At 63.2% G+C, this 57671-nt stretch carries 54 protein-coding genes, 1 other RNA gene, 1 CRISPR repeat array and 2 riboswitches (1 of these 58 running past the window's edge); of the genes, 17 read left to right on the forward strand and 38 right to left on the reverse strand.

All coding sequences use genetic code 11. The annotated features are described in order from the left end of the window. Positions 1-55: 55 nt before the first annotated feature. The 5 genes from AC27E8_RS09180 to AC27E8_RS09200 form a co-directional block, all read right to left on the reverse strand. The gene (locus AC27E8_RS09180; RefSeq protein ID WP_014465615.1) at positions 56-250 is read right to left on the reverse strand and encodes a hypothetical protein; all 195 of its coding nucleotides are present in this window, start codon (positions 248-250) and stop codon (positions 56-58) included. 57 nt (positions 251-307) lie between these two features. Next, a complete protein-coding gene (locus AC27E8_RS09185; protein WP_487099228.1) occupies positions 308-1828 on the reverse strand; it encodes an MDR family MFS transporter in 1521 nt (506 codons plus the stop codon). Between the two features lie 95 nt (positions 1829-1923). Continuing rightward, complete coding sequence (panC, locus tag AC27E8_RS09190; protein ID WP_487099227.1) at positions 1924-2790, reverse strand: pantoate--beta-alanine ligase; 867 nt, start codon at positions 2788-2790, stop codon at positions 1924-1926. Next, the gene (panB, locus tag AC27E8_RS09195) at positions 2783-3652 is read right to left on the reverse strand and encodes a 3-methyl-2-oxobutanoate hydroxymethyltransferase (RefSeq protein WP_041695488.1); all 870 of its coding nucleotides are present in this window, start codon (positions 3650-3652) and stop codon (positions 2783-2785) included. Before panB ends, panC begins: the two co-directional genes overlap by 8 nt. Beyond that, the gene (locus AC27E8_RS09200; RefSeq protein WP_487099226.1) at positions 3653-4552 is read right to left on the reverse strand and encodes a Rossmann-like and DUF2520 domain-containing protein; all 900 of its coding nucleotides are present in this window, start codon (positions 4550-4552) and stop codon (positions 3653-3655) included. It abuts the gene before it with no gap. A 122-nt stretch (positions 4553-4674) separates the two neighbouring features. Between AC27E8_RS09200 and AC27E8_RS09205 the strand changes: the two genes are divergently transcribed. The 4 genes from AC27E8_RS09205 to ssrS all read left to right on the forward strand — a co-directional run bounded on the left by AC27E8_RS09205 (position 4675) and on the right by ssrS (position 8050). Continuing rightward, entirely contained in the window at positions 4675-5091 is a 417-nt protein-coding gene (locus AC27E8_RS09205; RefSeq protein WP_487099225.1) for a hypothetical protein, read from the forward strand. A 13-nt stretch (positions 5092-5104) separates the two neighbouring features. Beyond that, entirely contained in the window at positions 5105-6328 is a 1224-nt protein-coding gene (locus AC27E8_RS09210; RefSeq protein WP_487099224.1) for an MFS transporter, read from the forward strand. 161 nt (positions 6329-6489) lie between these two features. Further along, complete coding sequence (locus AC27E8_RS09215) at positions 6490-7815, forward strand: glycosyltransferase family 39 protein (protein ID WP_487099223.1); 1326 nt, start codon at positions 6490-6492, stop codon at positions 7813-7815. A gap of 57 nt (positions 7816-7872) precedes the next feature. Continuing rightward, positions 7873-8050, forward strand: a non-coding RNA gene (gene ssrS, locus AC27E8_RS09220) — 6S RNA. Positions 8051-8114: 64 nt separating this feature from the next. On the opposite strand, the gene AC27E8_RS09225 is transcribed toward ssrS, so the two are convergent. Next, positions 8115-8555, reverse strand: a complete 441-nt coding sequence (locus AC27E8_RS09225; RefSeq protein ID WP_487099222.1) for a Fur family transcriptional regulator — start codon at positions 8553-8555, stop codon at positions 8115-8117. 133 nt (positions 8556-8688) lie between these two features. Between AC27E8_RS09225 and AC27E8_RS09230 the strand changes: the two genes are divergently transcribed. The 5 genes from AC27E8_RS09230 to AC27E8_RS09250 all read left to right on the forward strand — a co-directional run bounded on the left by AC27E8_RS09230 (position 8689) and on the right by AC27E8_RS09250 (position 12813). Next, positions 8689-9627 carry a metal ABC transporter solute-binding protein, Zn/Mn family gene (locus AC27E8_RS09230; RefSeq protein WP_487099221.1) on the forward strand — a complete coding sequence of 313 codons (939 nt, stop codon included), beginning with the start codon at positions 8689-8691 and terminating at the stop codon, positions 9625-9627. Continuing rightward, on the forward strand, positions 9624-10445 hold the full coding sequence (locus AC27E8_RS09235; RefSeq protein ID WP_487099220.1) for a metal ABC transporter ATP-binding protein: 822 nt from the start codon (positions 9624-9626) through the stop codon (positions 10443-10445). Before AC27E8_RS09230 ends, AC27E8_RS09235 begins: the two co-directional genes overlap by 4 nt. Then, positions 10442-11317 carry a metal ABC transporter permease gene (locus AC27E8_RS09240; RefSeq protein WP_487099219.1) on the forward strand — a complete coding sequence of 292 codons (876 nt, stop codon included), beginning with the start codon at positions 10442-10444 and terminating at the stop codon, positions 11315-11317. Before AC27E8_RS09235 ends, AC27E8_RS09240 begins: the two co-directional genes overlap by 4 nt. After that, on the forward strand, positions 11314-12141 hold the full coding sequence (locus tag AC27E8_RS09245) for a metal ABC transporter permease (RefSeq protein WP_487099218.1): 828 nt from the start codon (positions 11314-11316) through the stop codon (positions 12139-12141). The genes AC27E8_RS09240 and AC27E8_RS09245 overlap by 4 nt, the downstream gene beginning before the upstream one ends. Before the next feature lie 135 nt (positions 12142-12276). Further along, positions 12277-12813, forward strand: a complete 537-nt coding sequence (locus AC27E8_RS09250) for an acyl-CoA thioesterase (RefSeq protein WP_012811858.1) — start codon at positions 12277-12279, stop codon at positions 12811-12813. 61 nt (positions 12814-12874) lie between these two features. On the opposite strand, the gene AC27E8_RS09255 is transcribed toward AC27E8_RS09250, so the two are convergent. Next, positions 12875-13864, reverse strand: coding sequence for a Gfo/Idh/MocA family protein (locus AC27E8_RS09255; RefSeq protein ID WP_487099217.1), 990 nt, complete (start codon positions 13862-13864; stop codon positions 12875-12877). A gap of 245 nt (positions 13865-14109) precedes the next feature. Between AC27E8_RS09255 and AC27E8_RS09260 the strand changes: the two genes are divergently transcribed. The 3 genes from AC27E8_RS09260 (at position 14110) to AC27E8_RS09270 (ending at position 18658) form a co-directional block, all read left to right on the forward strand. After that, entirely contained in the window at positions 14110-15342 is a 1233-nt protein-coding gene (locus AC27E8_RS09260; protein ID WP_487099216.1) for a WD40 repeat domain-containing protein, read from the forward strand. A 75-nt stretch (positions 15343-15417) separates the two neighbouring features. After that, complete coding sequence (locus AC27E8_RS09265; protein ID WP_487099215.1) at positions 15418-17817, forward strand: EAL domain-containing protein; 2400 nt, start codon at positions 15418-15420, stop codon at positions 17815-17817. A 37-nt stretch (positions 17818-17854) separates the two neighbouring features. Further along, a complete protein-coding gene (locus AC27E8_RS09270; protein ID WP_487099288.1) occupies positions 17855-18658 on the forward strand; it encodes a Gfo/Idh/MocA family protein in 804 nt (267 codons plus the stop codon). Positions 18659-18662: 4 nt separating this feature from the next. Here AC27E8_RS09270 and AC27E8_RS09275 read toward each other — a convergent pair whose 3' ends face one another. The 4 genes from AC27E8_RS09275 to AC27E8_RS09290 all read right to left on the reverse strand — a co-directional run bounded on the left by AC27E8_RS09275 (position 18663) and on the right by AC27E8_RS09290 (position 22256). Then, positions 18663-19928 (reverse strand): MFS transporter, encoded by a 1266-nt coding sequence (locus AC27E8_RS09275; RefSeq protein WP_487099214.1) that lies wholly within the window; start codon positions 19926-19928, stop codon positions 18663-18665. Between the two features lie 351 nt (positions 19929-20279). Continuing rightward, positions 20280-20525, reverse strand: coding sequence for a hypothetical protein (locus tag AC27E8_RS09280; RefSeq protein ID WP_487099213.1), 246 nt, complete (start codon positions 20523-20525; stop codon positions 20280-20282). A 124-nt stretch (positions 20526-20649) separates the two neighbouring features. Beyond that, on the reverse strand, positions 20650-21633 hold the full coding sequence (locus AC27E8_RS09285) for an inorganic phosphate transporter (RefSeq protein ID WP_487099212.1): 984 nt from the start codon (positions 21631-21633) through the stop codon (positions 20650-20652). Positions 21634-21644: 11 nt separating this feature from the next. Continuing rightward, complete coding sequence (locus AC27E8_RS09290) at positions 21645-22256, reverse strand: DUF47 domain-containing protein (protein WP_008339331.1); 612 nt, start codon at positions 22254-22256, stop codon at positions 21645-21647. 286 nt (positions 22257-22542) lie between these two features. On the opposite strand from AC27E8_RS09290, the gene AC27E8_RS09295 reads away from it, so the two are divergent. Then, complete coding sequence (locus tag AC27E8_RS09295; RefSeq protein ID WP_487099211.1) at positions 22543-22764, forward strand: hypothetical protein; 222 nt, start codon at positions 22543-22545, stop codon at positions 22762-22764. A gap of 29 nt (positions 22765-22793) precedes the next feature. On the opposite strand, the gene AC27E8_RS09300 is transcribed toward AC27E8_RS09295, so the two are convergent. After that, positions 22794-23990: an ROK family transcriptional regulator gene (locus AC27E8_RS09300; RefSeq protein WP_487099210.1), complete on the reverse strand. Its 1197-nt coding sequence runs from the start codon at positions 23988-23990 to the stop codon at positions 22794-22796. Between the two features lie 127 nt (positions 23991-24117). Then, on the reverse strand, positions 24118-26466 hold the full coding sequence (locus AC27E8_RS09305; RefSeq protein ID WP_487099209.1) for a glycoside hydrolase family 3 N-terminal domain-containing protein: 2349 nt from the start codon (positions 26464-26466) through the stop codon (positions 24118-24120). Positions 26467-26664: 198 nt separating this feature from the next. On the opposite strand from AC27E8_RS09305, the gene AC27E8_RS09310 reads away from it, so the two are divergent. Then, positions 26665-27303, forward strand: a complete 639-nt coding sequence (locus tag AC27E8_RS09310) for a phosphatase PAP2 family protein (RefSeq protein WP_487099208.1) — start codon at positions 26665-26667, stop codon at positions 27301-27303. Between the two features lie 117 nt (positions 27304-27420). Here the strand turns inward: AC27E8_RS09310 and AC27E8_RS09315 are convergent, their stop codons facing one another. The 6 genes from AC27E8_RS09315 to csb2 (AC27E8_RS09340) all read right to left on the reverse strand — a co-directional run bounded on the left by AC27E8_RS09315 (position 27421) and on the right by csb2 (AC27E8_RS09340) (position 32932). Then, positions 27421-28275, reverse strand: coding sequence for a hypothetical protein (locus AC27E8_RS09315; RefSeq protein WP_487099287.1), 855 nt, complete (start codon positions 28273-28275; stop codon positions 27421-27423). Next, positions 28272-28781, reverse strand: coding sequence for an anti-sigma factor family protein (locus AC27E8_RS09320; RefSeq protein ID WP_487099207.1), 510 nt, complete (start codon positions 28779-28781; stop codon positions 28272-28274). Before AC27E8_RS09320 ends, AC27E8_RS09315 begins: the two co-directional genes overlap by 4 nt. Next, positions 28781-29314 (reverse strand): RNA polymerase sigma factor, encoded by a 534-nt coding sequence (locus tag AC27E8_RS09325; protein ID WP_487099206.1) that lies wholly within the window; start codon positions 29312-29314, stop codon positions 28781-28783. The genes AC27E8_RS09320 and AC27E8_RS09325 overlap by 1 nt, the downstream gene beginning before the upstream one ends. Positions 29315-29576: 262 nt before the next feature. Beyond that, a complete protein-coding gene (locus tag AC27E8_RS09330) occupies positions 29577-29774 on the reverse strand; it encodes a hypothetical protein (protein ID WP_008339338.1) in 198 nt (65 codons plus the stop codon). A gap of 126 nt (positions 29775-29900) precedes the next feature. After that, positions 29901-31292: a hypothetical protein gene (locus AC27E8_RS09335; protein WP_487099205.1), complete on the reverse strand. Its 1392-nt coding sequence runs from the start codon at positions 31290-31292 to the stop codon at positions 29901-29903. Between the two features lie 113 nt (positions 31293-31405). Then, positions 31406-32932 carry a type I-G CRISPR-associated protein Csb2 gene (gene csb2, locus AC27E8_RS09340; protein WP_487099204.1) on the reverse strand — a complete coding sequence of 509 codons (1527 nt, stop codon included), beginning with the start codon at positions 32930-32932 and terminating at the stop codon, positions 31406-31408. 372 nt (positions 32933-33304) lie between these two features. Here csb2 (AC27E8_RS09340) and AC27E8_RS09345 point away from each other — a divergent pair, with 372 nt between their 5' ends. After that, positions 33305-34123 (forward strand): acyl-CoA thioesterase, encoded by an 819-nt coding sequence (locus AC27E8_RS09345; RefSeq protein ID WP_487099203.1) that lies wholly within the window; start codon positions 33305-33307, stop codon positions 34121-34123. Here the strand turns inward: AC27E8_RS09345 and AC27E8_RS09350 are convergent. From AC27E8_RS09350 to AC27E8_RS09375, 6 genes are all read right to left on the reverse strand, one after another. Beyond that, positions 34107-34367, reverse strand: coding sequence for a metal-sensitive transcriptional regulator (locus tag AC27E8_RS09350; RefSeq protein ID WP_008339346.1), 261 nt, complete (start codon positions 34365-34367; stop codon positions 34107-34109). The two genes, AC27E8_RS09345 and AC27E8_RS09350, sit on opposite strands and share 17 nt — an antisense overlap. A gap of 56 nt (positions 34368-34423) precedes the next feature. Then, positions 34424-35224, reverse strand: a complete 801-nt coding sequence (locus AC27E8_RS09355) for a sulfite exporter TauE/SafE family protein (RefSeq protein WP_487099202.1) — start codon at positions 35222-35224, stop codon at positions 34424-34426. A gap of 100 nt (positions 35225-35324) precedes the next feature. Then, positions 35325-36464, reverse strand: coding sequence for an MBL fold metallo-hydrolase (locus AC27E8_RS09360; protein ID WP_487099201.1), 1140 nt, complete (start codon positions 36462-36464; stop codon positions 35325-35327). Then, complete coding sequence (locus tag AC27E8_RS09365) at positions 36461-37066, reverse strand: sulfurtransferase TusA family protein (protein ID WP_014465656.1); 606 nt, start codon at positions 37064-37066, stop codon at positions 36461-36463. Before AC27E8_RS09365 ends, AC27E8_RS09360 begins: the two co-directional genes overlap by 4 nt. A gap of 170 nt (positions 37067-37236) precedes the next feature. Further along, a complete protein-coding gene (locus tag AC27E8_RS09370) occupies positions 37237-37632 on the reverse strand; it encodes a DsrE/DsrF/DrsH-like family protein (protein WP_487099200.1) in 396 nt (131 codons plus the stop codon). Positions 37633-37703: 71 nt separating this feature from the next. Beyond that, positions 37704-38012: a rhodanese-like domain-containing protein gene (locus tag AC27E8_RS09375; protein ID WP_487099199.1), complete on the reverse strand. Its 309-nt coding sequence runs from the start codon at positions 38010-38012 to the stop codon at positions 37704-37706. A 185-nt stretch (positions 38013-38197) separates the two neighbouring features. On the opposite strand from AC27E8_RS09375, the gene AC27E8_RS09380 reads away from it, so the two are divergent. Next, on the forward strand, positions 38198-38983 hold the full coding sequence (locus AC27E8_RS09380) for a sulfite exporter TauE/SafE family protein (RefSeq protein WP_487099198.1): 786 nt from the start codon (positions 38198-38200) through the stop codon (positions 38981-38983). 80 nt (positions 38984-39063) lie between these two features. Here AC27E8_RS09380 and csb2 (AC27E8_RS09385) read toward each other — a convergent pair whose 3' ends face one another. From csb2 (AC27E8_RS09385) to AC27E8_RS09445, 13 genes are all read right to left on the reverse strand, one after another. Next, positions 39064-40692: a type I-G CRISPR-associated protein Csb2 gene (gene csb2 / locus AC27E8_RS09385; RefSeq protein ID WP_487099286.1), complete on the reverse strand. Its 1629-nt coding sequence runs from the start codon at positions 40690-40692 to the stop codon at positions 39064-39066. Beyond that, complete coding sequence (gene cas7g / locus AC27E8_RS09390; protein ID WP_487099197.1) at positions 40692-41654, reverse strand: type I-G CRISPR-associated RAMP protein Csb1/Cas7g; 963 nt, start codon at positions 41652-41654, stop codon at positions 40692-40694. The genes csb2 (AC27E8_RS09385) and cas7g overlap by 1 nt, the downstream gene beginning before the upstream one ends. Before the next feature lie 16 nt (positions 41655-41670). Continuing rightward, a complete protein-coding gene (gene cas8g1 / locus AC27E8_RS09395; protein ID WP_487099196.1) occupies positions 41671-44019 on the reverse strand; it encodes a type I-G CRISPR-associated protein Cas8g1/Csx17 in 2349 nt (782 codons plus the stop codon). Further along, positions 44009-46564, reverse strand: a complete 2556-nt coding sequence (gene cas3g / locus AC27E8_RS09400) for a type I-G CRISPR-associated helicase/endonuclease Cas3g (RefSeq protein WP_487099195.1) — start codon at positions 46562-46564, stop codon at positions 44009-44011. The genes cas8g1 and cas3g overlap by 11 nt, the downstream gene beginning before the upstream one ends. 638 nt (positions 46565-47202) lie before the next feature. After that, positions 47203-47493, reverse strand: a complete 291-nt coding sequence (gene cas2, locus AC27E8_RS09405) for a CRISPR-associated endonuclease Cas2 (RefSeq protein WP_487099194.1) — start codon at positions 47491-47493, stop codon at positions 47203-47205. 12 nt (positions 47494-47505) lie between these two features. Then, positions 47506-48546 (reverse strand): type I-C CRISPR-associated endonuclease Cas1c, encoded by a 1041-nt coding sequence (gene cas1c / locus AC27E8_RS09410; protein ID WP_487099193.1) that lies wholly within the window; start codon positions 48544-48546, stop codon positions 47506-47508. Continuing rightward, complete coding sequence (cas4, locus tag AC27E8_RS09415) at positions 48534-49169, reverse strand: CRISPR-associated protein Cas4 (RefSeq protein WP_487099192.1); 636 nt, start codon at positions 49167-49169, stop codon at positions 48534-48536. Before cas4 ends, cas1c begins: the two co-directional genes overlap by 13 nt. Positions 49170-49549: 380 nt before the next feature. Beyond that, a CRISPR array of direct repeats spans positions 49550-50098; the repeat unit is 37 nt; unit sequence GTTGATCCGCCGAGATCGTCGGCGGCCCCATTGAAGC. 77 nt (positions 50099-50175) lie between these two features. Continuing rightward, the gene (gene thiC, locus AC27E8_RS09420; RefSeq protein ID WP_487099285.1) at positions 50176-51897 is read right to left on the reverse strand and encodes a phosphomethylpyrimidine synthase ThiC; all 1722 of its coding nucleotides are present in this window, start codon (positions 51895-51897) and stop codon (positions 50176-50178) included. Between the two features lie 154 nt (positions 51898-52051). After that, positions 52052-52164, reverse strand: a riboswitch (TPP riboswitch). Between the two features lie 128 nt (positions 52165-52292). Then, positions 52293-53762, reverse strand: coding sequence for a purine-cytosine permease family protein (locus AC27E8_RS09425; protein ID WP_487099191.1), 1470 nt, complete (start codon positions 53760-53762; stop codon positions 52293-52295). A gap of 161 nt (positions 53763-53923) precedes the next feature. Continuing rightward, positions 53924-54026: riboswitch (purine riboswitch) on the reverse strand. 78 nt (positions 54027-54104) lie between these two features. After that, positions 54105-54896: a COG4705 family protein gene (locus tag AC27E8_RS09430; RefSeq protein WP_487099190.1), complete on the reverse strand. Its 792-nt coding sequence runs from the start codon at positions 54894-54896 to the stop codon at positions 54105-54107. 76 nt (positions 54897-54972) lie between these two features. Continuing rightward, complete coding sequence (locus AC27E8_RS09435) at positions 54973-55785, reverse strand: Dam family site-specific DNA-(adenine-N6)-methyltransferase (protein WP_487099189.1); 813 nt, start codon at positions 55783-55785, stop codon at positions 54973-54975. 140 nt (positions 55786-55925) lie between these two features. Beyond that, on the reverse strand, positions 55926-56129 hold the full coding sequence (locus AC27E8_RS09440; protein WP_487099188.1) for a heavy-metal-associated domain-containing protein: 204 nt from the start codon (positions 56127-56129) through the stop codon (positions 55926-55928). Between the two features lie 39 nt (positions 56130-56168). Next, positions 56169-56468, reverse strand: coding sequence for a metal-sensitive transcriptional regulator (locus tag AC27E8_RS09445; protein WP_487099187.1), 300 nt, complete (start codon positions 56466-56468; stop codon positions 56169-56171). 608 nt (positions 56469-57076) lie between these two features. On the opposite strand from AC27E8_RS09445, the gene AC27E8_RS09450 reads away from it, so the two are divergent. After that, positions 57077-57671: the 5' portion of an Asp23/Gls24 family envelope stress response protein gene (locus AC27E8_RS09450; RefSeq protein ID WP_487099186.1), read on the forward strand. The gene runs 365 nt beyond the window's last position; the window shows 595 of its 960 coding nt (coding positions 1-595); its start codon is at positions 57077-57079; the stop codon falls past the right edge of the window.

Below are 57671 nucleotides of genomic sequence, written 5' to 3' on the forward strand. Positions count from 1 at the left end.
GCCTATGCTCACGCGAAGGGCCGATCGCGAGTCGCGATCGGCCCTGTTCAGCGATTCACGCGATCTCATCCGGGACGATGGTCGCTCGCAAATCCCGCAGGTGCCCATCCGGCGTGTACAGGATGGCATCGGCCGTTCCGGCCTGATACGCGTCCTGCACCTGCGCTTTGGTCAGGCTGAGCCCGTCGCTCGCTTCCTCGAGCCCGAGGGCTTCGCCTTTTGACGCGCGTCGTTCATGGCGCTCTGCCATCCGCCATCCCCCCGTCCATCGAGCGTGATCGCCAAGTGTAGTTTGCCTCGATTGGCCTCAGGCATGCGCGCGATTCGCCTGAACCTTCGCCTGTTGCTCCATGAGTTTGGCATGCGAAGGCAAAAACCACGCAATCACGACGATGGCGAGGCTCACGCAGAACATGGCGAGGAAGATGTCGTGCAACGTGTGCGCGAGCATGCCGTCCACGAATCGCTTGACCTCAGCCGGGATGCCGGCCGCCGGTCCGCCGCCGGACAGGTTGTTGAGGATCTGCGTCAGATCTCCGCGATTCACGCCCGCCGGCGCGTTGGTGCGCACGTAGCTCGCCGTGATGCTGTTGAACAGGCTGCCGAACACCGTCACGCCGATGGTCTGGCCGAGCGCTCGTGCGAACTGATTCGATCCCGTCGCGGCGCCGCGCATCTGCCAGCTCACCACGGACTGAATCATGACGGTGGTGGGCGTGTTCAGGTATCCCATGCCGAGGCCCATGACAATCATGACGCCGACAAAGAACCAGTACGGCGTGCCGAGCTTGATGGCGAGGAGCCACGCGGCAGCCACAGCCACGAGGAGGGTCCCGATGACCGTCGTCCGCTTGGCGCCGATGCGGTACATGTATCGCCCCGACAAAGTCGACGCGAGCGGCCAGGCGAGCGACATCGGCATGAGCGTGAGGCCCGAGTTCGTCGCGCTGTGCCCGAGGATGGTCTGAATCCACATGGGCAGGTACACGTTGCCGCCGATGAGCACGAATGCGGCCAAAAACGCCAGCACGTCCGACACAGCAATCACGGGATTGGAGAGCAGCTTGAGCGGCAGCATGGGTTCGGCGACCTTGGCCTCAATCCACACGAAAGCCGCAAGAAAGACGGCGCTCGCAGCAAACAGCCCGAGGATGACCGCGCTCGTCCACGCGTACTTGCTGCCGCCGTTCAGGAGCGCGTAGAGCAGCGACGAGACGCCGATGGTGAAGACCAAGGCGCCCCACACGTCCACGCGGTGCTGGCGGCGCTCAAACCGCTCGTGCAGGAAGAGAAGCACCAGGACGAGCGAGAGCGCGCCGACGGGCACGTTGATGTAAAAAATCCAGCGCCAGCTGACGTGATCGACAAACAGGCCGCCCACCAAGGGGCCGAGAAGGCCCGCGACGCCCCAGACGGAGCTGAACAAGCCCTGCATGCGGGCGCGCTCCTCGCCCTGAAAGATGTCGCCGATGATGGTGAACGTCACAGGCATGACCGCGCCGGCCCCGAGACCCTGAAAGGCGCGGAACCAGACGAGCTCCGCCATGTTCTGCGACAGGCCGGACAGCGCGGAACCGATGACAAACAAAACGACGCCGATGCAGAAGATGGTCTTGCGGCCGAACAGATCGGCCAGCTTGCCGTAGATGGGCGTCGTCACGCACGTGGTCAGCGTGTAGATGGCGAAGACCCAACTGTATAAGTTCAAACCGTGCAACTGGCGGACGATGTGCGGCATCGCCGTGCTCACGACGGTGACGTCGATGGCGACCAAAAACACGGCGAGCATCATCGCCACAGAGACCATGCGCCTGTTGGTGTGATGCATCCTGACGCCCTCCCCCCCAAATCGATCAAAGCCGCCGCCCATTGTAGTCGAAGAGGATCCGCCGAGCAAGGGAGGACGAGGCGCGCTTAGAAGACCTACGGATCCACGTGGAACTGGAAGTTGTCGATGAGCCGCGCCTTGCCGAAGTATGCGGCCACAGCGAGCATGATGTCGCCCTCGATGCGCTCGATGGGCTCGAGATCCGGCATGGAGACGAGATCGGCGTAGTCGAGCCGAGCGATGGGATCCGCCTCAATCCGCTCGCGCATGCCGTGGCGAATGACGTCCGCGCGCCGCTCGCCGGCCAGAATGGCGTCTTTTGCCCAGCTCAACGTGCGATAGAGGACGACGGCGTGTTCCCGCTCCTCGGGCGTCAGGTACACGTTTCGAGAGCTCTTGGCGAGGCCGTCCGGCTCGCGCACCGTAGGCACCCCGACGATGCGGACGGGGAAGTTGAGATCCGCGACCATGCGCTGAATGATGGCGAGCTGCTGCCCGTCTTTTTGTCCGAAGCAGGCGACGTCGGGCTGCACGATGTGAAACAGCTTGGAGACGACCGTGGCCACGCCGGTGAAGTGGCCCGGGCGGGATTGGCCGCACAGGCGGTCCGACAAGGTCGGGAGCGACACCTCCGTGCGCATGGGTTGCGGATACATCTCGTCGACGCTCGGCGCAAAGACGGCGTCCGCCATGCCCTGCTGGCGAAGTAGGCCGAGATCTCGGTCGAGATCGCGCGGGTAGCTCGCGAAGTCCTCGCGCGGGCCGAATTGAAGCGGATTGACGAAGATGCTGACGACGACGAAGTCCGCCTCCTGCCGGGCCCGCTCGACGAGCGCGAGGTGGCCCTCGTGCAGGTAGCCCATCGTGGGGACAAGCGCCACCTGCCGGCCTTCGCGGCGCACCGCTTGCACCGACTGCCGCACCTCGGCGATGGTGCGCAGAAGACGAGGACGATCACTCACGCGGGCCACCCCCGTGCCGCGCGACCATGGATTGAAAGAGCCGCAGCTCCCCATCCTGCAGGTGAACGGTCTGTTCCTCGCCCGGGAACACGCCTTGCGCGACCTCCTCGATGTACTGGCGCGCGGCGTCCCGGATGACGGACGCGAGGTCCGCGTATCGCTTGTTGTGCTTCGGAATATAGCCCGACGTGTAGCCGATGAAGTCGTGGAAGACGAGGACCTGGCCGTCGCAGTGTGGCCCCGCACCGATGCCGATGGTGGGAATGGACAGCCGATGTGTGATCTCGGCCGCCACTTCCGCCGGGACCGCTTCGAGCACGATGCTGAACGCGCCGGCCTCCTCGAGCGCCAGGGCGTCTTCCATCATCTCGAGGGCGCGATCGGCCGTCTTGCCCTGCACGGCAAACCCACCAAAGGCATGCACGGACTGCGGCGTGAGGCCGATGTGGCCCATGACCGGAATGCCGGCTTCGACGAGGCGGCGCACCGTCTTGGCCACCTCGCGCCCGCCTTCGAGCTTGACGCCGTGCACGCCGCCCTCCTGCATCAGCCGGCCAGCGGACCGCAGCGCCTCCTCGGCCGACACCTGATACGTCAGAAAGGGCAGATCCGCCACGACCATGGCGCCTTCCGCACCGCGCGAGACGAGGCTTGCGTGGTAGACCATGTGATCCAGCGTCACCGGCACGGTGGTTGGCTGCCCCTGCACCACCATCCCGAGCGAGTCACCGACCAAGAGCACGTGGACGCCCGCCTCAGACAAGAGTTTGGCGGTCGGATAATCGTACGCGGTCAGCATGGCGATTTTCTCGCCCGCCCGCTTCATGTTGGCGAGCGTGCGCACGGTCACTGTGCGTGCCATCTACATTCCCCCTGTATCCGCAAACCATTGTGACAGGCGGCCCGCGGCCTCGGGCCCAAGCGTCCCCTTCGCCACCGCGATAGGCACGGTGGCCGCCGCAAGGGCGAGATACACGCGGCGCGCGGCCGGATCGCGCTCGAGAGCGCGCAGGTGCTCGGCCACGGTGTCCACGTCGCCGCGCTCGATGGGCCCGGTGAGCGCCGCCGGGATCCCGAGCGACGCCAGATTTTCAAGCGTCCGCTGCGCGAGCGGCAACAGGCTCTTCGCCCCTTCGGGCAGCGGCGCGAGGCGCGACGCGGTGGCCATGAGGGCGATCACGGCGTTCGACGCAAGCACCGCCGCGGCGTGATACGCAGGCTTGTCCGCCGCCGCGATGGCAAACGGGCGGGCTCCCCACGCCTCTGCGAGGGAAAAAGCCAGGCGCACGGCCTCGGGCTGTCCTTCCACGGCCACGGCCACGCCCCTCAGCCGCTCGGCGTCGTCCTCGTCGCCCGCAAACGTCTGCAGCGGGTGCACACTCGCCGTCTTCGCGCCGCGAACGGCCGCTGGCTCCAGGGCGTCGCTCGCGAGTGCGCCCGAGGTGTGAAACACCACCTGCCCGCGCCGCCACGCCCCCGCCTCCGCGAACTGACGGCACACCGAGGCGATGGCGCTGTCGGACACCGTGATCCAGACGACGTCCGCCTTCGCCAGGACCTCCTGAGGGCGGTCCATCCCATACACCGAGGCCCCCGTCATCCGTGCAAACGTCTGGGCCCTGTCGCTCTCCGGCTGGCGCGCGAGAGCGCCCATCACCTGATGCCCTGCGCGCATCGACGACAGCGCCAGAGCGACCGCCGTCCGGCCGGGCCCGACAAACACCATGCGAGCAGCGTGAGCCTCGTGTTCGGCGCCGGACATCGCACTGCCTTCCTCCTTGTTGGAACATGCGTGTTTCGAGGTGATTGTACCAGTCCGGCATGAAAATGTGGAATTGAGCCAACCTTGTGGAGAGAGACATCTCCCAAGAGAGGTGCAAGCCCATGCAGGCGTTCTGGCAGTGGATCCGCCGGGAAGACCGATTCCCGCGTCACGCCAAGCTGCTTGGCGGAATCGCGTTCGCGCTCGGCCTCGCGTGCGCAGTCATGCCGCGAACGGGCGTGCTCCGCCTCGAACCTATCGCCGTGGTGTGCGGGACCGTCTGCCTGTGGGCCGGGTTGTCCGCCCTCGGGTACGGCGTGTTTGTCCTCCTCGCCATGGACCTCATCCTGAGCCCCGCGTTCTGGCGCAGCCTCACCCACCTGGCTGCCCCGGGCTCGCTCGCCGACAGCGCCGGCGCGTACTTCGATCTCGTCGGCGTGATCGCCATGTCTGTGGCGCTCGTGCGGCAGGCACTCCTGCGAAGACAGGAAGTTGAGGTGGCAACGCCCGAACAAGACTCGGACGTCGAATCCAACTGAAGGAGGCGAGCACATGCGCCGGCCCGCGTGGCTCGGAATCCTTGCGGCCAGCCTGATTCCGTTGATCCTGACCCTCGGCAACTCGATGAAGGTGCCCGTGGTCCCCGTGATGCAGTCGGCCTTCGGCATCACGCCCACCGCGGCGAGCCTGCTCATCACCGCGTATTCCGTGATAGCCGTCGCCCTGATGCCCGTGGCGGGGTTCCTCGCGGACCGGATGAGCCGCAGGCGACTCGCCGTGGCGGCGCTCGCCGTGGCCGCCGTCGGCGGTGGCATCGCAGCCGTCGGCGCCTCAGCCGCCCACAGTTACGCGTGGGTGCTCGGAGGGCGCGTTGTGCAGGGCGTCGGGGCTGCCTTCGCCATGCCGCTGGCGCTTCCCCTCGCGGGCGATCTCGCCGAGGAAGGCGGGCGCGGGCGAGCCGCCGGATTCACGGAAGTCGGCAACACCCTAGGCAAACTCATGAGCCCCGTCCTCGGCGCGCTGCTCGCCACCTGGGCGTTCTTCGCGCCGTTCTGGGCCGTGTTCGCGCTCTGCGGATCGCTCTCAGCGGCTATCGCATGGATGATCCCCGAGCGGCGCGCAAGAGTCCCTCGCGTCCCCCATGCCGCGGCCTGGCGCGTCGCGTTTCGCGCCCACGCGCCACTTCTCACGGCGACCTACCTGAGCGGTGCGGTGAGCATGTTGTGCCTCTTCGGAGGGCTTGTGAGCCTGTCCGAATCCCTCGCCGATAGCGCTCACGTGCCGGAGTGGCAAAACGGCCTGCTGCTGTCCATTCCGCAGGCCATGCTCTGCCTGGCGAGCCTTCTGACCGGCCTCGTTTCAGACCGATGGAAGGCGCCATCTCGCGCGGCCATCGCGCTCGGCCTCGCCTGGACGGCTGCTTCCTTCGGCGCCGCAAGCGCACGTCAGGACATGGCGTGGCAAATCGCATCCGTCAGCCTCGGCGCCTACGGCATCGGCACGGCCATCACGGCCATCGACGCGTGCCTCGCCACGGCGCTCGCTCACGAGGTACGCGGAAGTTTGTCGGCCCTCTACACGAGCGCGCGCTTCCTTGGCCCCACCCTCGGTCCGCCCCTAGCCTCGTGGCTCCAGGCGTTCGGAGCGCGAACGCCGTACGCGGTGCTTGGCGCCATTGCCCTTGCCGCATCCCTCACCTCCGGCGCGCTTCTCTGGCGAAGCGCCCGAGGCGGCGAACCAGCGGCGGGAGACGCGCGCCCGGCCGCCCACGCGTAGCTGTTCTCGGATCTCCAAGCGGCACGTTCGCACCGCACGCTCCGGTCTCAGCGCCCTCTGCGCAGCACCGCCCAATTCCATCTTCACCCATGGCGCGCGGGTGTACAATCGGAGAGGATGAACAAGGCCCCGAGAACGGCCTTCCTGAAAGGAGCCGGCTCATGACGTTGGAACATTCCCACGCGCGCGCCGCGGCCATCGAATGTCCCTCGGCGGTCATCCTGGCGCTCGACGCGCTGTCGATCACGGCCGTCGCGCTTCTGCTTCGCCTTCTGTGGCTCACCGCCGTGCATCCTGTCCCCGCATCCGATTTCGCCTGGTATCGCGATCACGCCCTCGCCCTCGCTGCCGGACAAGGCTACACGTACGACGGCAAGCCGACTGCCTATTTCCCCATCGGATATCCGCTCTTTCTCGCGGGAATCTATGCCCTGTTTGGCACCAGCTTTTGGAGCGGCACTGTCGCCAACGCCATTCTGAACAGCCTGACAGCGGGACTCGTGACCACCCTCGGAACCGTTCTGTGGAAGCGGTCGGCCGGGCTCGTTGCCGGCTTTCTCTTGGCGGGATACCTGTCGCAAATCGCATGGTCGAGCGTCCTCTGCAGCGAGATGCTGTTCACGTTTCTTCTGACGCTGGCCGCGCTCATCGGCGCCACACGGGGAGGGCGAGACGTCCGGCTCGGCCGCTCGTTCGCCTTAGGGTGCGTCGCCGGGCTCGCCTGCGCCGTGCGCCCCGTCCTGATGCTCGCGCCCGCGCCGTGGCTCGCGTACCTCATGGTCGCGCGCGTCGGATGGCGCCGCGCCTGGGCGCTTGCGGCCGCCATGCTGTCCGGCGTCCTCCTCGCCGTGGCCCCCATCACCGTGCGCAACGTGATCGAGCTGCACGCCTTCGTCCTGGTCTCGACGAACGGTGGGGTCAACCTGTGGCAGGGGAACAACCCGCACGCGAACGGCGCCTATTTTTGGCCGCTCAACCCGCATCAAAACCCCTTTCTCTCCTACGTGTCAAACGAGGTGACGGAAGATCACGCAGCCGCCAAAGCGGCGCGCGCGTACATGTTCACGCATCCTCTGCGCACGCTCGAGATGGGCTTTGTGAAGTGGTGGCACCTGTTCGACGGAGTTTCGAACGCACTCTACTGGTCCGTCGGTCAGAGCTCGCCGCCTGTCCCCCGCTGGTTCGCGCGCGCCGTGCACGCGGTCGATCTCGGCACCTATTTGGGCATGCTCGCCTCCGCCTGCGGCGGGATCGCCATGGCAGTGCGCAGCGCACGGGTGCGGCGCGACCATCGGGCCTTCTGGCCACTTCTCATCCTTGCGTATTACATCGCGCTCTTTTTCATCTTTCCCGCGTGGGATCGCATGCGCGCACCCATCGAGCCTTTGTTGGCGCTCTTTGCCGGATATGGCGCCGTTCAGATGACGAGGGCGGTTCGACGCGCACGCTTGGTGCTGCGTTTCGCGCGCGGGTCCAAGGCAGGATGAACCTGGATGGAACAAACGGCTTGGCATTCGACGCGGAGCGTGCTATACTACTGCAACAAGCTCCTGTGATGTTCGTGGGGCAGTTTTGGTTTTCATCCACGCGAGACCTACGGGAATCCGTGTCCGTCTGCGGATGCCATGCCTCGGCGTTGTGGACGGTTGAAACCGGCGGTAGGATACCCACCTTGGAGATGGGGATGCAAAACCGATTGTCCCACGGCAGAACGGGGTTACATACCAAGCCGCTTGTCGACGCGGACATCGCTCGGCGGGCGGCTTTTTCATGTTGATCGGGCTCCTCACGAGCCCTGGCCGCCCGCGTCCGCACAGCGATGGCAGTAGCCGTAAATCTCGAGCCTGTGGTCTTCGATGCGAAAGTTCGGCACCTGTTGCCGAATCCGGTCGATGGGGCACTCTTCGATGGGGATGGACGCTCCGCAGCGCAGGCACACGAGGTGATGGTGATGCCCTCGCGCGCATTGAAGGCGGTATCGAGCCCTGTCATCCGCGAATTCCATGGGCTCGATCACGTTCTGCTCCACGAGGATCCCGAGCGTCCGATAGATGGTGTCGAAGCTCACGGAAGGGTAAATTTTACTGACGTGATCGTACACCTCCTTCGCCGAAAAATACCGATCCCGATTCTCGACGAAGAGGTCCACCACCGCTCGCCGCTTGCCGGTGAATTTATAGCCTGCCTCTTTCAGCGCTTGAAGAATCGAGGCCGTGGTCTCGTGCACCGGATGCAACTCCCTTCTTTCGCCCCTATCATAAATCGAAATCAATCCGATTTACAAACCGCACCCAACCTGATATACTCCTCTCGGCAACCCAAATCGGAATCGTTCTGATTTGAGAGGGTGGAGAGAGACCATGAAGCGCTCATGGTGGAACACAGCCATCGCCGCGGTGTCCGCCGCGCTCGTCATGACGGGCTGCGGCATCGCGAAGCCCGCGGCAAAGGGGAGTGCGGCGGCAGCGCAGGCGAACATCCGCGCCGTCGGCGCCGAGAGCGAATACGCGGACCTCATCCGGCAGATTGGCGGGCCGTACGTGTCCGTGACGGCCATCATGTCCAACCCTGCAGTGGACCCGCATGAATACGAGGCCAATCCGAAAGACGCCATCGCGGTGGCTGAGGCAAACCTGGTTGTCCAGAACGGGCTCGGCTATGACGAGTTCATGAACAAGCTCGAGCAGGCTTCGCCGAATCCCAACCGCATCGTGATTGACGCAGGCCAGGCGCTCGGATACCGGGCCAACACCGCGAATCCTCATATCTGGTATCAACTGAATACGATGCCCCGGTTGGCGAAGATGGTCGCATCGGATCTGGGCAAACTGGATCCCAGTCACGCGGCCTACTTTCAGGCGCGCGCGAATGCGTTTATCCAGTCGCTCAAGCCATGGGACGAGGCGGTAGCGCGCCTGAAGGCGGCCTATCGCGGCCGTGGTGCGGCGGTCACGGAACCGGTGTCGGACTATCTGCTTCAGGAGGCGGGTCTCCAGATCAAGACGCCCTGGGCATTTCAGGCAGCCATCATGAACGGCACGGATCCGTCGCCGCAGGATGTGGCGCTGCAGACGCAGCTGTTCACGCACCACGAGGTGAGCGTGTTCTGCTACAACAAGCAGGTAGTGACGAACGTCACCAAGATGTTCCTCACACTTGCCGAGCGAGAACATATCCCGACGGTCGCCGTGTACGAGACGGAGCCCACGGGACTGACGTATCAGCAGTGGATGCTGGAGGAGACCAACGCCATCTACAACGCGCTCGCGCACGGCACGTCCCTGGAGGCGATCTCGTGACACCTGCCATCTCGTTTCGCGACCTCACCGTATCGTACGGCTCGCGCACCGTGTTTGCGCATCTGACGGGCGAGATTCGGGCCGGACAATTCGTCGGCGTGCTGGGACCAAACGGCGCCGGCAAGTCGACGCTGCTCAAAGCGCTGGCCGGGCTCATCCGCCCCGCCGGAGGTGTTGTCGAGATCGACGGCAAGCCCGTCCGGCGGCGCAACGAGGCCATTGGCTACGTGCCGCAGGCGGTGCATTTGGACGAGGACGTGCCGCTCACCGGGCGCGATCTCGTCGGCCTGGGTCTCGATGGGCATCGCCTCGGCTTTCCGCTCCCCTCCAGGCGGCGGCGCGACGCAATTGAAGCGGCGCTCGCGGAGGTGAACGCGCTCCACCTGGCGGACAGGCGCATCGGACGGCTGTCGGGCGGCGAGCGCCAGCGGCTGCTGATTGCGCAGGCCATCGTCTCGAAGCCGCGCGTCCTGCTGCTCGACGAGCCGCTCAACAACCTCGATCTCGCCTCGACGCACCAGGTGGTGGATCTCGTAAAGCGGCTCGCGCACGAAGGCCAGATGGCGGTGTTGCTCGTGGCGCACGACGTGAATCCGCTCATTGGCCGCGCCGACGAAATTCTCTATCTGGCGAATGGCCGGATGGCCAAGGGCGCCTTGGACGACGTACTGCGCCCGGAGGTGCTGTCGGGGCTCTACGGCTACCCGGTGGAGGTGCTGCGCGCAGGAGGCCGGATCATCGTGGCCGCGGGGGCCATCGACGGGCACGGGCACGCCGTGTCGGCGGCGAGCCCAGAGGCGAGCGTGATGCTGCCATGACGCTCGGTTGGCTGAGCGAGGCGCTCGCGAGTGCGCCTGTCGAGCACGCGCTCATCGCTGGCACTGAAATCGCATTTCTCTCCGGCCTGGTGGGTGCGTTCGTCATCTTGCGCGGGCAGTCGTTCGCGGGCCACGTGTTGACCGACGTCGGCACCACCGGCGGCGCCGGCGCCTACCTCGTCGGCATGAACGGCTGGCTTGGGTTTCTGTCCTTCGGCGTCGTGGCGTCCGTCGGCATGGAACTCGCCGGCGGCCGAACGCGCGGGGAGCGCGATCTCGCCACCGGCGTCGTGCTCTCCCTCGCGCTCGGCTTCGGCGCCTTGTTCCTGTACCTCGACGCACAGCTCGCGCACGCCAACGCGTCGATGGCGGTGCTCTTCGGCTCCCTGTTCACGCTCGATCCCGCCCTCGTGCCGTGGATCTCGTTGGCGGCCGCTGGCTGCGTGGTGGCGATGCTCCTCATCTGGCGCCCGCTCGCCCTCGCCTCCGTCAACCCGGATCTCGCGCGCGTGCGCGGCGTGCCGGTGCGGGCGATATCCATCGCGTTCATGGTGGTGCTGGCGGTGGCCGTCGAGACGGACGCCCTCGTGGCCGGATCGCTGCTTGCCACGGCGCTCATCGTCGGGCCAGCCGCGACAGCCGCTCGTTTCACGGCCAACCCGCTTCGCGCGGGTCTCGCAGGCGGCTTGATCGGCGCGCTGATGGTGGCCGCAAGCGTGCTTTTGTCGTACGACAGCTACACGTGGCTGCCGCAGCACACGAGTTGGCCGGTGAGCTTCTTTGTGGCGGCGCTGGCGTTCTTGACATACGCCGCCGCGGCAGGCGCAGACCGAGCCATATTTCGGCGCAGAGCGGAGGGAGAACTTCAATGAGCCCGTTCGTGATGCTCGCTTTCCCGTTCGCCCGCCACGCCTTTTTGGCGGCGAGCTTTGTCGCCGTGGCGGCGGGCTGGATTGGCTTCTACGTCGTGCTTCGGGGCACGGCGTTCGCGGCGCACGCGCTCCCGAAGGTCGGGTTTGCCGGCGCAAGCGGCGCCCTCGTCCTCGGCGTGAACTCGCTCGTGGGCGTGAGCATCTACTCAGCTGCCGCCGCGCTCGGCATCGGCGCACTGGCGGAACGGGACCGGCGCGATGTGGCGACGGCACTCGTCCTGGCACTGGGCCTTGGCACGGGCGCCCTGTTTCTCAGCCTGGGCAACCTGTACGCCGACGATGCCATGTCACTCCTGTTCGGCCAGGTACTCGGCGTGAGTTCGTCCGGCGTCATCGAGACAGCGTTTGTCACGGCTGCCGGCATCGCGCTTGTGGCGGCGTTTCACCGCAGGCTGCTCTTCACCACCGTCGCGCGGGAGGCCGCCAAGGTCCGCGGCGCCTCCAACCGCACGGCCGATTGGGCACTGCTCGTCAGCCTCGGCCTTGCGACGAGCGCCATGATGCCCGTGGTGGGCGCGCTTCTCTCGTTCAGCCTGCTCGTCGGTCCAGCGCTCGCCGCGCGCCATCTCGCCCGCCGGCCCTGGCAGGCCATTGCCCTGAGCGTCGCGCTCTCGCTTCTCATCACGTGGCTGTCGCTATTCCTGTCATTTGTGCTCGGTTGGCCCGTCGGGTTCTTCGTCGCCTGCTTGTCCGCGCTCGCTTACGGGTTGTCCCGGGGCGCCGCGCGCGCCTGCGCCCGGCAAGCGCCCGCCCGCGCCGCCTGACGCGGCGATGGCCGTTTTTCGACATCCGCTTCTCCGCCGGGGCCGAGAGCGCTTACACGATTTGCCACTCGCGTTTTGGGTCTGCTAGGATGGGTCTCGTCATCATGGTTCGTTCTCGACGAGGGGGGGAAGAGGATGGACGAACAAGAGCGGCTTCGCCCGAAGACGTGCAAAGAGTCGCGCGCCACGAAAATCCTGCGCGTCTTCCCGGGCGATCTCAACGATCACCACACGATGTTCGGCGGCAAACTGATGGCCTATATCGACGACGTGGCCTCCATCTCCGCGGAGCGGCACGCCCGCGCGCAGACCGTCACGGCGTCGACCGACAGCGTCGATTTCCTTTTGCCCATCACGGAGGGACACTCGGTCTGCCTGACCTCGTACGTCACGTCGACGGGCCGCACGTCGATGGAGGTGTTCGTCAAGGTCGTGATTGAGCACCTGCGGACCGGCGAGCGAAAAATCGCAGCCACGGCGTTTCTGACGTTCGTCGCGCTGGGCCCGGATGGCAAGCCCATTCCAGTGCCGCCCGTCATCCCGGAGACGCAAGAGGAGAAGGCGCTGCACGAGAGCGCGCCGGCGCGCGCCGAGGCCCGCCGGAAACACCGGGAGCAGAGTCGGCTGTTGGCCGCGCACCTCAAGCCGGATCGCCTGTGGGAAATGGTGTGAGGGAAGCCGCCCGCGCGGGGCGGCTTGTTTGTTCGGAGTTGTTGAGATCCTCGCGGCTTCATCACTCGATAGCAACGCGCCGCCCCGTGCGCGCCGACAGAAGGCACGCGTCCAGCACGCGCATGTTGGCCACCGCGTCCTCGGGCGGGAACCGAAGCGGCTTGCCTTCCAGGATGGCGCGGCCGAGATCGTCCACTTCGAGGGCGTAGGGGTCGAGTGCATCGAACGTCTCGACGCGCTCGCCCTCCGGCGAGACGACGCGCAGGGTCACCGGCTCGCCGAGGAAGGCGTGCTCCAGGATGAGGCGTCCGTTTGCACCGATAATTTCCACTTCATTCCGCTCCGCCGCCCACATGCCGCAGTCAAAGGTCAGCGAGACGCCGCCCGCGAACTCCACAAGGCCCGCGAGGTACATGTCGACGCCGTCGTGATCGGGCGAGAAGAACGCGTGCGCCGTGGCCGCGACGGGCTCCTCGCCCAGGATGAGCCTGGCCGCGGAAATGGGATAGCATCCGACGTCGTACAGCGATCCGCCGCCCCAGTCGCGGCGAAAACGGATATTGCCGCGATCCGCCGCGTTGTTGAACGTGAACGAGCCGCGAATGCCGCGCACGGGCCCGATGGCGCCGGCCTGGATGAGTTCGAGCACCCTGTTATAGCGCGGATGGTGGCGGTACATGAACGCCTCCGCGAGGTATACCCCGTGCGCCCGGCAGGCGTCCACCATGGCCTGCGCCTCGCGGGCGTCGAGGGCGATGGGCTTCTCGCACAGAACGTGTTTCCCTGCCTCAGCCGCGTGGATGGTCCACGGCTTGTGCAGGTGATTGGGCAGCGGGATGTAGACCGCGTCCACGTCGGGATCGCGGAGCAATTCCTCGTAGCTTGCGTACGCGCGCGGCGCTCCAAACCGGCGCGCCACGTCCTCGGCTTTGGCGCCGTCGCGGCTCGCGACAGCGTACAATTCCCCCGTCTCGGACGACAGAATGCCAGGGATGAGCTTGCGAATGGCGATATCCGCGCATCCGAGAATGCCGAAGCGGACCTTCCTCATCTGAACACCCCTTTGCTCCTGGATGACAACCAGCTCTCCCCCCATTCTGCCACACGGCGCGATGGGTGTCGCCGTGATCCGATCTCCGGTGTCGAATCGGGCAGGCGAGATCGGATCTCTCTTGTCGAAAGCAGGCGGCGAGATCGGATCTTTTTTCGAATATCGCGCCGCGCCTCGTGGCATGGCAGCGCCTTCGTTTGCGGCGGCCCTTCGAGCACGAGCATAATGGGTGCGAGGTGATTGACGTGCATCCTGGCCTTCGAATGGCCCTCGCCGCACTCGCGATTTCGTCCGCGCTTGGGGGGTGCGCAACGGCGCCCGCCACGCCCACGCCGCCCCATTCGACAACGCAAGACGAGCATCTTCCCGAAGGCGCGTCCCCTGGCGCCCTCGTGGCGTGCGGATCGACGGAGGTGGCCGAGTACACGGGAGGAAAATGGATTTACTTCCCTGCCTCGTCCATCCTGAGCGCGCCGTCGACCATCTTCGAATCCGTGGACGTATCCCCGACAGGAGAGGTCGCCGCGGTGACGAGCGGGTCGCCCGACGCGTCCACGCCCGGCATGTCCTCTGCCAACATGCTCTGGACGTATCGCAAGGGCTGGCACCTGGTGTCCATCCGCAACGACACGGATGTGCAGCTGCACACGTTCGGCCCGGACGGCTCGCTGTACGTGGTTCCGGACGACGGCACCCTGCCCGGCATTTGGCAACTGACGGCGAGCGGGTGGCACCAGCTTCCCGGCAGCGCGGAGCTCGGCTACATCTCCTCGCTCGCCTGGTCGCCGAAAGGCGTGCTCACGGTCGTGTCGGTGCCGCAGAACGGAGCGACCACCGTCTGGCAGTTTGTGAACGGCCGCTTTGTCGCCATGACGAGTGATCGCGCCCCGTTTGCCGCCGACACGCTGACGGTCGGCTTTGCCCCCAACGGCGATCTCGCCGTCGGCACGAGCGCGCACGGCGTCTGGATTGACGAAGGGGGGCGCTTTATCCAGCCGGGCGGCGTGCCATGCCCCGTCACCGACGTGGGACAGTTCGCCTGGTCGCCGAAGGGCGTGCTCACGGTGAGCGGCAAGGCCGGATCGCAAAACGGCCTGTGGCAGTTCTCCGGAGGACGGTGGCAACGCGTGCAAGGCGCGGGCCCAGACATTGGGTCGGACAAGATCTACCAGTTCGGCTGGTCGCCCCACGGCGTGCTGACCGTGAGCGACGCCTCCAGGTGCCAAATCTTCGAGCTCGTCGGTGGTCGCTGGACCCCTGTATGGACCAAGACGCACGCGACGGATCGAAACGCCGCGCCGCCGAAATTCGCGTGGTCCCCCGCCGGCACGCTCGTGACGAACGGCGGCGATCTCGGCGGGCTCTGGGAACTCACCCCCGAGGGCAACTGGACAGAAATTGGCGGCCAGTCCTCCCCGTTCGCCGGCGAAGTGGGCGTGAGCTTCACATTCGCGCCGACGCGGTTGGTTCGCGCGTGAGCAGAGGATTTCGTGCGAAGGATGGCGAATTCAACCGGCAACGCTTCAATTGAGCGCAAAGGATGATGACCCATCTTGCACCCAGTTCCGCAGACGTATATTCCGATGCTCGTGATCCTCTCTTATGTCGTCGCATCGCTCGCCGCGTACGCCTCGCTCGATCTCGGCCGCCGCGTGCTGGAAACCAAGGCGAATCGCCAGCTCGTCTGGGTCGTGCTCGGCGGCGTCGCGATGGGCATCGGCATCTGGTCGATGCACTTTGTGGCGATGCTCGCTCTCATGCTCCCCGCGCAGATGACGTACAACTGGGCCATTGTCGCGCTCTCCTTGATGTTTGCCATGGCAGGCCCTGGGGCGGCGCTGTACGTGGTGGCGAGATCCGCGTCACCGGCGAAACTTGCATACGGGGCTTTGCTCATGGGCGCGGGCATCGTGTTCATGCACTACACGGGCATGGCCGCCATGGCGGTGCAAGGCGGCAGCTTCTACTATCGCGCTGGGCCGTTTGCGCTGTCGGTCGTGATTGCCGTCGTCGCGTCATACGTGGCGCTCTGGCTCTCGTTCCGGCTCGCTACAGCGCGAGGCTGGCTCGCGCAGGCGGCCAAGGTGGCTTGCGCGCTCGTGATGGGCATCGCCATCTCGGGCATGCATTACACCGGAATGTGGGCGACGGTGTTCGTCCTGCCGACTCGCCGGCTGGCGGCGCCCATGGCGTACAGCGGGCCGCTCGCATGGGTGGTTGCCGTGTTCAGCGCGTTCATCCTCCTTGCCGCCATCGCGACCGTGATGCTGGACCGGCGACTCCAGGCAGACCGTCGCCGCCTGCGTCTCGCGGACGAGCGGTTCCGCTCGCTCTATACGCACCATTCAGACGCCATCTTCACGCTCGACGCGCGCGGCGCCATCGTCGATCAAAATCCCCGCGCGAAGGAACTGGTGCCTGAGCACCACCTGCGCAAATCCGCCCGGGCGTTCGCGCGGATGATCGACAGACGGGATCGGCCGCGGGTGTTCGAGGATTACCGCCGGGCGCTTCGCGGCAGCACCACGAACGGCGAGTTCCTGCTTCGGGCGGGAGACAAGGCGCTGCACATGAGTGCCACGCACATCCCCATCGTGCTCGACGACGAGATCGAAGGCGTGTTTCTGGTGGCACGCGACGTGACGGCGGAGAAGGTGGCGGCGGAGCGCATGAACTACCTCGCCTTTCATGACACGCTGACGCATCTCGCCAACAGGCGCCATTTCGAAGCGCGCGTGGACGAATTTATCCGCCACGCCCGCCCTGGCGACGAGATGCAGATTCTCTTTGTCGATCTCGACCGATTCAAATCGGTCAACGACACCCTTGGACACGAATTCGGGGACAAGCTGCTTCAGGAGATTGCCCGCATCCTGAAGGAAGTGGCCGGCGACGACGCACTCGTGGCCCGGATGGGCGGCGACGAATTCACCATCACGCTCTTTGGCCAGCCCATGGAGCGCGCGGTCGCCGTGGCGGACGCCATTTTGAACCGCCTGCGCAAGCCTGTGCGCGTGGAGGATCGCCCGCTGTACATGACGGCGAGCGTCGGCATCGCGAGCTTTCCGCGCCACGGCGTCACGCGCGACATGTTGCTGCGCCACGCCGATCTCGCCATGTACACGGCGAAAGCCGAGGGGCGAAGCACGTACCGCTTATTTGAAGAGCGCACGGCGGCCGACGCGAAAAGCCGCTTGGAGCTCGAACAGGAACTCCGCACCGCGGCCCAGCGCGGCGACTTCGAGATTCATTACCAGCCGAAGATCGACATGCGCGCGAAGTCGGTCGTGGGCGTGGAGGCTTTGCTTCGCTGGCGCCGGCCGAGTGGCGAGTACGTGCCGCCGTGCGAGTTCATCCCTATTGCCGAGGAGACGGGCCTGATTGCGCCCATCGGGGAGTGGTGTCTGCGCACCGCGTGCCGCCAGGCGAAGGCGTGGCTCGACGCCGGTCGCCCGCTCAGAGTGGCGGTCAACCTGTCGCCGTACCAGGTGCTGACCGACGGTTTCCTCGACGTGGTGCGCGAAGTCCTCGACGAGACCGGCCTGCCCGCGCAGTACCTCGAAATCGAGGTGACCGAGAGCGCTATGATGGACGCCGAGCGGGCTGAACGGTTTCTCGCCGGATGCCAGGCGCTCGGCATCGAAGTGTCGCTCGACGACTTCGGCACCGGCTACAGCTCGCTCAGCCGCCTGACGCACCTACCACTCAACGTGGTGAAGATCGATCGCGCCTTCACACAGCGCGCGGTGGACGGCGGCCGGGCGCGGGCCCTCGTGGCGAGCATCGTGGACATCGCACACAATCTCGGCATGCGGTGCGTTGCGGAAGGCGTGGAAACCAAAGAACAGTTGTCCGTCATCGAGGCGCTCGGATGCGACGAGGCGCAGGGATTCTACTTCGCGCGTCCCCTTCCCCCATCCGATCTCGAAACGCTCTCGATCACGGCGGGGTAAGAGGTGAGACGATGGAGAGGCGGTTTCGGGTCGCGCCATCTGCGTGGCGGCACTTGAGCGCGGTTGCGACGTGATCGCCGAAAAGCCGTTCGCCCCCACCCGCGCGGATGCGGACGCCATTCTCGACGCCGTGACGCGATCCGGCAGGCGCTACATCGTGATGCAGAATCGCCGCTTTGAGCCGCACCTTCGCGCCATCCGGCGGGCCATCGAGCGCGGGCTCATCGGCCGCGTGGAGCAGATTCACGCGGATTTCTTCATCGGCGCCCACTTCGGCGGTTTTCGGGAACGCATGGAACATCCGCTGCTCTTGGACATGGCCATCCACACGTTCGACCAAGCCCGGTTCCTTCTCGGCGGTGCCAAGGCTGAGACGGCTCTATGTCTGGCGTACAACCCGGCGAGTTCTTGGTACGAGGGATGCGCGAGCGCCATCTGTGCCTTCGAGATGGAAGGCGGCGCCGTGTTCAGCTATCGCGGCAGTTGGTCCGCGGAGGGATTCCGGACATCGTGGGAGTCGACGTGGCGCATCGTGGGAAGCCGAGGGACCATCTTGTGGGACGGATCGGCCAATCCCGAAGCGGAAATCGCGCTGGAGGAAGCGCACGGATTCCTGCGACCGTGCAGGCGCGTGCGCATCGATGTGGAACCGATGGCCGAGGAAGGCCATGCCGCATGCCTGCGCGAAATGCTCAATGCGCTCAGGACTTCGCGGCCAGCGGAAACCGAGTCATCGGACAACGTCGAAAGCGCCCGGATGATGTACGCCGCCATCGAAAACGCGGCCATTCGAGCCGCCGTCCGTGTCGCCGACGGCGGCCCGGCTGCGCCGCGCCACTGATGACTCAAAGTTGAACCGGTTCGCTCGCCACTTGTCCGCGGCGGCGCAGGCGGATGGGAGCGGTTTCACGGATGAAGAACGCCATGATGCCGCTTACAAAGGCGCCTGCGGCCGCAATCCACATGGGTGCCGGCAGCCCGAAGTGATCGGCGGCCACGCCTGCGACGGTGGGCATCACCGCGCCACCAATGAGCTCGCCGACCATCTGGACCAGGCCCACCGCGGTGCCGACGTATTTCGGCGACAGCGACTCGCCCGGGATGACCACCATGAACAGCGGGAAACACGCCTGCCCGGCACAGGTGAGAAAGCCAAGCACGCACATCAGCGCGACCGAGCCGTGCACGAAGATGAGCACGAGCGGGGACAGCACGGCGATGAAGGAGAACAACACCAGCGTCGGTCGGCGCCCCCACTTGTCAGAGATGTAAGGCCCCATGAACCCCCAGAAGAACGTCCCCAGGCCCATCGCTGCCGAGATGACGCCCATCTGCTCGCCCGTGTAGTGATCGTACTCGACGAGGAACGTCGGCGCGAACGATGTGAACGCAAACAACCAGGTCATCATGAGGATCGCGATGAGCAGGGTAAACCAAATGTTCCACGTGCGGAACACCACCGGGAAGTCCTCTTTGCGCAAGCGATGTTCGCTCTTCGCAAGCTCCTCTTTCGACATGCGCTTGTTGGGGTCTTTCATGAAGAAAAGCAACACGAAGAACATGATGAGTCCCGGAATGCCCGCGACGTAAAAACCAGCGTGCCAGGAATACTTCGTAGCCGCCCAGGTGAGAATGAGCGGACCGAACGTCGAGCCGATGAGGCCGAGCGCGCTCTGGACAAAGCCCATGTTGAAGCCGCGCCTCGCCTCCGTCGAGTCGGCCATCACGGCGGCCTGCGCGATGGGCAGCACTGGCCCTTCCGACACACCCATCAGGGCGCGAATGCCAAGCATTTGGCCGAAGTTCTTCGCAATGCCCGTGAGGAAGGACAGCAGTGAAAAGGCCAGCGTGATGGGAACGAGCACGTTCTTGCGCGATCCCAAAAAGTCTGAAATGGTGCCGAAGAAGAACCCGGAGAGCGCCCAGCAAATGGCGAGAACCGACACAATCATGCCGAGTTGAGCGTTGTTCAGCTTGAGATCCGGCGCCAAGTAGGGAAACAGATACACCACGCTCAGGCGCTCCATGAAGACGAAGCCGAACGTGAAGAACATCATGAGGACGACGCCGTTCTCATAGCGCCAGAATCGCTTCTGAGGTCCCTGATCCATTCGGGGATGTCACCCTTTCCATAGGATTTTGTCGACATATTTGCCTATCAAAAGAGGGCCCAGCAAGTCCTTATCTGCAACCGGTTTCATGCCCTGCGCGCTACGCCTTCTCCCTCCCCTCCGCTGCGTCCGCCTCACTGGCTTCGAAGCTACCGGACCCTTGCGCGAGGATCAACGCGTACATTCCTGCATGCGGAACGCGCCTCTCTATATTGTCTGACAATGTGATCAAACAATAGATCATGATTATGTTGCAGTCAATATTGTATGTTGTTTTCGCCAAAAAGAAGACCCGCTTGGACATGATCGTCCGCGGGCTTCCCATTCCGACGCGACGGGATTCGGATCGATTCAACGCCACATCCGCCAATCCTTCCAGGCCATCCGCACGAACATGATGGCCGCGCCAAGGGCCGACACCACGCCAACACACACCGCCAAAGCCAGCCACACGCCCCACGGGTTGACGGCCTGTCCCCCTGGGACACCCGAACTCCCATACGCGGCGAGTACGTATTGCTCTGCAAACCTCCAAACCAAGATGACGGAAATCAGAAAGAGTCCAACGCATCCCGCGGTAAACCACTTGCCGCGCATCGACCTCCACCTCCTACGAAGGAGACGATCGCGCGGGCGAATGCGTTTCAGCGTGCCGATGGCCACAGGTGGGTCGAGCACATCAAAAAGGACAAGCCGCACAGTGGGCTTGCCCTTCCTTCCGTTACAAGAGCGCGAGCTTCGTGAGCCCCGCCGCGATGAGCCCAGACATCGGAATCGTCACTAGCCACGCGACGAGGATGCGTCCCGCCACATTCCAGTGCACGCCTCGCGCGCGCTTTGCTGCACCCGACCCCATGATGGCGGAGGAGATGACGTGCGTGGAGCTCACGGGCAACTTAAACAACGTGAAACCGAAGATGATGATGGAACTCGTCAGGTCGGACGCAAACCCGTTGATGGGCTCAATTTTGATGATTTTCGACCCGACGGTCTTGATGATCCGCCAACCCCCAGAGGCTGTGCCGACGCCCATCGCGATGGCGCAGAGCGTCTTCACCCACAAGGGGACGTGCATCGTGTGCTGATACCCTCCCGCGATGAGGGCAAACGTGATGACGCCCATGGTCTTCTGCGAATCGTTCGTGCCATGCATGAACGCCTGCGCAGCCGCCGAAAAGCACTGCAACACACGAAACACGCGGTTCACCCTGTGCGGAGACCTCCAGCCGAACACGCCGCGAAACGCCCACATGATGGCAAAGCCCAGCGCGAAGGCGCAGATGGGCGACGTGATGAGCGCCTCGATGATCGAGGTGAATCCGGCGAGATCGACCGCGTGAAAGCCCGCCGCGCCAATCACGGCCCCCGTCAGCCCGCCGATGAGGGCGTGGGACGAGGAACTCGGAATCCCGAAGTACCATGTGAACAAATTCCAAAAGATAGCGGCCACGAGTGCACACAACACGACGATGGTCCCGTGCGGGATCTTCAGCGGATCGGCGATCTTGCCGCCGATGGTCTTGGCCACGCCGGTGAAGGTCATGGCGCCAGTCAGATTCATCGCGCCCGCGAGCAACACAGCCGCCCTGGGCGACAGAGCCCGCGTGGAGACGCTGGTCGCGATGGCGTTTGCGGTGTCGTGAAATCCGTTGGTAAAGTCAAAGACCAGTCCCAAGATCACAATGAGCACGATGACAACCAGCATGCGGACGCACCTCAGGCGTTTTTCAGAATCACGGACTCGAGCACGTCCGCCACATCTTCACAACGATCCGTCACGCTCTCCAGGATCTCGTAGATCTCCTTGAGCTTGATGAGCTCGATGGCGTCCTTGCTCTCGGCGAAGAGAGACCGAAGCGCGGCGTGCAAAAGCTGATCGCCGTGTTTCTCCAGGACGTTCAACTCCTTGACGTGATCGCGAATCTGGAGCAGCTTGCGCTCGTTCAGCTTGTGAATCGCTTCCTGGATCTCCTTGGCGCTGCGATGGATGTCCTTCGCGAACTCGATCATCGTCGGCGTTGAACCCGTGACGTCATACAGCGTGAAGCGCACGCTGCAGGCGTGGATGCCGTCGATGATGTCGTCGAGCGTCGTAGCGAGCATGACATAGTCCTCGCGCTCGAGCGGGGTGATGTACGTATTGTTGAGGAGCGAGATGAGTTTGGAAATCAGTTCGTCGCCCTTGTCCTCGTATGTCTTCATGCGACTCGCCAGGGCTCCGAAATCGCCTCCCTGCTCCAGCTCCCGCTGGAACGTCTCGGTCGCTTGCGCGATGTTCTCCGCGATCTCGACCAGAAACGCAAACAGTTGATCACTGCGCTTCGACACGGCTCATCCCCCATTGAATCGAATCGTTAAGAAACTACATGATTCGCGTAAAGCTGTCGTGATGGTTTTGTTAAGTTTCCGTAAAACCTCGACCAAGTTCGACAATGTTCGGAGCTTGGTCACAATCTCACCGCACGGTTCTCTGTGAAGTGTGCCCATTTGGGGAAGATGTGTGCGGAGTGCGCCCGCGATGGCGCCGGTGCGTGCACGCTGAGGGTGAAAGGTACACGGCAAAACCGCATGGATTGGCGAGCCATGAGGAACGTTAACCGCGAGGTGGTTGAGGATGTCTCGACGTCATCGAACGCTCACGGCTCGCCATGAGGAGAATCACTGGGGATGGCCCGTCATTGGAGGGATTGGGGTCGGCCTCGGCGCCACGCTCTTGTGCATCCCGCAAAGCCGCGAGGCCATGTTTCACGCGGTGGAGCGGCTGTTCGACCGCGCTCAGAACGCGCCGTCCGCCAGTCGGCCTTCCACCCACCGAAACAGTCCGTACGGGCCGTGACTGTCCATCGGCCGCGCGCGGGCGCGGCCTCATCTCCCGATGGTGGCGCGCGACGTCACCCTGGCGCGCGGGCCTGCGAAGAAGTCGTGCAGGACGAGCGCTGCCGATCCAATGGCGCACGCGTCCCGCCCGAGCGCGGAAGGCTGCACCACCACCTTGGCGTAAGAGCTCACGAGGCACCTGGATAGAATGGCCTGCTGCATGGCGTCCGTCACCATGCGCCCGCCCTCGGCCAGCCGATTGCCGAGGATCATCATGGCCGGGTTGAGGCCATTCACAAGATTGACCGCACCTGCTCCGAGGTACCGCCCGACGGTCTGAAAGGCCTGGAGCGCGGCCGGATCGGACGCTCGAAACCGGGCAAGCACCCCGTCGAAGTCCAGCTCCTCGCCGGTCAGCTTGGCGTAGGCAGCGATGAGCGCTCGCTCCGAGGCGTACAGTTCCCAGCAACCCACGTTGCCGCACGGACAGGTTTCCCCGTGCAAATCGATGCTCATGTGGCCGAATTCGCCGGCCACGCCGTCGGCGCCGCGGATGAGCTCGTCCCCGATGACAATCCCGGTCCCGATGCCCGTCCCCGCGCTGATGTACACCAGGCTCGACACGTGCGTCGCCGCCCCGTACAGCTTCTCGCCGAGCGCGCCCGCGTTGGCCTCGTTGTCGACAAGGACGGGCTTGCCGAACCAACTCTCCATCATGGCCTTGAGCGGGATGTTCTCCCACTTGAGGTGCGGCGCGCGCAACACCACGCCGCGCGCAAAATCCACGAGGCCCGGCACACCGACACCGATGCCGATGACCCCGTAGCGACTCTCTGGCGCTTCGGCGAGCGCCTGCGCAACCGACGCGCGCAACCGCTCAAGCACCTCTTCCGCGCCGAGGTTTCTCGGAAGCGGCACCTCACGCACGCTGAGCGCCCGCGCGGCGAAGTCCGTGATGGCCACGCGGACGTACTCGACGCCCAGTTCCACTCCAAGCACGCTGCCCGCACTGGCGTTGAACAACAGCATGATGGGCCGCCGCCCCACGCGGGATCTCCCCTGTCCCACCTCCAACACCAGTCCGTCGCGGATCAATTCATCCGTGAGCGCGGACACCGTCGCTTTGTTCAGGCCCGTCTCGCTCGAAATCTGGCTGCGCGAAATAGGGCTGTGGAACCGAATGCGGTTTAAGACAATCGACTTGTTGATCTCCTTCATCAGCGCCTGATCTGCCGTTTTCTCCAAGACGAGTCTCCCCTGCGTGATGATGGATCGCACCCAGTATACTCGGTTCCATTGTACCTCATTTGACTGCCCGCAAGCTCAAATTAGGGCGCCCCGCAGACCAATGCGAGGCGCCCTTTTGCCAGCGTCATATCCGCTCGACGCCCACCGCACTCTGGTACACCTTCTCGTGCTCAATCTCCGTCATGACGCCGTCGATCCGCACCATCCCGCGCAGGCGGATGTCCTCCGACGACGCCCCCACCATAAACTCGATCTCGCCCGGCTCCACGACATACCGCATCTCCCGGTTATAAAAGCCGAACTGGTGCGCTGAAACCCGGAACCGCACCCGCGCCTTCTCTCCCGGCGCGAGGGACACTCGCGCGAAGCCGCAGAGCGCCTTCACCGGCCGCGTCACGTCCGCCGCTACGTCGCGCGCGTACAGTTGCACCACCTCTTCGCCCGAGCGCGCCCCGACATTCTCGATGACGCACGACACCTCGACCTCGCCGTGCACGTCAAGCTCATGCGGAGACAGCACCAGATCCCGGTATGTGAACTCCGTGTAGGACAGCCCGTGCCCAAACGGATACAGCGGCAGATTACTCTCGTCTACATACGTGCCCTTCCAGTGCGACCGGCCCCCCGACGGCTTATGCCCGTAGTAAATCGGCACCTGCCCGACGCTGCGCGGAATCGTGATGGGCAGTTTCCCGGACGGGTTCACGTCGCCAAACAGGACCGCGGCCACCGCCTCCGCGCCTTCCTCGCCCGGCAACCACGCCTCGAGAACGGCGTTCGCTCGCTCAGCGATGTCCGGAATGGCGAGCGGCCGGCCGCTCACGAGCACCACCACCGTCTTCGTTCCCGTCGCCATCACCCGGCGCACGAGTTCCTCCTGACGCCCGATGAGCGAGAGCGTGGCCCTGTCTCGCGATTCCCCTGTCGTGCACGCGTCCGTGAGCCCGGCGCGATCGCCCACCACCACAACCGCCACGTCCGCCTTCGCGGCAAGCGCCACCGCCTCCTCGAGCTCCGCGTCATCTCCGTCGAAGATGTCGCATCCCTTGGCGTAGACCACCTGCGCTTCCGCCCCGACGCGATGCCGAATCGCCTCGAGGATGGTCCGCATGGAGATGAACTCATCCACGTGTTTCACGCCGCTCGGAAGCGGCGTCTGAAACACATTGTCCTCGGACTGCTCGAGGAGCGACTCGATATGGCACGGGTAGGCGTAATCGCCCACCAGGTTGCGCGTCGTGTGCGCGTTCGGGCCGATCACGGCAATGGTGCCTCGGGGCGCGAGGGGCAGAAGCCCGTCGTTTTTGAGGAGGACCATCGACTTCTCCGCCGCCTCCCGGGCCACCCGGCGCTGCTCCGCGTTGTCGAAGACGGCGATGGCCGCGCCCTCGTCGACAAACGGGTGATCGAACAGGCCGAGCCGGAATTTCCACGTGAGCACCCGGCGGACGAGTTCGTCGATCTCGGCCGGGCTGACGAGCCCTCGTGCCACGGCCTCGATGAGCGGTTTGCCGTACACGTCACGCGTCGGCAACTCCACGTCCACCCCGGCGCGCACGGCGAGCGCCGCGGCCTCCGCCTTGTCCCTGGCCACCTGATGATATTCGAACAGCTGATTCACAGCGAAATAGTCCGACACCACGAGCCCCTGAAAGCCCCAGCGCCCGCGGAGCGTCTCGCGCAAAAGCCCCGGATTGTCGTGGCAGGGCACGCCATCGAGCTCGTGGTACCCCGGCATGATGGCGCCGAGCCCGGCCTCGCGTACTGCCGCCTCGAACGGGAACAGGTACACCTCTCTCAGCTCGCGCTCCGGAATGTGCGCTGGCGCCCAGTTCATGCCGCCCTCGGACGCCCCATAACCCACGAAATGTTTGCCCGTCGCCATCACGCCCTGGCTCAGGTCATCTCCCTGAAGCCCGCGGACGTACGCGACGCCCATCTGCGCCACGAGGTACGGATCTTCGCCGAACGTCTCCTCCACCCGGCCCCAGCGCGGATCCCGGGCCACATCCAGGAGCGGCGCGAGCGCCTGGCGCGCCCCCACGGCCCGCATCTGATCGCGAATGATGGCGCCAATGCGGCGGGCGAGATCGACATCCCACGTGCTCGCGATGCCGATGGTCTGTGGAAAGCAGGTGGCCCCCTTGGCCATGTAGCCGCTGCACGACTCCTCGTGGATCAGCGCCGGAATGCCGAGGCGCGTGTGATCCCGAAGGTAGCGCTGAATCTGGTTCGCAAGGCGGGCCACATCCGGCGGGTCCAGATTGGTGGCGCCGCCAATACGGGTCACCTGTCCAATGCCCTGTCCGAGCAGGGCTGCGGCCTTCTCGGCGGAGAATTCGAGATCATCCAGGACTTCGAACGCCCAGATGGACGTGAGTTGAGCGACCTTTTCTTCGAGCGTCATATCGGCCAGGAGCGCGTCGACACGCGCTTCAATGGACTGTGCGGGATCAAGATACACGGGTGTCACGGGAAGCCTCCTTCGTTCATCAGGCGCTGACGCCGCTTTCACATTCAAACGCTTTCATCGATTTGTTTGTCTTGATCACCAAGTTACTAAAACGATTTGGTTGCCGCAATAGGATTTTTCGGCTCATCTCCCCCCCACCCGTGAACTCTTCCCGCCTCTCACCGGTCCATGCCCACGGTGATGGAAAGGAGTGATCGCGTGATTCACGCGGCGCTGTTAAACCCGTTCGACGTACACCTGTACCACCTCATCAACGGCCTGGCGGGAAAGAACAAGCTACTGGACGACGTCATGATCTTCTTCGCGAAGGACGCGCTCGAGCTGTATGCGGCGCTGTTCATCGCCTATTGGTTTGCTCTGCCCAAGGACGATCTCCAAAGCCGCAACCAACTCGCCGTCGCAGGTTTCTCTGGCGTGCTCGCCCTTGTGTTGAACGTCGTCATCTCGCACTTTGTCTGGTTTCGGCCGCGCCCGTTCGTGGTGTTTCCGAAGGGCACGTACACTGAGCTCATCCCGCATCCCGCGGATGCCTCGTATCCGAGCGATCACAGCGCCGGATCGTGGGGGTTTGCCGGAGGCTCGTGGGGGCGCACGCCGAGGTGGATTTGGTTGCCCTTCACGGTCATCGCGGTGCTCGTGATGATCGCGCGGGTATTCGTGGGCGTGCACTATCCGACCGACGTGATCGGCGGAATGGCCGTGGGCCTTTTGGCGAGCGCGGTGGTGCGCCCGCTCGCATCGCGCATCATGCCCCTGACGCGGCTCGTGGCAAGGCCGTTTGGCTACGGAAGGACCACGGAAGAAGCACAGCGCGCCGGACACACCTCGCGCGGTTGACAGGCTGACCAAGAGACCCCAGCCCGCTGGAGACCTTCGAGGCCCACGCCCGTTCACACGACGACTTGAAAAGCCCTTCCGGCAGCGTCCGGAAGGGCTTTTTCGCGCGGTAAATCCTTACGTCGGGGCCCGATTGGCTCTGCGGCGATGACGCCAGCGCCACAGCCATTCGGCGGTCACGCCGACGCCGGCGAGCCACAGGACCAGAAACAAAATCTGGCCGATGATGGGAATGCTCGAAAACGCGACGATGAAACTCACGCCGGCAAGCGCCGCCTTCCACACTTCTCGCGCGCGATCCCGCCCGACAATCATCCGGCCAATCCAGACCGATACGACGGCGAGGCCGACGACGGCGCCTATCGCGTAGAGTGCCAGGCAGAGCGCCGCCACCGGGATGCCGACGAGCGTCGCCGCGAGAAGTCCGGCGAGCGCCAGTACAGCCAGGGTGACAAACACGCCGCTCAGGCCGGCTCGGCGCGCGGACTTCTCGAGTTCGGCGAGGGGCACCTCGATGCTCTCGCGCAAGGCCGCCGCGATGACGGTGAGCAGGGCGGTGAGGACAATCCCGACCGCGAGGAGGCCCATCCACGCCACCAGCGCGCCGAGGCCCGCGACAATGGCGCCGCTCCAGAACGGGTTGCCGAGGGTCGCGTGGAGCAGCTTGTGCACCGTCGCGCCGGGCAACGTGCGCACCTCACCGCCGAGATCGATGACGGTGTCCACGCGGGCGGTGGGGAGAAGATCCACGTTGCCGTTCACGACCAGGACGTGATCGGCCGTCCCGCCGATGGTCAGGTCGTGGCCGACGACGACGATGTCCCCGACCGACTGGCCCGGCAACACGTCGGTCGCGCTCGTTCGGATGAGCCCCTGATTCGAGACGACGGACGCCTCTGTAACGGTGGGCGCGGTGGCGAACAGCATGAGACCGCCGATGGCCGCGGCCAGACTTCGCTTCGCCCACCTCATCGCCACACGACCTCGCTTCTCGTCCAATGGAGCGCCCGCCGCAGACAGGTGAGCGATAGCACGAGGATGATGAGGCTCAGGGCGCCCAGCACTACGAGCCACTCCGCGTGCACGGACCAGGGCAGCGCAAACAGCGCGCGAACCATGGCCAGGGCAAAATGAAACAGAATCGCCGCGGCAGATGCGGCAGGCAGACTGACAGCGGCGAGGACGAACGCCACCCCCAACGCCAAGCTCGCGAAGTACACGTAGGCGAGTCGCCGCGACTGCACCTCTTGGCGCGACAGTCCAAGGGCGTTCAGGACGCGCATGGGCATGTCAACCGGCGCCGTGAGCGTTCGCGCCCACAACAAGAGCGCGCGTTCATCGTCCCGCATGGCATGGACAAGCCCTCGGCAGCGCGCGCATGCCGCGAGATGTGCCTCGACGCGGGCCTTGTCGTCCTTCGCGAGCTCGCCGTCCAGGTACGCGGACAACATGGGCTCCACGAACTCACACGATTGCATCAGCTATCACCCCTCTCGCCGCTGAGATACGTGCGCAGTTGCATGCGCGCGTGATGCAGGCGGGATCGCACGGTGCCAATGGGAATGTCAAGCACCTGGGCGATCTCGTCGTACTCAAGGCCGTGCACCGCCCGCAGGACAATCACGGTCCGGTGCTCGGGACTGAGCTTGGCCAGCGCGCGTTCCAGGTCAATCCGGAGCGAAGCGGCGTCCTCACCTCCGGCGACGGAACCGTGAGTCTCCTCGGTGGGATCCTGCGCGCGGCGCGCCTTGGCCTGCACCATGTCGAGCGAGATGCGGACCGCGATGCGCGCGAGCCACGTCGGAAACGTGCGGTCCTCGCGAAGCCGTCCGAGCGAGCGAAACGCGCGGATGAACGCTTCCTGCGTCGCATCTTCGGCGTCCGCGGCGTTCTGCAGGATGCCATAGGCGGTTCGATATACAAAGGACTGATAATTGCGCACAAGGGTTTCAATCGCCTGCGGATCGCCGTGTCGCGCTCGGCGTATCAGTTCGAGGTCCGCTTGTTCCAAACGGGCATCACCTCCGTCGGCGAGCGTCGGTCCGCCCCCAAGCCAGGCGCGCCATGGACTCAGCCGCAGGGATCCGCACGATAGACGTCTCCCACCGCGCCGCGGTTCAATCCGAAGGTGGGCCTTGAGATTGCGGCAGCCCCCTTGCCTCCATTGTACCCGTACACGCGGGGTACAAGAAGCTGGAAAGCAAAATCGGCCGCTCCGCGCGCGGCGGAACAGCCGATTCACTGAGGGTGTGCGCCATCGTTGAACCTGGAACTCAGCAGTTGCCGCCTGGGCAACCGGGGTCGACCGTGACGTTCTTCGTCTCGGGCTGCATCACGTAACGCGGGACGTTGACGATGAACTGGCGATTCACCCGCACCACGGGCTGGATAATGGGCACCTCCCGGCAAACGTAGCAGTCGTTGTACTCGTAGATGGGCGGGCATACAATCGGCGGGCATGGCTTCATCATGACCTGCATCCTCCCTTGTACCCTGAGTATTCGCGGGATACTACAGGATACTGGGCCGCCGACCTTCCTGGCGCGGCGCGTGTCCCGGATGAAGCCCGCCTGCGAAAACTTCTGTCTGACGGACGCCTAGGACACGCCCGCGACGTCCACGGCGTGATCGTCCGTGTCCCGCGAATACCAGCGGATGCCGATGGACGGGTGTATCCCATCGGAGGGATTGTGGACGACCATGGCGGGATCGATGGGGCGGTCACCGAGTTCCAGCACGGTGCGGCGCGGGTTCTGGGTGTAAAACGTGATCCCGCGCACCTCGTCGAGCGTGGGAGCGTGCCGGCCCAAGACGGGATCGTCCACGGCACGGATGTGGATATACGTGCGGCCAAAGGCGTGGGTCACGTCGTAGCGCAGGTGATCCCGGGTGACGTTGTAGTGGAGCAGGCGGCTGGTGCGCGTCACGAGCAGTCTGCCGCTTCGCTCGTGCTCCGCGAGGCGCTCGAGCGCCGCCACGGCGTCCCTCGGCAGCACGCCTGGGTACGGCGTGCCACAAAGGTGCTGCGCCACGACGGCGAACCCGCCGTCCGACTCGAGGCGTGCGAGGTGCGCCTCGGAGAGTTGCTCGTGGAGCCCGTAGGGGGTCCAGTTCCACACGACCGCGCCCTGTGGCGTGTAGCGCTCGTTCGTGTAGCGCCAAAATCCCCATACGCGCCGCCCATCCGCGAGGCGTAGAGGAAACACGACGGACGGGCGCGAGAACACGTTGCTCGAGATGTCCGGCCACACGAATCGAATGCCGTAGGGAAGGGTCAGATCCGTGTGGTAATACGGCGATCCCGGCAGATCGCCTTGCTGATACGCATAGAAGCGCCCGCGACCTCGCGCGCCAAAGTTGTCGACATTGGACCGATTGCCGTGATCCGTCCACACCTCGACGAAGTCACCGTTGGCTTTCAGCGCGGCGACAGCTTGCGCGGCGAGATGGCGCCGAAAACGCGTCGTCTCTTGATTCATCTGGCTGAAGTCGCCGTAGGTGTGCAGGGTGTCGATCCAGCCGTCGCGGATATACGCGTGGATGGCCTTGGCGCCGTAAGGCACCTGGCTCGTGCCGCGGAAGTAGGAGAACTCGCGCTGAAGCGGAACGCGCCCCACTTCGTCCACGATGTGGCGCTGGTCGTTCGCGTTATACACGAAGAACGAGTCGGCGTAGTCGAGTCCGAGTCCGCGGCCGAGTGGGGTCATTTGTGTCGTATTGATAAAGCGATGCACCAGGTTGAATTTGCGCAGCGTCTGACTGTCCGCATCCGAGGACAGAGCCAGCATGGCCCGATACGGATACGGGAACCGGCGCAAACCGTACACCGTCGGCGCGGCGGAAGCCGACTGCCACTCGACCGCTGCCGGATGCGCCCCGCGAACGGCGCGCGGACCTTCTCCCGCGCGCACCGCGCCAGGCAACATCGCGGCCGCCGCGGCGATGGCTATGCCCGTGATTGCAAGCAGGCGAGCCCACCTGATCTCCATGCAACCACCTCCTCCCCCTCGTGTTCCCGGAGAGGGGGGTGGCTATGTGACACACGAGGCGCAGGTTGCAGGAGAAAAAGGAAAACTCGCCCACGGCGCTGCGAAGCCTCTCGTTAGGTCATCTCCGCGTCCTCGGTCGGACTGCAAGCGCCGTTTGTCTCGTCCGCATCGGCCGCGAACAGTCCCATTCCGAAGTGGCAGTTCGCGCCGAGCGCGATAGGGCCAAACACTGGTTCCGCAAACTCCAGACGCCAGAACGAGCCCCACCGTCCAGGGATGTTCTGCCGCTTGCCGTAGCGCAGCCGACGGAATTTGTGCGCGGGCACCGATTGTCCCGCGATATGGGCCGCCGCACGAGGCGTGATGGCCACGGGTTCCGGCAAGCCCCGAAGCTTTAGTTCCTTGCGAATCTGCTCGACGGGCCCGAATTTGGCCCCGCCTTGCTTTGCATGCCACGGGTGAAGATACGGCGTGACGGAAACAAAAATGCGCGCAGGCCCCACCAGGCCATCTTCGAGCACAGGCGTGGCCCTCTCTCCCACCCTCGGGACACGCCACAGATCTTCGAGCCAAACGCGCCACCTGCGCTTCGGGCCCGGCCACCAGTCGGGCGTCACCAGTGTTCGGATGCGCTCGAGCGCTGCAATGACGCCTTCGGGAAACGGCTCCTGCGCGTAGATGAGCACGTGATCTAAGAGGCCGTCGTGATCGAGATCCTCGGGCAACACAAACACGTGCTGATGGCCTCGCCGGCTGACGGCCCCCGGCTCATTTGGCTCGTGCCCCGTGATGATGAGCGGGGCCGGCTCGTCGCGATCGTCGTAACGGCTCAGGATGGACTGATGAAAGACCTCTGAGATGTCCAACGCATCGGTGACCCGAGGACGGGCCGCATCAGCGATGGCATATCGGGCGGCATTCACCTCTGCTCGATTCGCCAACAGACGATACGAACGCCTTGCCCTTCTCGCACTGCGCCCCGCAAGTCCCTCCAGGACATAGGTCACTGGACGCGCCGCGGGCGAAGGAACAACGCCGTCGCCTTGTGTGAGGGCGTCCAACAGGTGGGCAGGTCTTCGACCGGCGGATGATGCCGGAGCGCTCACCCACGTGTGCGAAGGCAGCGGACACAGCCACTGCACGCGAACTCGGCGCTCAGCCTGCGGCTCACCGGATTCGGCGAAAGAGGCTGGGCGCGCATCCACTCGATCCGGCACCTTGTGCAACACGTGGCAATGGAGCCAGTCCGCTGCAGACCATGCAGCCGGAAGCTCGTCCAGGATTTTTTCCAAGATCTCTAATTCGTCCGACTGAAGTGATAGATGAGGCCAAAATACGCAGAGTGCTGACGGGCGAGGGACGCGTAGGATGGCGCAAAGAGCGCGCCCTGCCGGATCCGGATGCGAGAACTCGACGCCCAGCGGAAGCGTGTAGACCGGTGGCTCCAGCGATAGCGCTTCCACGAGCGCATGAAGCGATCCACGAAAGCCTGTCAAGTGGAGCCGCATGCGGGTGGCGGTCGCGACGAGCGCCCGCAAAATCCGCCACGGTGAAGGAGGCCATTCGATTTCCGATTCCATGGGCTTCTCGAGAGGCACGGAGTGCGCGCCTGCGGCGAAACGGAACGCGATGCCGATCACGGTGCCACTTCCCTCTCTGCATGATTCGCGCATGGGGATGGCGCGGAGATGGAGCGTAGGCGACGCAGAGCTCCCATTTCTTTCCCAATTCTCAGAAACCTTGATGGGAAATCGGGCATTCGTGATGCCAAAAGCGGGGGCCATCCTGGGATGAAACACCAGGGTCTGCGCTCGACGCTCCAAAGGACAGCCTGACGCACCCATCGTAGTCTTCCTGGGATTGGTCGTCAAGGTCTCCAACGCGCCACCGCCGTTCAATTTTGGCCCATCGAACGACGCATCCCTAGGAGCGGCTACGCTTTCCTGTCCGTTTTTCATTTGTTATTCTATTTCATATGCGAATCAACCATCCCCAGCGCCAGGGAGGACCTCATGTCGCAACCTGTGACACATCCATTCGACCAAGCCACCGCGCTTTCCTATGACGGCCAGCGGTTTCACGGAGAAGTCAGAGGCGAGTATTACAACATGGTGGGGCCGTTCGGCGGCGTCACCGCGGCCACCATGCTCAAAGCCGCCATGTCCCATCCCGAGCGCCTCGGGCATCCGCTCGCACTGACCGTGAACTTTGCTGCGCCCGCCAAGGTGGCGCCGTTTGTCATCGAAGCGGTGCCGGTCCGCACAAACCGCTCGACGCAGCACTTCACGCTGACCATGGTGCAGGAAGGAGAAGTGGTCACCACCGCAACGGCCGTGTTCGGCATTCGGCGCGAATCCTTCTTCCATACCGAAGCAATGATGCCCGACGTACTCCCGCCTCGGGAGGTGCCGAGATTCGTCGCGCCCGCGCCACTCCCGTGGATGCAGTGGTACCACGTTCGCCTTATCCGAGGCTCGGCGTTCGACGACGTTCGGGACGCCACCACCTACCAGTGGATGCGCGACGACCCGCCTCGCCCGCTCGATCACGCCGCGCTGGCCGCGCTCTGCGACACCTTTGTGCCACGTGTCTACGTGAAGCTGAAGCGGCCTGTCCCCATCGGCACCGTGACATTCACCGTGTACTTTCTAGCCGATCCGGAGACCATCTTCCGCCAAGGCACCAACGAGCTGCTCGGCGTCGCTCGCGCCACCGGCTTTTCCCACGGCTTCTTCGACCAAATCGGCGAAGTGTGGTCACAAGATGGCGACCTCCTGGCGACGACCACGCAGCTCGTGTACATGAAGGCCCCCGTCAGCGGCTCTTCATGAGCAGCTCGATAGCCTCCTGGATGACGTGCTCCGCAGAACCCTTGCCGGCCAGCTCTTCGCGGATGCACTGCTCCATGTTCTCGCCGACGACATACATGATGACGCGATCGACCGCCGTGCGGATGGCCGTGAGCTGGTTCACGACCTCTTTGCAGCTCTTGCCCTGTTCCATCATGCCAATGACGCCGCGCACCTGGCCTTCGATGCGCTTCAGGCGGTTTTTCATCTGATCGTTGTATTCCATAGGAATCCCACCTTTGTCGCCACAATGTCGGATGGGCGGCCTCGCGTAAGCCGCCCTCAGTGGATCAAGATACTGATGTTATCGTACAACATGTAAAGTGCAACAAGCACGAGGATCGAGCCGAAGATGGTCTGAAGCAGCGACTTTCGGTTGCCCAATTTCGACGAGACGAGCGTACCGAAAAACCCTCCGGCGATCCCGCCGAGCACGTACAGCAGAAACACGTTCCACGCCACCAGTCCCGAGACCGCGTACGACACGGCCGTGGTGACGCCGAAGAGCCCTACCGACACGAGCGAACTCCCGATGGCGTCGATCATCTCCATCCCCGTGGCAAACATGAGTCCTGGGACAATCAAAAATCCGCCGCCGATGCCAAAGAACCCGGACAACAGTCCTGTACCGCCGCCCGTGGCGAGCACCCGCCCCCATCGGAACCGTCCGGTCGGATCCGCGGCCGCAGTCTTCCCGTTTCCGCGCCGTGCCTGAATCAGCGTGCGAATCGCGATGGCGAGGATGAGAAGGGCGAACAAGAACAGAAGCGCCTTCCCGTCGAGCATCTTGCCGAAGATGGAGCCCACGACCGCCCCGATGGCGCCTGGGATGGCAAAGAAAATCGCGGGCTTCCATCGCACGTGGCCGTGCCGCCAGTGCGGGATCAGGTTGATCCACGCGTTCACCGCCACCGCGAGCGCGGTCGTCCCGATGACGATATGCGCGTTGTGAATCCCCACCACGTAGAGGAGCAGGGGAACGGCGAGAATCGACCCGCCGCCACCGATGAGGCCCAGCGTGAACCCGACGACCCCGCCACATGCGATGGCAAGCACAATTTGTAAGCCACTCAGCGCGACCATCGAGCTTCCCCCTCAAATCGAAGTTCTCCGCCCGGATCAATACCCATACAGGTCTGGGTATTGAACCGGGCACAAAAGACCCTTGAGACGCTTGTCACGCTCAGCCGTGCACCGCGCAGCGGTTCGGACCAATCTCCATCTCGCTCGCCTCGTCCGGGTTCGGCGTCAGCTTGCCCATGTTCGCCATCCGGATCTGCTGATACGCATTCGGCTGCGGCGGCAGGTTCTCCGTCACCGTCGTGAAGAATTCGCCCTCGTCCTGAATCTGAAGCCCCGGGTTCTTCTCGTAGAGCTCCGACAACGTGGCGCACACGCAGCCTTGCTCGTTCACCTCGGACGCCCACGCGTAGTGCGCCGGAAGCACCACGAGATGGCCGGGAAGCTGGCGATACGTCTCGTACAGCGTCCGCCGCAAATCCGGCGCGAACTCCTTTGCGCGCCCCGCGAGATCCGGGCGGCCAATGGAGCCCACAAACAGAATGTCTCCGGAGAGCAGGTACTGGCCATCCACCACGAGCGACGTGCTGCCCGGCGTGTGACCCGGCGAGTGAAGCGCCCGGATGGCAATGCGGCTGTCGCCAATGCGGATTTCATCGCCGTCGTTCAGCGGATGGTACGCGTACGTCACCTCGCTAGCATCGCCCGGCGGCAGATAGTACGCGGCCGAAGCTGCCTCCGCCAGCGCGCGCCCGCCCGAGATGTGATCCGCGTGCAAATGCGTGTCGATCACGGCGACAAGCTTCGCACCCTGCTCCTTCGCAAACTGCAGGTATATGTCGACGAACCGCGACGGATCGACCACGGCCATCTCGCCGTTTGAGACGACGGCGTACGACAGGCATCCCTTGCCGACGCGCAGGAACTGATACAGCGCGCCTCCTGCCACGTCCCCCACCTTCACCGGGTGCAGGTACTCGCTCCAGGCCCGCATGCCGCCCTGCAGATAGGCGACGCGCTGAAGCCCCGCCTTCACGAGCTCCTCCGCGACAAACTTGGACGACCCCTCTTTTGCGCACACCACGAGGATGTCCTTGTCTCGCGGAAGTTTTGGCAACAGCGCATCGACACCATCTAGCAGCTCGAAATACGGCACGTTCATCGTTTCGATCCCGTCCCCCTCGATGCGCCAGTCCGCGAATGCGTCCTCGTTGCGCACGTCGAGGAGGAAGAACGGCTCGCGGCGAAGGATGCGATGATACACTTCTGCCGGTGTCCAAGCCGTCAACGTCAATTCCATCATTCCTCCACCTCCGACTGCTCCACAGGCCCGTTCCACGCCGACATGCCAGGCACGACGTTTTTCACGCGCGTAAAGCCGTGATCGGCGAGAATCTGGCAGGCCATGTCGCTGCGATTGCCGGTGCGGCATACCACGTAGATGTCCTTGCCCTCGTACGCCTTCAGTTCGTCGATGCGGGCTTCGAGCGTTCCGAGCGGAATCAGCACAGCCCCCGGGATGTGGCCAAAGGCGTACTCCATCGGCTCGCGCACGTCAATCACGACCGCGTCGCCCTTCGACACGCGCTCCGCGAGCTCCTCATTCGACGCCACGTGTGGGTACTTCTTCTCGGGCTTCGCCTCGTCCGGCGCAGCCTTGCGGATGTAGTGGCGAAACACGCCATCCTTCTCCACCGTGCCAAGGTACTGATGGCCCGTGCGCGTCGCCCAGCTGCGGATGTCCGCGACGGAGCCGGGATCGGTCGCCAGCACTTCAAGCACCTGACCGGCCTCCATCTCGTCAATGGCCTTCTTGGTGCGGACCATCGGCATGGGGCACGAAAGCCCTTTGCAGTCAATCAGCTTGTCGACGGTGTACGCCTGCGTCTGGCCTGTAGAACTCATCCGCTGTTCAGCCTCCTAGCCGTGTTATGTGGATTCTCTATACCATCGCCCGCCGAAACTGGCGTGGCGTCATGTGCGAACCTTCAAAAAAGATAGAGCTGAATCCAAACCGCGCGAGCCGCCCGCGCGTGCGGCGCGGGCCGCGGCGGTGCACATGGGACAAAGCGCGTTCAGAAGGTCACGGTGACGTCCGCGTCGTACGCGAAGTCGAGGAAGTTGACGGCCCCGGCGAACTCGACGCCGTCGATGAAATCCTCGGGCTTGAGGCCCATCACGTCGACGGTCATCTGGCAAGCGATGAGCCGGACGCCGCTCTCCTTGGCCATCTGAAGCATCTCCTGGATGGATGGCACGTTGTGCTTCTTGAAGTTCTCTGCAAACGGCTCGTTTTCCGGCTTAAATTTCAGCAGTTGCGCCGAATGCTTGTGGATGATGTTCAGACCTTCGAAGGTGAAGAAGATGGCAACCTCGGCGTCCGTGGCGACACCCGCCATGGCGATGTTCAGCACTTTGTAGGCCGTTTCGAGGCCGCCGTTCGATGCGATGATGGCGACTTTCTTCGACATGATGTTCCTCCCCAAATGGCATCCACGTATTCAGCTCAACATCATCAAGCTCAACATGCGGCGGATGGCCTTCACTCAACCGGCCCGCGCCAGCCGAGCATGCCGCCCATCAGGTTCCACAGATTCGAGTACCCTTGGGCCATCAGGAACTGGCATGCGCGCTCGCTCCGGTTTCCGCTTCGGCAGACCATCACGGTCTCCTGATGCGGGTCAATCTCCCGAAACCGCTCCTGCAACTGGCTGAGCGGAATATTCTTCGCGCCAGGAATCATCCCCGAAGCCACTTCCGCGGGTTCGCGGACGTCGATAATCTGTAACTTTTCCCCGCGCTTCAATCGCTCCTCCAGATCCTGAGCAAGCATTCCGCGCACTTGACTCATGTTCGTCACCTCCTCGTCCTATCGTACGCTTCCTTCGCCGCCGCATCCAGCGACGACCTCCTCAATTACGGTACGGGGTATAGTATACATACGGCCTGCGCGCCTGTCAATATACCCCCTTAGGTATATTTCGGCGATCGCGCGCATAGCTTGTATCATCCGACGGACAAGATGAGGTGACGCGCGTGAATTGGGAGATGTTCGCCACGCTTCTCGCGATTGGCTTCGCGGGATCCGTGCTGGCCGGCATGGTGGGCGTCGGAGGCGCCATCGTCAAGTATCCGCTGCTCTTGTATCTGCCCCCGCTCCTCGGCGTGGGCGCATTCACCGCACATCAGGTGGCTGGGATCAGTTCAGTGCAGGTCCTGTGCGCATCGCTGGCCGCCGCGTGGGCGTACCGGAAGTCGGGTTATCTGCACCGCCGACTCATCCGCGACATGGGCCTGGCCATGCTCGCCGGAAGCTTCGTGGGCGCCTACATGGCGCACTTCTATTCGGAGCGCGTTGTGAATTTCGTTTACGCGTTGCTCGCGACGGCGGCGACGCTCCTCATGCTGCGCCCCTCCTCCTCGGACGAACTGCGCGGCGACGTGGACGAGATAAACTATCCGCGTCCGCTCGCGATAGGACTCGGAGGGCTGGTAGGCCTGTTTTCCGGCGTGGTGGGATCCGCGGGCGCGTTTCTTCTGATGCCCATTCTGCTCGGCGTCCTGCGAATTCCGACGCGCGTGGCCATCGCGTCGTCCATTGCCATCACGTTTGTCGCGTCGCTCGGCGGTTTTGTGGGCAAGTGGGCGGCACATGAGGTGATGTGGGGACCGGCGCTTGTGTTGGCCTGGGCGAGCGCCGTGGGGGCGCCGCTCGGGGCAACGTTGGGCCGACGCACGGATGCGCGCTGGCTGCGCTGGCTGCTTGCAGCGCTCATCGCCGCGACATGTGTGCGGATCTGGATGACGGTGTTGGGTGGGTGAAGGGGCAGTTGAAGGCTAAAGGGAAGGCGAAGGGCGCTCCCTTCGTCGAAAGGAGCGCCCCTCGATCTCGCCCTTGGGCTTCAGCTTTTTCCACTTGCGTGCCGTTCGTCCGTGAATTTCACGCTGTCCAGTTCTCCGGCATAAAACAGACCCATACCGTGATGACAATTGACCCCCAGCGCGATGGGCCCGTACACGGGCTCCGCAAATTCGATCCGCCACAGACCGCCCGCCCGCGCCGGGATGTCCTGCCGTACGCCATAGCGCAACTTGCGAAACTTCCGCGCGTCATACGGCAGACCCGCCAAGCGGATCTGGGAACGCGGTTCGACGGCCACTGGTTCCGGAAACCCCCGCCGGCGAAGCTCCTCTCGAATCTGATCCGCCGGCCCAAACTTCGCGCCTCCTCGTTTCCAATGCCACGGATGCAGATACGGCGTGATGGAGGTGAAGACGCGCGACGGCCGTACATAGGCGTCCGGCACATTCGGCCCCGCCTCTTCCCGCGAGACGGAGCCCGCTCGCACGAACCACAGGCCCTCGAGGTACAACTCCCAACGTCGTTCTCGCCCAGGCCACCACGCCGGCGTCTTCAATTGGTGCAACGCCTGAAGGGCCTTCACCTCTTCCCGATCAAAGGGCTCGCGCTTATAGACCACGACGTGATCGAGATGTCCGTCCAGATCCTCGTCGACCGGAAGAATGAACACATGTCGGTGATTGTCTCGCAGCGGTCCTCGCGTCTCGGGATCCCGCCCGGTCAAGGAAGGCATCGCGAGACCTGTTCTGGCGGCCATCGAGTCGAGCGCCGTATGCATCACCTCGCCCACATCGAGCGCGTAGATGATCCGCGTCGGCACCTTGCTTACAAGGCGAAAGCGCGCCACATTCGCTTGGACGTGCGGCATGTCCATCCGGCACGGTGCGGCACGCCGTGAGTCCGACCGCAAATCCAACTTGCGGCGAACGTACGTGAGATGGGTGGCACCGACGGGCATGTTGAGCCGCTCCTTCTCGATGACGTCGGTACCGAGGCGTAAGGCATCGAGAAGATGGTTCACGCTGGCGAGGCCCGATTTGCGGCCTCCCGTCGGCCACTGGCTGCGCACGCGAGGCCACTCGCTCGGCGTCACGGGGGCCAGGAGGTCCACAATCTCGCCTTCCGCTCGGTCGAGCAGTTCGCAGGCCCCGTCCACGTCGATGGGCATGGCGTCCCAACGGTCGGGCGGCTCGCGGACGAGGCGCCCCTCACCCCAGCTTTCCGCGCGGCCAAGATAGGGCATGAGCGTGGCGATCTCGTCGAGCAATGCGAGCGCTTCGGCGTCGAGGTGCGCCTCCAACCAGTACACGCCGAGCGGATCTCCCGGCAGCACGCGCAAAAACGCGTCGTGGATGAGGGTCGTCTTCCCACCGGCGATGGGCATGAAGTGCTTGGTGTGCGTGTGCACCGCGCTAGGCAGCCTGTACATGGGCCGTTCCGCCGCCAGCCCCTCAATCAAGCGCCGCAGAACGTCCTCGTCGTAACGCTTGGAGAGGCTATAGCGGTGGTACACTCCGATGAACGACCGCAGGATGCGCCATGGCGAAGGCGGCCACTCGACATCCGCCTCGTTGGCGTGGCGCCCCCACGGCGTGGCGTGATAGGTTCCCGCGAGGAAACAAAACTCAATCCCAACCACGTGGCCACTTCCCTTGTCCAGTGTCGCCATCACGACTTGACATCATAGCGCACACGCAGATTTTCCGCCGCGAAAAGCCCCTCAGCGCGCAGGCGCTCGATGAGTCCAGGAAGTTCACGGTCGATCTCGTCCGCGGTCGGTAGTTGAAACTCGGTCGGCCGAAGCACTTCCACGTGTTTGACGTCGAAATCACAGGCCGTGCGCAGGCGAAGCCCTTCATCCAGGAAGTGTTGGATTTTGTACAGAGCAAAGAGGATAAGGAACGTTTCCGCAATGTCGCCAAGCCCATACGAGCGGAGCAGAGCAAGGTCCAGCACGAAGTACGCGTCGATGCGACGGGCCACGTACTCGTCGCGATGGAACGGCACGTTGCCGAAACCTTGATTCGTGGGCCCCGTGGGATTGACGCGATCGTTCTTCACACCGCCGTTCGGCGCGACCCGAGCGTCCTCGGCCTCGACGAAGGCGGACAACAGGCGCGCGAGGCGGAGCCGGCCCCCTGCAAGTTCCTTCTTGGCGAGAAACAGCCCGTGGAGAACGGCGTTTGGATCATACTTGAACACGGTGCGAGCGAGTTTCGATACATCCACGGGAAGGGACTCACCGAGCAGGCCAAGTTCTCGTTTAAGAAGATCCATCACCGTCGTATCCTTGCTCTCAAGGATGTACGGCGAGTTGAGCCGATGCGCCTCGAGGACGGAATTCGTCAGCAGTTCTCCATGTTGATCGTACACGTCGACTCGCGGCAGACCTTTGAGCGGCGGGCGCCAGTCTTTGGCCGCGTCGTCCCAGCACACTTTCTCCATGCGGTTGGCCATACTTTGCGGCGACTCGACAAGCAGCATGCGGTAAGGCTCCGTCGGATGATCGTACTCGGCCGCGCCGAGATCGGGAAAACCAGTGGGCTGGAACCGCGTACCTGCGATTGGGACTAGCTCCGCGCGGATGATCAGGCGCGGCGCGGCGTTGAGGCGTTCAAGCGAGATGGCCATCGACAAAACCCCTTTCTCACAACTCGAACAAGGTTTCCTTCGCTGAGGAGCCGGCGTTCTCGTCCTGGTTCGGCCACAGGCGAGACACAAGGACCTCGAGCGACCTGGATTGGATGGGCACAATCGCCGACGCGAGGACGCGGCGCGGCGAAAGTCCGAAGGTGTCCGTGCCGCGGTGGCGCGGCGGAAGCCCGCTCGCCAGCAAGCGGCGCTCCAACACTTCGCGGGCGCGCACGGCGTTTGTCGGGCGATCCGCACCGAGGAGCGCAAACACGTCGCGCGGCACGGGAAGGGCGAAGTCATCCACTGCCGGTGGCTGTCCTAGGTGACGGCGCGAGACGAACGCGAGCGCACGGCGAAGGTCGCGCTCTGAAGTGAAGGTGATGCGCAAGAGCGCGTAGAGATACGGGATCCATGCGCGTGTCGCCGCGACGCGCCGTTCCCACGGGTCGTCGTGACGCAAGACACTCGGCGGATTGCCCCGATATGCTGAAAACGCCCATGCGTAGTCGAGGATGCGAGCGTCCCTCGTCTCGCCGAACCAAAACCGCTCTAGATGCTCCAGATGGGCGGCGAACGGCTGCTGACGGCTATGGAAGCCAAGCTTGGACTTGAGTTGTGGCTTATCTTCATCCTCGCCGTCTTGATGTTTCCTGTCTTGTTGGACATACTCCGGCTCGTCCTTGCGCTGACGCAAGCGTTCCTCGTCCAGCAAGCGGCGTTCGGCGAGCGTGAGCAAGCAGCGGACGAGGTCCGGGCTGTCGAAGGCAAGTCGCACGCGCGCGGACGGCATCTCCTTGTCGCCCACCCACTGCCATGTGCGGCGCTCATGCAGGACGACCGGTGCAAAATACTGGCGATGGCGGATCTCGCCGACATCCCGCATCGTGCCGATGGCGAGGCCGATCGCAAACTCGGCCTGCTCCCTGGGATCCTGGGGCCAAGCTTGCTCAATCCACGCTTGTGACGCCAGCGTCAAAGGCTCGACGCGATCGCGCAAGTCTGCCCGCCGCGACACCACGCGGTCGAGCTGCGCAACCGCCACGATGAGGGCCCGGACACGGTCAGCGCCGCCGTGCTGGCACAGGTCAAACACGGCGTCCTCCACGCGGCGGAGCGCGGACAACGCGGACAGCGGCGGCTCCTTCGTCGACGGGAGACTTTGAACTTGCGTCAACCAGCGGTCGAGATCGTCCAAGACGTCCGCTTCGGGGCGGCGCCGGACGTGAAAGCGGCTGAGGGGCACGGCGTAGTACATGCGCCCGTAGCGTTCAAGAAACGCGTAGCGCTGGAAGCTCTCGACACCGCGGTCGATGCCGAGCTCCGCGCACGCGCGCGCGAAGTCGACGCCGGTGCGCGCAGGGCGCCATCCGACCGACATGAGCCGCGAACGGACCTGTGCCCTGCCCTCTTGGAGGAATTGCTCGAGCTCGGGGAGGGAGGCTGGGCGACGCCAGAGCGGGAGCCACATCTCCGCGCGCGCCTTTTGGCCTTCATCGGACACGCTCATGGCGCCTTGACCCCCTGAAGCCGCCCGAACGGTAAACGGATAAGTGAAATCCGTGTACTGGCGCCCAAACTTGCGGGCAGCCGCTGCGGAGAACAGGAGGCCGCCTTCGAGCGAAAAGATGAAGTCCCACGGATTGACGCGGCGACTCGCTTCGAATCCCGGGCCCGCGTTCGGCCCACCGTTTTGCCCTGGATGGAACTGGCCAATCGATACGTTGAGAAGGCCGTTCACCGGCTCCTCGAACAGAGCGGCGCGGAGCAGCCGCTCGGCCACATCGGTCGGCGTCCCGTCCGGCTGAAACATCTCCCGTAACCGCTGCATAAAGTTGTTCGTAAACTCGAAGTTGCCGTCGTTGCCGCCGGTTCCGTACAGGGGGGCAAAGCCCAGACGGTCAGCCGTGATGGCCGCGACGGCGTCGAGCCACTCCACTGCTTCGTCTGGCAGTTCAGCCCGCAGCCGCGCGACGAGCCTAGCTTTGTCCTCCTCTTTGGGTTTGTCGTTCAAGGGCGTGTCGGCGAGCACGCGATCCACGGCGTGCAAAGCGTCTCGATAGGGACGAAACCGCTCCCCGCTCGTGTTGCGGAGCCAGTCCACCGGCTCGCTGTTCTTTCCGCGGATGAACCCCCCGCCCCCGTTCCAAGGCGCCATGATGGGCGTGGGCCGATACTCGCGCAGGAAGAAATCGACGAGTTGATCCGGCGAGAGTTCGGTTTGGATGGAGAACACGTCTTGGTTCCAATAGCCGCGGGCATGCGGATCGCGCTGCTCGGCGAGCAGCCGCAAAACGGCCATCGCCTTGAGATACCCGGCCATCGGTACCGGGCGACAGCCGTTCAAACGTATTTCATGGTTCACGCGATTCCACCTCCTCTCTGCGCGACGCGCGGCCATCCGCTACGCGCAGAAGCGCCTCGTACCAAGCAAGTCGAAAGGGACCGTACGCTTGAAGCAAGCGCTGCACGCCTTCGGTCCAACTCTCTCTGCCGCGCTGGTCCGTGCCCATGTGCATCACAGAAAGGCTCAGTCGCGCCTGAGGCCAACCGCCGAGCCCTGGGATGGAATACGCCTCGAGCTCATCCCCTTCCCAGACACCGCGCGCGAACGGCCTGCCATCTGCCGGAGCCTGCTCCGTTGCGCTTGACCGAATTTGTCCGCGAATTTTTCCATGGTGCGCCGCGACGAGATAGGCCACTAGGCGCGTCCGAAGGTCGTTCACCGCTTCGGGCGGCACGGCGTCGAGATACGCCAAGGCAGACGCCAGCTCGTGTCGGAAGCCACGAATTTTGCGCGCCGCAAGGGCGGAAAGCTCCTCCGTGGCGACGCCTTCTTGAGCGGCAGCTTCGCCATCCTGAACCACGGGAGACATGAGCACACTCGCATGGGTGACTGGCCCAGACTCCGTGCCGCTCTTGGCGAGAAGTTCCGCATCGTCGGGGGGATACAGGTGGCCCGTTTCGCCCCCATATTGCGCCCGGTACCGCTCTTCGCCGAGCATGGCCAACCGCAGCTTCGCCTGAAAGAGCAGGTGGCGCTTGCCGGAATCGTGCCAGAATGCCGCCTCGCACAAGGCGTCGGCCATGGCGTCGTCGCCGGCGAGATGGTGTAATGCCTGCGCTTCCCGCACGACATCCATCGTGTGCTCAGCCAGCGTCACAGGGCGCGAAGGTGCTGGGCCGTTGTCTTCTTCGGCGTCTTCCGCATCCACTTCGGACGAGGGCTGCACCTGGACGGGATGGGGTACCTCGGTCCAGCTGTCGGGATCAAAGCCCAGGCGCGGATCATACCCTCCGTCTTCAGCGCGCAGAAGGTACAGCCAGCCGGGAAACACGCGCTGCTCAGACACGACATCAAAACGTCCAAAGATGGGATTCCATGTGTAGGCGACGCGGGTCCGCTCGCCGCGCCCCTTCCGCTTCAGGTAGTCCTGCAGCCTGGAGAGTGGCACGCGGCACACATCTTCCTCCGACACTTCCCTTAGCCCCTCGGGCGGATCCTCACCTTCCCATGTACCCCAACACACGGACACGGTGCGGTCTTCCACCTCGCGAATGAACGGCGAGACGTCGATGTCGTTTCCGCTCAGATCCGGCGTCGTGTCGAAAAGCTGCAGCAGATCTCGCCGCCGGAGGACGCGGCCGTACGTGAGCGGTTCGACGTCGCGCGGGAGATGCGCCGGCCCCACATCCCGAAGCTGAACGAGTTGGACGCGGGCTCGCTCGAGAGACTCTGGCGAATACGGCAGACAAGCCTGCTCGTCCGCGACGTCCACGTCGATCCAGTAAGCTTTGGCCGATTCGCGCGCCCCCGTGCGATTCAACCGTCCAAAGCGTTGCACCAGGCTCGTCCAAGGCGCGAGCTCCGTGACCATGAGGGCCGCGTCGATGTCCATGCCGGCCTCGACGACCTGCGTGGCCACGAGGATGGCGCGCCTGTCGCTGAGCGTGCGCGCCTCTTCGGCGAGCCAGGCGCGATCCCGTCCGCGAAACTGGCCGTGGACCAGGCGAATATCCTTGTCTGGCATGGCTCGGCACAGCGCCTGAAACACGGCTTGTGCGCGGCTGACGCGATTGAGAACGATGAGTGCAAGGCCATCCAACGGGCCCTCGGCTGCCAACCAGTCGGCAAGTGCTTTCGCGTAAGCCGACGCATCTTTGATGAGCCTCCCGCGAAGCTCCACGGGACAGCGATGGATAGGCTTGGAGGCCATCAGGCGCCGGCTCAGCGCTTGACGATCCGCCTCATCGAGCTCCCAGACTTGAAGCTCCCGCCCAGCGTTGCGCATGTCCACCGTCTGCAGCCATTCCGGAGAGGCAGTGGCGGACATCCAGAGCGTGTGCGCAGGACCGAACGTGCCCAATTGCTCTCGGAAGGCCTGTAATTGTGCGGTCGTCGCGAGACCATCGCCAAACAGTTGGACTTCGTCCACAATCCACTGGACGTCGTTGTGCAGCATGGCAAACTGAAGTGGCCAGCGGAAGCGGCTCACGCCACCGTAGCCGCGGTTCAACGCGCGAGAAAGAATCTGATCCTGGGTGCCAATGAGGATCCACGGTTTATCCGGCTCGAGCTCCCAGGCGTGATCGACCGATCCGCCCATCAGCACCGAAAGACCGATTTCCCCCTGGAGGCCTAGCCTAGAAAGCCAGGTGCGGGCCGCATCGGCGGTCTGGGAGACGAGCGCCCGCTGCGGTAGAACGTACACGAGCCGCCTCCCAGTTTGCGAGCAAAGCGCATCGCCGCCGTACTTCCTGCGCCACGCCCACGCAAGAATGGCGCCCGTCTTGCCTGCACCGGTGGGAATGCGTAGCAAGTCCGGCCACGTAGGGGCGGTGGCCAACCGGCTCTGCCATGGATAAGGTGGCGCACCGGTAGCTTTCATGAAAAATTCAAAGAACTGCATTCACGTCACCTTCTTGGGCAGTATTCAATTGTTAAGGAACAAATCGGATTCCACCCCCAAGGAGAGCACCTTGGCGATGAAGGAGAATAAGAGTGACCCCGCTCATCCAGGGATGTAGTGCGGCACCGTGTGAAGTTCCCACTTTCGCTCGGATTGAATATACAAACTCTTTGGAATCACCCCCTAATTCTAAGAACGATCAAGGATCAAAGGAGTGGATCTGGCTCTACAACGTGTCTTACATGCCTAGCCCGTCCCTCACCACCAATATAGACCAATCGATTCGAGAAATCAACCACTCATAAACGTATGTAGAAATTCATTTTATGCGACATGCCGTCTTACGCTGTGTCATCTGCTTGACGGAGGAGGTTCACTGTGGAGATTTTCGTTGTGGTGCCTGAGATCAACGGAGGCCATGGACGTCCGATGCAGGACATGCGGAGGTTGTTCAACAAAAAGTGTGGGTGCCGCGGTTCCTACACAAATTGACTCATTGCGCTCCTCGACGTAGCATACAGGTGAGAGGTCGGGCCCATTTGAAGGTAGATCCGTTTATGAGCCACATGTTCATAAGGACATGCGTCTCCCGACCTCTCATCGTAAAGATCCGGAAGTCGCATCCACCCATGTCACCTTCAGATGGTCCACGGTGAATCCAGACGGAGCCCGAGATCCTTCCCAATCACCACCAGGTTATTTCGCGTGAAGTCTGCTGTCCGATAGATGCGCACGCTGTCCTCGTCGCGCCGGATCACGTCCCCAAGCCGATGTATCAATTCCACGTAGCGCGTTTGATCCAGGACGCACTCGAATACCGACTTTTGCACGCGCTGACCGTATCCCTCGCAAGCCTGCGCGATGCGCCGAAGGCGCCTCTGACCTTCCTTTGTATCCGTGGCCACGTCGTAGGTCACGACATAAAACATGCACTTGCCTCCTCAGCCTCGGTAGAGAAACGGCGTGTAGCCATGCGCTTGGGAGCGGATGGCCCGGGCGAGGATCCTCGCCTGTACGTCGAGCAGTCGCCCATAAGAGACGGGCTGCTTAAGCAAGGGGTGCTCGATCTCGACCTGCTTTCTCCTGTCCCACTCGGCGAAGAGAGTCCTCCTACCTGTTTCGGTCAACTCCCAAGCCCCACCGGGCAGCACCTCGAAGTCAGAGGATTGCAACTGACGTCGGTTGAAGAGGGACAACATGACGCGGTCGGCCAAGATGGGCCGCATCTCCTCCACCAAATCGAGAGCAAGGGACGGTCGCCCCGAGCGAAGCGTGTGAAGAAACCCGATCTGTGGATCCAGTCCCACCCCGAGCAAGGCACTCTCTGCGTCGCGCGTGATGAGCGAATAGAGAAAGGACAGGACGGCATTCACAGGGTCGCGCGGCGGACGTCGATTTCGCCCGTCGAAGGACAACGCGTCCCGAACTGAGGGCGCGAGAAGATGCCTGAACGCCAAGAAATAGCGACGTGCGCTCGAACCCTCGATGCCGCGGATCTCGTCGGGATGTGAAGCAGATGGAAGTTTGCGAAGTTCGCGGGCGAGATCGTCGGCCACGTCGCGAACGGCCGCGCGATCCGCCGGATCTGCGAGATCCCGTGCAGCCTTCAGAACGAGCTGGCGCTGGTTGTGGATCTTCCCCGCGACGATGGCCCGCATGATGGCAAGGGATCGCTCCGGGGAACGGACCGCCTCGTGCTGTGCGGTTCTCAGCAAGACGTTACCCGAAAGGCGACCCTCTATGCGGTATAGGAAGCGACCGCCGCGTGTCATGCGCACGACGGATCGGCCTTCAGCCGCACAGCGTTCGAGCAGGGGTCCCGTAAAGGAAATGCGGCCGATGCCGACAATAGACTCCAACATGTGGAAAGGTACACGCAGGAGCGTCTCGCCATCCAAGGTGACCATCACGACATCGTGGTGCACGCGAACGACAGCGCCGTCGCGCTGCACAAAGAGCGTTTTGAGGATCACGGGCGGCACGTCGCTTCACCTCCCAGATCTTGCTCGATCATACGCCAGAACATCTTGTCAGAAGGCTGTTTGGACCAGTGTGGAAGACAGGCGGGTTGAAGAGAACAATGGACACAACGCCGGTCTTCTACAGGTCCTGGCACATCGTTCCGAATGAGCATCTCTCGCACACGGGCGATCACGTCCATTGTTTGGGCGCGCAGAGCATCATCCAGCAGCACACGTGATCTTCGGTGGCTGTGGATGTGAAAAATAGCTCCCTCAGGTATCTGGGTCTGAAACATTTCTTCGAGACAAAGAGCTTGCGCACATAGCTGGATACGTTGCGCGAGACTTTGACGTGTCTTCCCATGTTTGAACTCAATGGGATACGGCGTCTCTCCGTGCCATTCGACGACATCACAGCGACCGATGAGCCCAAGGCGATCCGACCACACGCGCATGCCCGTGACCATCTTGTGTCCGCGCGCGGAAAAGACACGGTCTTCGTCGACCCGACGGTGTAGGAGATGGCCGTTCGTGGTGAGTTCATTCTCAAGAAAGATCTGTTCCACATGGATGAGCGCACATTGACGCGGACAGTACGCATAGTGCTGAAGCGCGGAGATAGGAATTTGCCAATCGTCATCCATGACATACCGTGCCTCGCTCGCATGGAGATTTTCGTGATAGTCGAAGTATGCCCACCCTGTAGCCTGGGCATACCCGAGGTTCCACGAACCTGCAAGCAGCCGCAATGGAACGGACAGTCGCGTAAACCACATGTTGTTAGCCAACATCCAGCGGAATCGGACCAACCTATGAGGGAGTTCGAGTCACCTGTGCGCGAACCTGAATCGCTAATCACGAGGCCGGAGGTTCGCGTAAAAGGAGAAATTCGCATGAGATCTGGACTTTTAAGCAAAACGAGGGTATGATGGTGCTAGTCATTCGACAGGAAATGTCACTTTCATGGACAGGTTCGCGTTTTTCGCCCGAAAGTCCGCGCCAGACGTGGGATCGAGCGAGAAGAGTTGATCCGCCGAGATCGTCGGCGGCCCCATTGAAGCTCCTGTTCGGTAAGCGCGTCGTCGAGGTCGGCGCAGTTGATCCGCCGAGATCGTCGGCGGCCCCATTGAAGCTTTATCCCTCTACTTATGCAAGCCCCGGTAATTTTATCGTTGATCCGCCGAGATCGTCGGCGGCCCCATTGAAGCAACACTGCGTCGGTCAGCAAGCTGATGACCGTTCCGGTTGATCCGCCGAGATCGTCGGCGGCCCCATTGAAGCCAAGCCGCTCGCACGGATAGCCGCCACTTCGTCGGTGTTGATCCGCCGAGATCGTCGGCGGCCCCATTGAAGCCTGCCGCGTCACGCCCATCGCGAGACATGCGAGGTCGTTGATCCGCCGAGATCGTCGGCGGCCCCATTGAAGCGATACGATACGATCGATCGCCTTCTCTCCATTTTTGTTGATCCGCCGAGATCGTCGGCGGCCCCATTGAAGCGCTCGCCAATGGCCTTAAAGCGCATCGAGCGGCGATGGTTGATCCGCCGAGATCGTCGGCGGCCCCGCTGAAGGAAGCCCAACCGTCGCCATCGCGTCTCCATGACGAAAGGCCGCTCCGCATCGGAACGGCCTTTCTGTGCAAACCCATTTCACCGATAGACGTCTCCCCCACCGGCCCGAAACGCCTCTGCCTTCTCGCGCATGCCTTCGGCAATCGCCTCCTCGGGCTCGAGCCCCCGCTCTTGTGCGTATGCGCGTATGTCCTGCGTAATCCGCATGCTGCAGAACTTCGGCCCGCACATCGAGCAGAAGTGCGCGGTTTTCGCGGGCTCCGCCGGCAGCGTCTCGTCGTGAAAGCTCTCGGCCCGGACAGGATCGAGCGCCAGGTGGAATTGGTCGCGCCAACGAAACTCAAATCGCGCCTTCGACAGCGCATCGTCCCACTGCTGCGCTCGTGGATGGCCCTTCGCCACGTCGGCGGCGTGCGCAGCGATTTTGTAAGCGATCACGCCCTCCTTCACATCGTCCCGGTTGGGCAGCCCGAGGTGTTCCTTCGGTGTCACATAACACAGCATCGCCGTGCCGTGCCAAGCGATCATCGCCGCGCCAATGGCCGATGTGATGTGATCGTAGCCCGGGGCGATGTCCGTCACAATGGGCCCCAACGTGTAAAACGGTGCGTCATGACAGGTCTCGCGCTCGCGCACGACGTTCTCCTTAATCAGATGCATGGGAATGTGCCCAGGCCCTTCAATCATCACCTGGACATCGTGGTCCCACGCCCGCTTCGTCAGCTCCCCGAGCGTCTCGAGTTCCGCGAACTGGGCTTCGTCGTTCGCATCCGCTATCGATCCCGGCCTCAGGCCGTCGCCGAGCGAAATCGAAACATCGTATGCGGCCAGAATCTCGCAGATTTCGTCGAAGTGCGTATAGAGAAAGTTTTCTTTGTGATGGGCAAGGCACCACGCAGCCATGATCGATCCACCGCGCGAGACGATGCCCGTCACGCGGTTGACCGTGAGCGGGATGTAGCGAAGCAACACACCCGCGTGGATAGTGAAATAATCGACGCCTTGCTCCGCCTGCTCGATGAGCGTGTCACGGTACACTTCCCACGACAGATCCGGAATGCTCCCGCCCACCTTCTCCAGCGCCTGGTAGATGGGCACCGTGCCGATGGGCACGGGGGAATTGCGCACGATCCACTCGCGCGTCTCGTGGATGTGCTTGCCTGTTGACAGGTCCATCACCGTGTCGGCACCCCACAGGATGGCCCAACGCATTTTCTCAACCTCTTCTTCAAGTGAAGAAGACACGATGGAATTCCCAATATTCGCATTCACCTTCACGTGAAATTTGCGCCCGATGATCATGGGCTCCAATTCCGGATGATTGACGTTTGCCGGAATGATGGCCCGTCCGCTCGCCACCTCCTGGCGAACAAACTCAGGGTCCATCCCCTCGCGGATAGCCACGAACTCCATTTCTGGCGTGACAATGCCGCGCTTCGCATAATGCATTTGCGTGACGATCCGGCCGGGTTTTGCGCGCCGAGCTTGACGGCGGAAAGGGACAAGCGTCGGATCCACCTCGGCCGGCCGAGTTGGTTCCTTCCACTCTGTGTCTCCGCGCTCGTCGATCCAAGTCGCGCGAAGTGCCGGAAGACCTCGGCGTGGATCCAGCTTGACACCCGGATCCGTGTACGGCCCACTTGTGTCGTATACACGAAGCGGAGGATTTTCTCGAAGTCCTGAAGCGCTGCGCGTGGGCTCCAATTCGACTTGTCGCATGGGAACGCGCACATCAGGCCGCGAACCCACGATGTACACCTTTCGACTTGAAGGGAAATACGGGGCAAAACCTGTGCTCATCACGATTGACCCTCCTCGTACGGGAGGGCGGATGGGGCGACCAATAGCCCTGACCTTTGGGGATTCGCAGGGGATCTCGCGCATTGCACGGCCGGACAGGTCCCCGCTCCAAGCGCACGAAACCACCTACCGCACAAGCGCTCGGTTGTCATGATCTGCACGCCATCAGAAGTCCCTACGCTGGCATTACCCAGATCAGGTTCAACGGTCGGCAGCTCCATAGCCGCCCTCTCAGCCCGGTGACACCGAGCTCCCGTGTGTGTAGCGTGTACTCTCATCATAGGACGGATATGCGAGCGAGGCAAGTTTCTTTCTGAAATCTCGGACCATCCAAACGCACAAAAGGCCGCGCAACATCCGCGCGGCCAAGCCGTTCTCCTAGCCGTTTTGAGGATTTAGGAGGCTTTCGCCTCCACCTTTTGCGTGTTCGCACGTTCGCGCCTCGGCGAAATGAGGAGATAGACGATGCCTGTCACGATGGGCGCTGCGTACGCCGACACATCTGCTCCTCCGAACCACGCGTTCGTCAGCGGGCTCTGCCACAAAGCGCTATTGACAGACAGGAACGTCGCTACCGCGCCGATGACAAACGCGAAGATGGCGCGCCAGTTGAAGCCGCCGTTGTACCAGTACACGGAGCTTGGAGACGTGTCGACGAGATCGTCTGCGGCATACCGCCCGCGGACCACGTAGTGGTGCACCATGTAAATCGCCGCCCACGGACCCATGACCGTGATCATGAGGTCCAGGAAATTCTCGAAGAAATCGACGAAGTTGTTGGAGAAGAACAGGGCGTAGATGCCAATCGCCGTGCAGATGGCGCCGTCGAGCGCGACTGCGTAGTGACGCTTGAGCCGAATTCCCATGGACAAGAAGCTCATGCCGGAGCTGTAGGCGTTCAGGTAGTTGGCGCAAATGTCGCCGAGCACCACTACAATGAGAAATGGAATGGCGGCCCATTCCGGAATGGCTTTCGCGATGGCCATGACGGGATTCTCAGAGAAGGCTTTGGCGTTAATCATGGTGCCGAGCACCACGCCAAGCCCCATCATGATAAAGTTGGCAAGGCCACCGCCAAGGAAAGTCGCCCATACCATCCGGCTCGTCTTGGTATCCTTCGGTAGATAACGGGAATAGTCCGCCGCGAAGTTCGCCCAACCGTAGAACGTGCTCGCGAGTCCGACCGAGAGCGCGAGCAGGAACGTCGGAAACACGCCGTGTGCAGCCAACGCGCTTGCGGGCGGATTGAAATTCCATTTAACGTCAGGCAGCACAGCGAAGAGCACAAGCACCGTGCAGGCCGCGAGGATAACGGCCAGCACGCGCTGCATGACGACGAGCGTCGCGTGGCCCAGGATGGGCACCAGATACGTGAGAAAGAGCGTGATGACGAGCGCCACGAGCGTCGGTCCAACGCCTGTCGACGGCAGGCCAACGTACTGCGCGAGGCTGAGCATCGCCCACACGGTCAGCACCATGGTCACGCTCTCCCACCCGACGGCTGTGAACCAGCTGAAAAACGCCGGGATTTTGCCGCCGTGCACGCCGAACGCGGCCCGAGAGATGGTGAGCGTCACCGTGCCCGCGCGCGGACCGGTCGCCACATAGAGACCGAGCGCCGCAAACGAGATGGAACACAAAAGAACGATGAGAAGGCTCTCCCAGACGTTCAAGCCGAAGACGCCTGTGAAAAGTTGGCCAGTCACGACGCCGGTGAACGTCAGGACTGCGGCAAACCATACGTAGAACAATTCGCGCGGCATCCCGTGCCGATGATGTTCCGCGATGATGCCGTTGCCCTCTGTTTCGAGGCGAAACGCCTCGTCGACCTGCGCCGTTTGACGAAGCTCGTCCGCGGTGGCCATGGCCGAACTCCCCCTCTGGTTTGGTGATAAACAGAAAAGACCTCGGGCGACCGAACCCGGTGGTTCGTCTCGCCATGAGGCCGTTGACGGAGAGATCGGGCACGACGCGCCCACGCGCGAGCCATGGTCCCCAGCTCACGGGAGCAGCCAATCGCGGCACCGCTCTATGACAACGGCCTCGTAGCGCAAGCGATTCTCGGTCGCTTGGTAGAGACTGCCGAGCCATATTCCCAGCATTATACGAGGCCTTTTGGATCACACGCCTAGTGTATCGAGTGCGGACACGCGAATCAATGGAAGATATCTCACGCAGGCGTCGAAACGGTCATGTTTGTGCAGTTGTTACAAATTCGACACGAGAGGTTCGTTGGGCTGGTCTTTCGACGTGATCGTCAAGTAACTGACAGCGACGATGATACAGACCGTTGTGGCGAGTGCCACGGCCCCTCGCCCCAAGCCCAGTCCGCCGTACGCTTTCTCGACGCCCAGCCAGTCCGCAAAAGACGCCCCAAGGGGCCTCGTCATGACATAGGAGAACCAAAACGCGAAGACCTCATTCATGCCTGCCCAGCGCTTGAGCACGAAAGGCCCGCCGAACAGCACCACGAACAGGATACCGGACGCGAAGTAGCCGAGATGAAGCGTAGTGGCCGTCATGTCGCCGCAAGCCGTGCCCATGGCAAAGGTCGCGAGGACCGCTGCCCAGTAAAAGAGTTCGCGCCGCTTGGTCACGATGCTGTGAATGTCGAGCGTGCGCTCCACGCGATACCAGGTGATGAACACTGCGGCCAACATCATCGCAAACGCCGTCGTCGACGCCCAGTAGGGCACGCCGAGCACGATGTGAATGGCGTCGGCCACCATGGTGCCAAACACGGCCACCATGGTGACGAAGGCCCAGTAGATGTACGGGATATACCGCTTGGCGCGATACTGAAGCCAAAACGCAATCCCGAACGCCATGGCGCCGACCACCACTGCCAAGTATTTATTGAAGTGCAAGACCAAAAAGTCCGAGGTCGCTTCTCCCATTGCCGTCGTGAGGAGCTTGACCACCCAAAACCACACGGTGATTTCCGGCACTTTGCTGACGAAAGGCCGTATGCGCCGCGTACTCACGCGCGCCGTGGACATGCCCATCCCTCCTGTGTGCGCCGAATGCGCGCCATCCGTTACCCACGGTGATGGACGACGCGGCGGCGAAACAGGTTCAACGCGATCTCGGCGCGAACAGCGCGAGAACTTCCGGCGCGTATCCCCGCCGAGCGCCCTGGCAACTGATGGGCCGACGAACCTGCAGGGATCGACACTCCGCGCGGCGATACGCGCGCTCGGTGAAAGGTGTCAGGTGGTTGGAGATGAGCACCGGAATCCCGCGGTCAGCGAGCTCCTCCGCGATGCAAGCAAGATCCCGTTGTTCCGCATCCCCGAAGCCCTGTGCGGCGTACTGGCGGAAGTTTGCGGTTTTCGAGAGGGGGACATACGGCGGGTCACAGTACACCACATCGCCAGGCTCGGCCATGCGCATCACTTCACGGAAATCAACGCATAAAAACTGGGCGCGCCGGGCTTTTTCGCAGAAATATCGCATTTCCCGCTCGGGAAAATAGGGTCGCTTGTATCGGCCAAACGGCACGTTGAACCGCCCTTCCGCGTTATACCTGCAGAGCCCGTTGTACCCATGCCGGTTCAGGTAGACAAATAGAGCGGCGCGCCTGACCGGATCGCGCGAGGCGTTGAATTCCTCCCTGAGCGCATAGTAGGCCTCCGGGCAGTTGTTTTCGGGGACAAAAAGCCGCCTGCAGTCTTCGATGAACGCCTCGCCGTGCAGGCTGAGCACGCGATATAAGGCGATCACGTCCGCGTTGATATCCGACAGCACGTAGGCGTCGTAGCGGGTATTCAGAAACACCGCTCCCGAGCCCACAAACGGCTCAATCAACCGCCGACCAGGCGGCAGCACGCGCTGAATGTGGGGCAGAAGGCGATATTTGCCCCCTGCCCACTTGAGAAAAGGCTTCATGCTCGCCGCCTCCCCTCGCGGCCGCACCAGGCGGCTCGTCTCTTCCCCAATTCTAAACGGAGTGAGATCCGCTGTCTACCGCAAGAGGAAACCAAGATCGATCTCGTACAAGGAGTGGATCTCGGCCGAGATGAAGGGCCTCACTCCACGTCGTACCCCGCTTCCTCGATGGCATTCCGAATGGCGGAAACGGGCGTCGAGTCGGCGTGCTGAACCACAGCCTCTCCCTTCTCGAGGCTAACGTCCACGTTGGACACACCCTCGACAGCCGTGAGCGCACGTGTCACAGCGCGCACGCAGCCGTCGCAGGTCATACCTTTCACGCGCAAGATAGTCGTCGCCACGATGTCACCTCCTCTCCCTGTGAAAGAGACCCCCTCCGCTCACAGTTTCGTGAACTGTCGGAGCACTTGAATCAGTTCATCGACCTTTTCTTCTTCGCGATCCCGCTCCCGCAGCGCGTCAGCCACGCACCCGCGCGTATGGGACTCCAAGACGGAGAGCCCCACCTGGTGGAGCGCGCTTTTGACCGCAGCAATCTGAACGAGGATGTCTACGCAATAGCGCCCGTCTTCCACCATTTTCTGAAGCCCACGCACCTGGCCTTCGATACGCCGCAGACGGCGGACGAGATCGGCCTTGATTGGCTCGTAGCTGTGCGAATGTGTGTGTGATTCTTCCACGTTTCACCCTCCGATGTCGAATCAAGCCGCCTTCAGGATTCGAGCGGTTCCAAGGCAATTGTATACGAAACCCCTGTAAGGTATCCAGTGTGCGGCGCCCCATGGCGCGGGGCCGAACAGTCCTGCCCGCTCGACGAACTTCGCGCCTCATCGACAAGAACAGGTTGTCCTTCCTCGCTGCATGGGTTATGCTGGTGTCAGCATACCGAAGCCAGTACGGCATCCGAACATGGTGCCCTCGCACGTTTCGACCGTGCGAGGTGGGGCCCATGGACACCCTCTGCTACGACATCACAGATTTGCCCCGAGCGCGTGCTCAAAGGTGAAGACTCTCCAGGTTTTGACCCGCTTCCGGCTGCATGCGACACATAGCCAGTCATCCAACATCGAGGCAAGGGAACAAAAAGATGCATTTACACAACATGTATAGATATACAAAATCAATAGTTTTGATTAGTTGCTTTCCTTTTTATCTATTCTTTGATACAATCACACACAAACGAAATGTTCACGAAAGGAAGGTGGGTCGACTTCCCTGCGGACAGCCTGACCCATGTCCGGTCTGACGGATGTCATGAGATTCTCATTCGTGAAAGGGGAAGAGGCGCATGGCCAACTTGGAGTACACGCTGGCGGAAAGCGGCACGATTCACATTGCAGAGGACGTGATTCAGACCATTGCAGGCGTTGCGCTCTCGGAGATTGACGGCGTGGCCAAAATGGGCGGCTCGGCCGTCAGCGGCCTCGCTGAGCAGATCACGGGCCGTCGCAACCTCACGCGCGGGGTGAAGGTCGAGTTTTCGAACGAATCACAGGCGTGCACCCTCACCGTGCAAGTCGTGCTGCGCTACGGCGTCCGCATTCCCGACGTCGCGGCGCAAATTCAGGAGCACGTGCAGGCGTCGGTCGAGCAGTATACCGGTCTCCGCGTATCCGCAGTTCACGTGCACGTCGTGGGATTGTCGCTTCGTGAGGAAGACGATGAAAGCGAGGGGTTTGGCTTGCCGGGCAAAGTTTCCAATCTGATTCAACAAGGAACGGATCTGGTGAAGCAGGGCTACGACACGGCGAAAAACAAGGTTCAGTCCGCCGCACAGGCGACGAAGGACGCGGCCGCGGAGGCCATCGGAACGGCGAAGGAAAAGACCCAGCAGGTCGTGGACGCCGCAGCCGAAAAGGCGCAGCAGGGCGTGGAGGCCGTGA

Source organism: Alicyclobacillus sp. CIJ1 (assembly GCF_057538885.1).

Bases quoted from the DNA above. Each gene is read 5' to 3' on its own strand.
- AC27E8_RS09180 (WP_014465615.1), bottom strand. From the start codon at position 250: ATGGCAGAGCGCCATGAACGACGCGCGTCAAAAGGCGAAGCCCTCGGG.
- AC27E8_RS09185 (WP_487099228.1), bottom strand. From the start codon at position 1,828: ATGCATCACACCAACAGGCGCATGGTCTCTGTGGCGATGATGCTCGCC.
- panB (WP_041695488.1), bottom strand. From the start codon at position 3,652: ATGGCACGCACAGTGACCGTGCGCACGCTCGCCAACATGAAGCGGGCG.
- AC27E8_RS09200 (WP_487099226.1), bottom strand. From the start codon at position 4,552: ATGTCCGGCGCCGAACACGAGGCTCACGCTGCTCGCATGGTGTTTGTC.
- AC27E8_RS09205 (WP_487099225.1), top strand. From the start codon at position 4,675: ATGCAGGCGTTCTGGCAGTGGATCCGCCGGGAAGACCGATTCCCGCGT.
- AC27E8_RS09210 (WP_487099224.1), top strand. From the start codon at position 5,105: ATGCGCCGGCCCGCGTGGCTCGGAATCCTTGCGGCCAGCCTGATTCCG.
- AC27E8_RS09215 (WP_487099223.1), top strand. From the start codon at position 6,490: ATGACGTTGGAACATTCCCACGCGCGCGCCGCGGCCATCGAATGTCCC.
- AC27E8_RS09230 (WP_487099221.1), top strand. From the start codon at position 8,689: ATGAAGCGCTCATGGTGGAACACAGCCATCGCCGCGGTGTCCGCCGCG.
- AC27E8_RS09240 (WP_487099219.1), top strand. From the start codon at position 10,442: ATGACGCTCGGTTGGCTGAGCGAGGCGCTCGCGAGTGCGCCTGTCGAG.
- AC27E8_RS09245 (WP_487099218.1), top strand. From the start codon at position 11,314: ATGAGCCCGTTCGTGATGCTCGCTTTCCCGTTCGCCCGCCACGCCTTT.
- AC27E8_RS09250 (WP_012811858.1), top strand. From the start codon at position 12,277: ATGGACGAACAAGAGCGGCTTCGCCCGAAGACGTGCAAAGAGTCGCGC.
- AC27E8_RS09255 (WP_487099217.1), bottom strand. From the start codon at position 13,864: ATGAGGAAGGTCCGCTTCGGCATTCTCGGATGCGCGGATATCGCCATT.
- AC27E8_RS09275 (WP_487099214.1), bottom strand. From the start codon at position 19,928: ATGGATCAGGGACCTCAGAAGCGATTCTGGCGCTATGAGAACGGCGTC.
- AC27E8_RS09280 (WP_487099213.1), bottom strand. From the start codon at position 20,525: ATGCGCGGCAAGTGGTTTACCGCGGGATGCGTTGGACTCTTTCTGATT.
- AC27E8_RS09285 (WP_487099212.1), bottom strand. From the start codon at position 21,633: ATGCTGGTTGTCATCGTGCTCATTGTGATCTTGGGACTGGTCTTTGAC.
- AC27E8_RS09295 (WP_487099211.1), top strand. From the start codon at position 22,543: ATGTCTCGACGTCATCGAACGCTCACGGCTCGCCATGAGGAGAATCAC.
- AC27E8_RS09315 (WP_487099287.1), bottom strand. From the start codon at position 28,275: ATGAGGTGGGCGAAGCGAAGTCTGGCCGCGGCCATCGGCGGTCTCATG.
- AC27E8_RS09320 (WP_487099207.1), bottom strand. From the start codon at position 28,781: ATGCAATCGTGTGAGTTCGTGGAGCCCATGTTGTCCGCGTACCTGGAC.
- AC27E8_RS09330 (WP_008339338.1), bottom strand. From the start codon at position 29,774: ATGATGAAGCCATGCCCGCCGATTGTATGCCCGCCCATCTACGAGTAC.
- AC27E8_RS09335 (WP_487099205.1), bottom strand. From the start codon at position 31,292: ATGGAGATCAGGTGGGCTCGCCTGCTTGCAATCACGGGCATAGCCATC.
- AC27E8_RS09345 (WP_487099203.1), top strand. From the start codon at position 33,305: ATGTCGCAACCTGTGACACATCCATTCGACCAAGCCACCGCGCTTTCC.
- AC27E8_RS09350 (WP_008339346.1), bottom strand. From the start codon at position 34,367: ATGGAATACAACGATCAGATGAAAAACCGCCTGAAGCGCATCGAAGGC.
- AC27E8_RS09355 (WP_487099202.1), bottom strand. From the start codon at position 35,224: ATGGTCGCGCTGAGTGGCTTACAAATTGTGCTTGCCATCGCATGTGGC.
- AC27E8_RS09360 (WP_487099201.1), bottom strand. From the start codon at position 36,464: ATGATGGAATTGACGTTGACGGCTTGGACACCGGCAGAAGTGTATCAT.
- AC27E8_RS09365 (WP_014465656.1), bottom strand. From the start codon at position 37,066: ATGAGTTCTACAGGCCAGACGCAGGCGTACACCGTCGACAAGCTGATT.
- AC27E8_RS09370 (WP_487099200.1), bottom strand. From the start codon at position 37,632: ATGTCGAAGAAAGTCGCCATCATCGCATCGAACGGCGGCCTCGAAACG.
- AC27E8_RS09375 (WP_487099199.1), bottom strand. From the start codon at position 38,012: ATGAGTCAAGTGCGCGGAATGCTTGCTCAGGATCTGGAGGAGCGATTG.
- csb2 (WP_487099286.1), bottom strand. From the start codon at position 40,692: ATGGCGACACTGGACAAGGGAAGTGGCCACGTGGTTGGGATTGAGTTT.
- cas7g (WP_487099197.1), bottom strand. From the start codon at position 41,654: ATGGCCATCTCGCTTGAACGCCTCAACGCCGCGCCGCGCCTGATCATC.
- cas3g (WP_487099195.1), bottom strand. From the start codon at position 46,564: ATGCAGTTCTTTGAATTTTTCATGAAAGCTACCGGTGCGCCACCTTAT.
- cas2 (WP_487099194.1), bottom strand. From the start codon at position 47,493: ATGTTTTATGTCGTGACCTACGACGTGGCCACGGATACAAAGGAAGGT.
- cas4 (WP_487099192.1), bottom strand. From the start codon at position 49,169: ATGGATGACGATTGGCAAATTCCTATCTCCGCGCTTCAGCACTATGCG.
- thiC (WP_487099285.1), bottom strand. From the start codon at position 51,897: ATGAGCACAGGTTTTGCCCCGTATTTCCCTTCAAGTCGAAAGGTGTAC.
- AC27E8_RS09425 (WP_487099191.1), bottom strand. From the start codon at position 53,762: ATGGCCACCGCGGACGAGCTTCGTCAAACGGCGCAGGTCGACGAGGCG.
- AC27E8_RS09430 (WP_487099190.1), bottom strand. From the start codon at position 54,896: ATGTCCACGGCGCGCGTGAGTACGCGGCGCATACGGCCTTTCGTCAGC.
- AC27E8_RS09435 (WP_487099189.1), bottom strand. From the start codon at position 55,785: ATGAAGCCTTTTCTCAAGTGGGCAGGGGGCAAATATCGCCTTCTGCCC.